General features: G+C 73.7%; 47 protein-coding genes and 1 pseudogene (1 of these 48 running past the window's edge). 30 read left to right on the top strand and 18 right to left on the bottom strand.

Going from position 1 to position 56915, the window contains the following annotated elements:
• From ACBJ32_RS44865 to ACBJ32_RS44845, 5 genes are all read right to left on the bottom strand, one after another.
• On the bottom strand, positions 1-169 hold the 5' end (the start) of the coding sequence (locus tag ACBJ32_RS44865; RefSeq protein WP_375132028.1) for a hypothetical protein. Its footprint begins 185 nt before the window's first position; 169 of the gene's 354 nt are visible here — the first part of the coding sequence; it begins with the start codon at positions 167-169; its stop codon lies off the left edge, out of view.
• A gap of 133 nt (positions 170-302) precedes the next feature.
• Entirely contained in the window at positions 303-1082 is a 780-nt protein-coding gene (locus tag ACBJ32_RS44860; protein WP_375132027.1) for a hypothetical protein, read from the bottom strand.
• Positions 1083-1333: 251 nt separating this feature from the next.
• Entirely contained in the window at positions 1334-1669 is a 336-nt protein-coding gene (locus ACBJ32_RS44855) for a hypothetical protein (RefSeq protein ID WP_357887668.1), read from the bottom strand.
• Positions 1670-1886: 217 nt separating this feature from the next.
• The gene (locus ACBJ32_RS44850; protein WP_375132026.1) at positions 1887-3917 is read right to left on the bottom strand and encodes a DNA/RNA non-specific endonuclease; all 2031 of its coding nucleotides are present in this window, start codon (positions 3915-3917) and stop codon (positions 1887-1889) included.
• Between the two features lie 457 nt (positions 3918-4374).
• Entirely contained in the window at positions 4375-4917 is a 543-nt protein-coding gene (locus ACBJ32_RS44845; RefSeq protein ID WP_375132025.1) for a TetR/AcrR family transcriptional regulator, read from the bottom strand.
• Between the two features lie 110 nt (positions 4918-5027).
• Between ACBJ32_RS44845 and ACBJ32_RS44840 the strand changes: the two genes are divergently transcribed.
• Genes ACBJ32_RS44840 through ACBJ32_RS44830 form a run of 3 tightly spaced genes read left to right on the top strand, consistent with a single transcriptional unit; the run spans position 5028 to position 6616 of the window.
• Positions 5028-5441, top strand: a complete 414-nt coding sequence (locus ACBJ32_RS44840) for a DUF6463 family protein (RefSeq protein WP_375132024.1) — start codon at positions 5028-5030, stop codon at positions 5439-5441.
• 3 nt (positions 5442-5444) lie between these two features.
• On the top strand, positions 5445-5711 hold the full coding sequence (locus tag ACBJ32_RS44835; protein WP_375132023.1) for a hypothetical protein: 267 nt from the start codon (positions 5445-5447) through the stop codon (positions 5709-5711).
• Positions 5708-6616 (top strand): NAD-dependent epimerase/dehydratase family protein, encoded by a 909-nt coding sequence (locus ACBJ32_RS44830; protein ID WP_375132022.1) that lies wholly within the window; start codon positions 5708-5710, stop codon positions 6614-6616. Before ACBJ32_RS44835 ends, ACBJ32_RS44830 begins: the two co-directional genes overlap by 4 nt.
• Before the next feature lie 16 nt (positions 6617-6632).
• On the opposite strand, the gene ACBJ32_RS44825 is transcribed toward ACBJ32_RS44830, so the two are convergent.
• Both ACBJ32_RS44825 and ACBJ32_RS44820 read right to left on the bottom strand, forming a co-directional pair.
• Positions 6633-7451 (bottom strand): ABC transporter permease, encoded by an 819-nt coding sequence (locus ACBJ32_RS44825; RefSeq protein ID WP_375132021.1) that lies wholly within the window; start codon positions 7449-7451, stop codon positions 6633-6635.
• Positions 7448-8392 (bottom strand): ATP-binding cassette domain-containing protein, encoded by a 945-nt coding sequence (locus tag ACBJ32_RS44820; RefSeq protein WP_375132020.1) that lies wholly within the window; start codon positions 8390-8392, stop codon positions 7448-7450. The genes ACBJ32_RS44825 and ACBJ32_RS44820 overlap by 4 nt, the downstream gene beginning before the upstream one ends.
• An 87-nt stretch (positions 8393-8479) precedes the next feature.
• Here ACBJ32_RS44820 and ACBJ32_RS44815 point away from each other — a divergent pair, with 87 nt between their 5' ends.
• A complete protein-coding gene (locus tag ACBJ32_RS44815; RefSeq protein WP_375132019.1) occupies positions 8480-9265 on the top strand; it encodes a TetR/AcrR family transcriptional regulator in 786 nt (261 codons plus the stop codon).
• A 130-nt stretch (positions 9266-9395) separates the two neighbouring features.
• On the opposite strand, the gene ACBJ32_RS44810 is transcribed toward ACBJ32_RS44815, so the two are convergent.
• From ACBJ32_RS44810 to ACBJ32_RS44800, 3 genes are read right to left on the bottom strand one after another with little or no spacing between them, the layout of a single operon-like run.
• Positions 9396-10469, bottom strand: coding sequence for a saccharopine dehydrogenase NADP-binding domain-containing protein (locus tag ACBJ32_RS44810; RefSeq protein ID WP_375132018.1), 1074 nt, complete (start codon positions 10467-10469; stop codon positions 9396-9398).
• Complete coding sequence (locus tag ACBJ32_RS44805) at positions 10466-12412, bottom strand: phosphopantetheine-binding protein (protein ID WP_375132017.1); 1947 nt, start codon at positions 12410-12412, stop codon at positions 10466-10468. Before ACBJ32_RS44805 ends, ACBJ32_RS44810 begins: the two co-directional genes overlap by 4 nt.
• Positions 12413-12448: 36 nt before the next feature.
• Entirely contained in the window at positions 12449-13573 is a 1125-nt protein-coding gene (locus tag ACBJ32_RS44800) for a class I SAM-dependent methyltransferase (protein WP_375132016.1), read from the bottom strand.
• Between the two features lie 112 nt (positions 13574-13685).
• On the opposite strand from ACBJ32_RS44800, the gene ACBJ32_RS44795 reads away from it, so the two are divergent.
• The 7 genes from ACBJ32_RS44795 to ACBJ32_RS44765 are packed head-to-tail and all read left to right on the top strand — an operon-like array spanning position 13686 to position 31434.
• On the top strand, positions 13686-17651 hold the full coding sequence (locus ACBJ32_RS44795) for an amino acid adenylation domain-containing protein (protein WP_375132015.1): 3966 nt from the start codon (positions 13686-13688) through the stop codon (positions 17649-17651).
• Positions 17648-24136 (top strand): SDR family NAD(P)-dependent oxidoreductase, encoded by a 6489-nt coding sequence (locus ACBJ32_RS44790; RefSeq protein WP_375132014.1) that lies wholly within the window; start codon positions 17648-17650, stop codon positions 24134-24136. Before ACBJ32_RS44795 ends, ACBJ32_RS44790 begins: the two co-directional genes overlap by 4 nt.
• A 2-nt stretch (positions 24137-24138) precedes the next feature.
• On the top strand, positions 24139-25665 hold the full coding sequence (locus ACBJ32_RS44785) for an ABC transporter substrate-binding protein (RefSeq protein ID WP_375132013.1): 1527 nt from the start codon (positions 24139-24141) through the stop codon (positions 25663-25665).
• Positions 25666-25675: 10 nt separating this feature from the next.
• Positions 25676-26608, top strand: a complete 933-nt coding sequence (locus ACBJ32_RS44780; protein WP_375132012.1) for an ABC transporter permease — start codon at positions 25676-25678, stop codon at positions 26606-26608.
• Positions 26605-27465, top strand: coding sequence for an ABC transporter permease subunit (locus ACBJ32_RS44775; protein WP_375132011.1), 861 nt, complete (start codon positions 26605-26607; stop codon positions 27463-27465). The genes ACBJ32_RS44780 and ACBJ32_RS44775 overlap by 4 nt, the downstream gene beginning before the upstream one ends.
• A complete protein-coding gene (locus ACBJ32_RS44770; RefSeq protein WP_375132010.1) occupies positions 27462-28964 on the top strand; it encodes an ABC transporter ATP-binding protein in 1503 nt (500 codons plus the stop codon). The genes ACBJ32_RS44775 and ACBJ32_RS44770 overlap by 4 nt, the downstream gene beginning before the upstream one ends.
• Positions 28951-31434 (top strand): methyltransferase, encoded by a 2484-nt coding sequence (locus tag ACBJ32_RS44765; RefSeq protein ID WP_375132009.1) that lies wholly within the window; start codon positions 28951-28953, stop codon positions 31432-31434. Before ACBJ32_RS44770 ends, ACBJ32_RS44765 begins: the two co-directional genes overlap by 14 nt.
• Before the next feature lie 48 nt (positions 31435-31482).
• Here the strand turns inward: ACBJ32_RS44765 and ACBJ32_RS44760 are convergent, their stop codons facing one another.
• Together ACBJ32_RS44760 and ACBJ32_RS44755 are read right to left on the bottom strand one after the other, a co-directional pair.
• Positions 31483-32406, bottom strand: coding sequence for an NAD(P)/FAD-dependent oxidoreductase (locus ACBJ32_RS44760; protein ID WP_375132008.1), 924 nt, complete (start codon positions 32404-32406; stop codon positions 31483-31485).
• Complete coding sequence (locus ACBJ32_RS44755) at positions 32406-33131, bottom strand: class I SAM-dependent methyltransferase (RefSeq protein ID WP_375132007.1); 726 nt, start codon at positions 33129-33131, stop codon at positions 32406-32408. The genes ACBJ32_RS44760 and ACBJ32_RS44755 overlap by 1 nt, the downstream gene beginning before the upstream one ends.
• Positions 33132-33381: 250 nt before the next feature.
• Here ACBJ32_RS44755 and ACBJ32_RS44750 point away from each other — a divergent pair.
• Positions 33382-33705 (top strand): annotated as a pseudogene (locus ACBJ32_RS44750) (serine hydrolase); the annotation flags it as partial.
• Between the two features lie 193 nt (positions 33706-33898).
• On the opposite strand, the gene ACBJ32_RS44745 reads toward ACBJ32_RS44750, so the two are convergent.
• Positions 33899-34456 (bottom strand): hypothetical protein, encoded by a 558-nt coding sequence (locus ACBJ32_RS44745; RefSeq protein WP_375132006.1) that lies wholly within the window; start codon positions 34454-34456, stop codon positions 33899-33901.
• A gap of 122 nt (positions 34457-34578) precedes the next feature.
• Here ACBJ32_RS44745 and ACBJ32_RS44740 point away from each other — a divergent pair, with 122 nt between their 5' ends.
• Positions 34579-35151, top strand: a complete 573-nt coding sequence (locus ACBJ32_RS44740; RefSeq protein ID WP_375132005.1) for a TetR/AcrR family transcriptional regulator — start codon at positions 34579-34581, stop codon at positions 35149-35151.
• A 271-nt stretch (positions 35152-35422) separates the two neighbouring features.
• On the top strand, positions 35423-36460 hold the full coding sequence (locus tag ACBJ32_RS44735) for a LysR family transcriptional regulator (protein WP_375132004.1): 1038 nt from the start codon (positions 35423-35425) through the stop codon (positions 36458-36460).
• Here the strand turns inward: ACBJ32_RS44735 and ACBJ32_RS44730 are convergent.
• The 4 genes from ACBJ32_RS44730 to ACBJ32_RS44715 form a co-directional block, all read right to left on the bottom strand.
• Positions 36447-37190, bottom strand: a complete 744-nt coding sequence (locus tag ACBJ32_RS44730) for an SDR family oxidoreductase (protein ID WP_375132003.1) — start codon at positions 37188-37190, stop codon at positions 36447-36449. The genes ACBJ32_RS44735 and ACBJ32_RS44730 overlap by 14 nt on opposite strands.
• A 101-nt stretch (positions 37191-37291) precedes the next feature.
• Complete coding sequence (locus tag ACBJ32_RS44725; RefSeq protein WP_375132002.1) at positions 37292-38065, bottom strand: oxidoreductase; 774 nt, start codon at positions 38063-38065, stop codon at positions 37292-37294.
• A 219-nt stretch (positions 38066-38284) separates the two neighbouring features.
• Positions 38285-39232, bottom strand: a complete 948-nt coding sequence (locus ACBJ32_RS44720) for a LysR substrate-binding domain-containing protein (RefSeq protein WP_375132001.1) — start codon at positions 39230-39232, stop codon at positions 38285-38287.
• A 31-nt stretch (positions 39233-39263) separates the two neighbouring features.
• On the bottom strand, positions 39264-40574 hold the full coding sequence (locus ACBJ32_RS44715) for an MFS transporter (protein WP_375132000.1): 1311 nt from the start codon (positions 40572-40574) through the stop codon (positions 39264-39266).
• A 173-nt stretch (positions 40575-40747) separates the two neighbouring features.
• On the opposite strand from ACBJ32_RS44715, the gene ACBJ32_RS44710 reads away from it, so the two are divergent.
• The 12 genes from ACBJ32_RS44710 to ACBJ32_RS44655 all read left to right on the top strand — a co-directional run bounded on the left by ACBJ32_RS44710 (position 40748) and on the right by ACBJ32_RS44655 (position 52271).
• Complete coding sequence (locus tag ACBJ32_RS44710; RefSeq protein WP_375131999.1) at positions 40748-42181, top strand: 2-hydroxymuconic semialdehyde dehydrogenase; 1434 nt, start codon at positions 40748-40750, stop codon at positions 42179-42181.
• Positions 42182-42189: 8 nt separating this feature from the next.
• Positions 42190-42993: a 2-keto-4-pentenoate hydratase gene (locus ACBJ32_RS44705; RefSeq protein WP_375131998.1), complete on the top strand. Its 804-nt coding sequence runs from the start codon at positions 42190-42192 to the stop codon at positions 42991-42993.
• Positions 42990-43727, top strand: a complete 738-nt coding sequence (locus ACBJ32_RS44700; protein ID WP_357887756.1) for a fumarylacetoacetate hydrolase family protein — start codon at positions 42990-42992, stop codon at positions 43725-43727. The genes ACBJ32_RS44705 and ACBJ32_RS44700 overlap by 4 nt, the downstream gene beginning before the upstream one ends.
• On the top strand, positions 43724-44152 hold the full coding sequence (locus ACBJ32_RS44695; RefSeq protein ID WP_357887759.1) for a RidA family protein: 429 nt from the start codon (positions 43724-43726) through the stop codon (positions 44150-44152). The genes ACBJ32_RS44700 and ACBJ32_RS44695 overlap by 4 nt, the downstream gene beginning before the upstream one ends.
• Positions 44149-44691: a 3-hydroxyanthranilate 3,4-dioxygenase gene (locus ACBJ32_RS44690; RefSeq protein WP_375131997.1), complete on the top strand. Its 543-nt coding sequence runs from the start codon at positions 44149-44151 to the stop codon at positions 44689-44691. The genes ACBJ32_RS44695 and ACBJ32_RS44690 overlap by 4 nt, the downstream gene beginning before the upstream one ends.
• Positions 44688-45671: an amidohydrolase family protein gene (locus ACBJ32_RS44685; protein ID WP_375131996.1), complete on the top strand. Its 984-nt coding sequence runs from the start codon at positions 44688-44690 to the stop codon at positions 45669-45671. Before ACBJ32_RS44690 ends, ACBJ32_RS44685 begins: the two co-directional genes overlap by 4 nt.
• The gene (locus ACBJ32_RS44680) at positions 45668-46864 is read left to right on the top strand and encodes a carboxylesterase family protein (RefSeq protein ID WP_375131994.1); all 1197 of its coding nucleotides are present in this window, start codon (positions 45668-45670) and stop codon (positions 46862-46864) included. The genes ACBJ32_RS44685 and ACBJ32_RS44680 overlap by 4 nt, the downstream gene beginning before the upstream one ends.
• Positions 46861-47769 (top strand): acetaldehyde dehydrogenase (acetylating), encoded by a 909-nt coding sequence (locus ACBJ32_RS44675; RefSeq protein WP_375131993.1) that lies wholly within the window; start codon positions 46861-46863, stop codon positions 47767-47769. The genes ACBJ32_RS44680 and ACBJ32_RS44675 overlap by 4 nt, the downstream gene beginning before the upstream one ends.
• Entirely contained in the window at positions 47766-48773 is a 1008-nt protein-coding gene (dmpG, locus tag ACBJ32_RS44670; protein WP_375131992.1) for a 4-hydroxy-2-oxovalerate aldolase, read from the top strand. The genes ACBJ32_RS44675 and dmpG overlap by 4 nt, the downstream gene beginning before the upstream one ends.
• Before the next feature lie 371 nt (positions 48774-49144).
• A complete protein-coding gene (locus ACBJ32_RS44665; RefSeq protein ID WP_375131991.1) occupies positions 49145-50101 on the top strand; it encodes a D-alanine--D-alanine ligase family protein in 957 nt (318 codons plus the stop codon).
• Positions 50098-51477 (top strand): UDP-N-acetylmuramoyl-tripeptide--D-alanyl-D-alanine ligase, encoded by a 1380-nt coding sequence (gene murF, locus ACBJ32_RS44660; protein WP_375131989.1) that lies wholly within the window; start codon positions 50098-50100, stop codon positions 51475-51477. The genes ACBJ32_RS44665 and murF overlap by 4 nt, the downstream gene beginning before the upstream one ends.
• A 101-nt stretch (positions 51478-51578) precedes the next feature.
• A complete protein-coding gene (locus tag ACBJ32_RS44655) occupies positions 51579-52271 on the top strand; it encodes an aspartate/glutamate racemase family protein (RefSeq protein WP_375131988.1) in 693 nt (230 codons plus the stop codon).
• A 30-nt stretch (positions 52272-52301) separates the two neighbouring features.
• Here ACBJ32_RS44655 and ACBJ32_RS44650 read toward each other — a convergent pair whose 3' ends face one another.
• On the bottom strand, positions 52302-53099 hold the full coding sequence (locus tag ACBJ32_RS44650) for an IclR family transcriptional regulator (RefSeq protein ID WP_357887785.1): 798 nt from the start codon (positions 53097-53099) through the stop codon (positions 52302-52304).
• A gap of 125 nt (positions 53100-53224) precedes the next feature.
• Here ACBJ32_RS44650 and ACBJ32_RS44645 point away from each other — a divergent pair, with 125 nt between their 5' ends.
• From ACBJ32_RS44645 to ACBJ32_RS44630, 4 genes are all read left to right on the top strand, one after another.
• Positions 53225-54547 (top strand): MFS transporter, encoded by a 1323-nt coding sequence (locus tag ACBJ32_RS44645; protein WP_375131987.1) that lies wholly within the window; start codon positions 53225-53227, stop codon positions 54545-54547.
• Positions 54544-55479 carry a PDR/VanB family oxidoreductase gene (locus ACBJ32_RS44640; protein WP_375131986.1) on the top strand — a complete coding sequence of 312 codons (936 nt, stop codon included), beginning with the start codon at positions 54544-54546 and terminating at the stop codon, positions 55477-55479. The genes ACBJ32_RS44645 and ACBJ32_RS44640 overlap by 4 nt, the downstream gene beginning before the upstream one ends.
• A 12-nt stretch (positions 55480-55491) precedes the next feature.
• Positions 55492-56679 (top strand): cytochrome P450, encoded by a 1188-nt coding sequence (locus ACBJ32_RS44635; protein ID WP_375131985.1) that lies wholly within the window; start codon positions 55492-55494, stop codon positions 56677-56679.
• The coding region (locus ACBJ32_RS44630) for an alcohol dehydrogenase catalytic domain-containing protein (protein WP_375131984.1) at positions 56679-56915 on the top strand (237 nt) is incomplete at its 3' end. The genes ACBJ32_RS44635 and ACBJ32_RS44630, both read left to right, overlap by 1 nt.

The following is a 56915-nucleotide window of genomic DNA, read 5'->3' as shown; positions in this document are numbered from 1 at the left end:
GGTCCTGTTCGAAATCCCGCCGCAGCGACTCGTCGGACCAGGCGCGGGCGACGAATCTGGCGAGCTGCGTGCGTACTTCCGGGGACAGTGCTTCTGGTGACAGTGCTTCCGGTGACAGTGCTTCGGGGGACAGGCTGGGATCTTCGTTCGTTCCCGGCGTTCCGGGCATGAGCTCACCTCTTCGACGAGGCCCCGGAGCTCGCGCTTCCGGGTGATCGGGGGTGGCCGCCTACGAGAACCAGACTCGCCATCGGCGGCGATCGCCGCCAGAAACAACTAACACCGGCGCATTGTGATGTTCGTCATTTCTGGTGATCGATATTTCCTGATGGGAGCCGCTGCGCGCGATGCGCGAAATCTCGCATCTCTCTCTGGGACTCGCGAGCCATGTCAAGCATGCGGCTCAGCTCTTTCTTGATGACCTCGGCGTCGCCCTCCATGTTGGCGGCGACCCTGCGGCCCTGCTCGGCGATGGCGTCCAGCCGGCTGCCGAGGATGCCCTCCAGTTCGAGCATCGCCCGCGCGCGCTGCGCCGCCACCTGGACCCTGGCGAGCTCGGCCCTGGTGGTGTAGAGAACCCGCGCCGTCTCCGCGAAGTGCGTCAGGCCGGCCAGGGGAATGGCCGCCACGGTGACGGACAGCATCCAGGACAGCCCTCCAGCGAGGTCGTCGCCGAGCGCCATCGCCTTGGCCGTCTCGCCGGCGGCCACGAGCAGGAACGCCGGGAGCGCGTACGGCCTGGGCAGCAGCCCCAGCGTCATCGCGGCGAGGAAGACGCCCGAGGCGGCCCACCACTCGCCCAGGAGCGGCAGCGGCAGATAGACCAGGAGTGCCATGATCCCCACGGCCCACCGGTGCCAGCGCCCGCGCGGGCCGGTGCAGCCGGTCGCGATGTAGACGGCGAGGACCGCGACCGCCAGGCCGGGGCCCACGATGCTGGTGAGGAGCGGGGTCTCGAAGTAGTAGACGAACGTGGGAATGATCAGATAAAGGGCGAATGCCACGATCGCCGCGCGGCCGAGCCGCACTTCCAGTGGCGCCCGAGCCGCCACCTTCGTACCGGGAACGCCTGTCTCGGCCACAAGCGGATCATGACAACCCATCTGGGCGAAGGCAACGCATCGCCGATGGCTTTTCTCATTGCTCGCCCATTCGCGGCCTTTCGCACCGTCGGCGATCCGGCGCCGTTAACCCGGCGATCCGGAGCCGTCAACCCGGCGATCCGGACGAGACACCCGGTGGCGGCGGGCCACCGGGTGCCACGGCGAAGGTCCCGGGGGCGCGCCGCGGGCCGGACCGCGCCGACCGCGCCGACCGCGCCCCCGGGATGCGGTCACTCCGTGACGCTCGCGCCACAGCCGAAGGTGGCGGCGGTGAAGGCGCAGCCGCCGATGGTGCTGACCGAGCTGGCCGAGCCCATGCAGCCGTCGGCCGGAGCCTCGACACCGGCCGCGACCTCGAGCTCCTCGATGCTGAACTCGCCGGCGGGCTTGGGGGGCAGCGGCGGCGTGGCCACGCCCTCCGGGTAGACGATGCCGTACTCGGCCAGCATCGTGCGGGGCTCACTGCCGTAACGGTTCTTCACCTCGTCCGCCGACCACGCGGCGGCGATCAGCCTGGCGAACTTCTTGCGGTCCTCGTCACCGAGAATGTAGAGGCTTTCGGCCATCGGGCCCACTCTCCTTCCGCCCCGGCTCACAGCCGAGATCCGATGGGAGTGGCAGCGGGCATCTGGACTGCTCGCTGCCCCTTGTCGCAGCTCAAGCCTCGCCCGCGGCGCCGTCCGCCGGTAGAAACAACTAACACGAACCGCCTGTGATAACTGTCATGTGACATTTGCCCCCGCCCCGATCGGGACGGGGGCCGGCGGCGACCTTCAAACGCTTTCAGAGGGTGAGCCGGCGAAGGTCGGTGATCTCCAGGGCCGTGGTGGCCGCTTCCATGCGGGCCAAGGGGTCGGCGTCGGCGAGAGTGCCGAACGACAGCCGGGTGAGGTCTTCGATGCGCCGGATCGGGACCTGGTAGGTCTTGTAGGCGCCGTAGGAGAACTCCGCGGGGACGGCTTCCAGACCGGCGACGAGGTGGTCCTGGCTGAGCAGGTAGCCGGTGGCCGACAGCTCGTTGTTCTGCTTGACCATCGCCACGACCTTCCAATACTGGCGGGGCAGTTGGACGCCTCGGTAGGGGTCGTCGTCGGCCGCCAGGACCGGGCCGGTGAAGACGGTGGCCTTCAGGTCGCGGGTGTCGGCGTTGTCCAGGATGTAGTCCTCCAGGCCGGCCCAGGTCGTCTGGTTCTGGTTGAAGTCCTTGTGCTGCGGGGTGCAGTTGGTGAAGTGGAAGGTGTCGTCGTTGCCGGACTTGGCCACCGCGTGGCTGGCTCCCCACGCGGGGTCCAGGCGGCGGACCAGGTGGCCGCGGTCCAGGGGGTTGTCGCGGTAGACCTCCTCCCCGGTCTGTTCGCTGTCGGGGAGGCGAGGGTCGAAGATCCAGCGGTCGGGGTCGCGGCGGATGCGCAGGCTGGTCTCGCCGTCGATGTTGACCGCGGTGAAGAAGGCCAGCCGCCGCTGCCGGTTCATCACCACGCTGAAGTGGTGGTAGTCCAGCACGTACGCCGGCCCGTCACCGGCCTGCCGGTTGATGGCCGCCAGCGGGACGAGCTCGGGATGCAGGGCGGGCAGCGGCACCCGATGCGCGCCCGGCAGGAAATCCGGGTCGTAGCCGCGGCGACCGGCATAGTCCGGATCGATCTGGATCGCCTCCGGCGCTGCCGCGACCGGGCCGTTTCCGGCGACCGGCCCGCGGAGCCGGATGTCGAAGGGGGCCGTCAGGGTGAGCGTCAGCGGCAGCTGCCCGTCGGCCGGCCGCTCCATCGCCGGCTCCACCGGCTCGGCCTGCCGGGTGAGCGAGCGGTCGGCGGGAACGGGCGGGGCAGGCGAAAGGCTGACGCGTTCGGTGAACAACCGGTCGAGCAGGGCCTGCTGGGCCGGCGGGAACGGCTGGCGGTGCAGGAAGGCCAGCAGGCTGCTGACCCGTACCCCTTCGTTGATGAAGCCGCCGTACTGGTCGTGCTCGGGGGCGGGGACGCCGGCGTGGTGCAGGGCCACGATCTCCCACTGGTCGTTGAAGACGGGGGAGCCGGAGGAGCCGGGCTCGGTGTCGGTCTGGTAGTGCAGGAACGATTCCAGGATGTCGACGATCCGGTTCTCCCGGAGGGCGACCTGTTTCTTCTCTCCGCCCGGATGCTGGATGATCGTGACGAAGTCGCCGATGATGACCTTCCCCTCGGACGCCACCAGCGGGTTGAACCCGAACGGGGCCAGCTCACCCGGGGTGGCCTTCACCGCCACCAGCGCGAAGTCGAGCTCTCGGTCGGCGAAGAAGAACCGGCCCGGATCCAGGGAGAACCCGTGCAGCGGCAGCGGCCGCCCGTCCATGCCGTCCTGGTAGTCGAACTCGACGCCGCTGCGGCCGGCCGTGCCGGCATCGGCGAGCACGTGGTGGTTGGTGAGCAGCAGGTCCGGGGAGACCAGCGATCCGGTGCCGTAGCCGGCCAGCCGCCCGCGGGCGTCACGGACGACCACCCGCCCGACCGCTCGTGCCGCCGCCGCCCCGCCTTCCAGGTAGCCGACCGGGAGCAGGTCATCGGTCTGGATGATCCGCTCCAGCACCGCCACCGCCGCTGTCACGGCCGCCGGGTCCGCCGCGGTGATCGCTGCGGGGTCGATCGGGTGGATGTCCCGGTAGTGGTGGCTGAGCCGATCGATGCGGGTGGCCACCCGTACCGGCTCATCGGCCCGGGCGATCCCGCCCGGCTCGGCGAGCAGGGCGGCCGTCCGCCGGCGCTGCTCACTTCTGGTGGCCACCCGCGCCGCCACCTCTTCCCGCAGCCCGGCGGGCGCTCTTTCGACCGTGGTCATGCCCTGTCCTCATTCCCCCGATATCCGGCCAGTCCATCGGTTTCCTGGCATGGGGGCGTATTCCCCGACAGGGAGCATGTAAGTCTCTCCGGGCCCTCTGACCTGCATATTTGTGGGAATCTTCGCCGGTCGGAGACGGCACTGGGGGAGAGCGCCGTGGCGGCCGAGCGACGGTCGTCCGGGAGCCTCGCGCGAGCCGGGGTCCTGGCCTTCTGCGCGCCAGAGCGCGATCACTCCACAGGCGATCAGGCTGCTCCGGTCAGCGGCTCAGGGCGGGCAGCCACACAGCCGGCGCGGTCGGTCTTCTCGCACCAACAGGCACGCTCGCGACCCGGATCGGCAGGGGCCGCCCGGTTGAGGTCGAGGGCGCCGTGCGTCGCCGCGGTGCCTGGCCGAGGCGGGATTCTCGGGTCGGTCCCGTCAGGTGCGCCGGATGTGCGGGTGGCCGGAGGCCCGGTCAGCCGGGAGGGGCGGAGCGCATCGCCAGGGCGTAGACGCCGCGCAGTTCCTCGGCCGGGACGGGCGGAACGACCTGCTGGGCGCCGACCAGGATCAGGTAGAGGAGCATGGCCATGCGCTCGGCCTCGTCCGGCCTGCCGCCGAGCTCCAGCCACAGCGTGCGCAGGTAGTCCACGCGCATGCCGTCGACGCGTTCCTGGAACGCGCGGACGCCGGCGTCCTGCCGGGCCCAGGCGCGTACGGCCGTCTCCAGGTCGCGGCTGCCCGCATGTGCCTCCAGTACCAGGTCGAGGAGGCGCTGGATCTTGTCGTGGCCGCTCGCGCCCGCGGCCTCCGCGTCGGCGATGAAACGGCCGGTGTGCTCGGCCTCGATGTGCGCGAGCAGGTCGGACTTGTAGCCGCGGATGCCCTTGAAGTGGTGGTAGAAGGAGCCCTTGGTGAGGCCGAGGCCGGCGCACAGCCGTTCGATCGTCAGTGCTCGGATGCCGTCCCGCGTCGCGATGGCGAGCCCGGCCTCCAGCCATTCCCGCTTGGACACCATGGCCATACCGTACCAGATGGTATACCCCGCGATCGAGCCATACCATTAGGTACGGTATGGTCGGCGGCACGACATCACGGCCACCGGCCGACAGAACTGGGAGGCATCCCGTGAACACGCTGACCCGCTGGGTCCCCCGACTGATCATCATCACCGCGCTACTGCACTTCGTGTGGGCCTTCGTCCAGCCCAACGCCTGGGCCGCCATCGCCGGCGACGGCTTCTGGCGCACCGTCGTCGACACCGAGGCCGGCGACTACTTCGCCCGCGAGGCCAGCGTCTGGTTCCTGGTCTCCGGCGTCACCCTCCTCGCCATGGGCACTCTCGCCCGGCACGTCATCCGTACGACGGGCCGCCTGCCCGCCCAGCTCGGGTGGTACCTGGTGGTCATCGGCATACCGTTGTGCGTGTTCTACTTCCCCGTCACGGGCGGCTGGCCCGTCGTGGCCATCGGCGTGCTGGCCCTGCTGGCCGCGCGCCGGCCGGTCAGGGCCGGTGAGACCGTCGAGACCGTCGAGGCATGACCCATGAGCACCCTCGTCAAGATCGTCGTTGTGCTGTCGGCGGCGTCGACGCTGGTCACCGGCTTCTGGGCGCGGGTCGATCCGGCGGGCTTCGCCGCCTGGGCCGGCTGGCCGAACCTCGTGCACTTCCTGCACGACGCCGGGCTGTTCCAGATCGGCATCGGGCTGCTGCTGGCGTTCTCCCTGGTGGGGCTGGCGGGGCTGGTGGCCAGGCTGCGCGTACTGTCCGGCCGCCTCGCCCGCCCGGCGGGCGAGGGGGTGGGGGCGTGAACGTTCAGCGTGCCGGCGCGACCGGCACGCTGGGCTCGGTCCTGGTACGCCGGCTGCTCGCCGCCGGTCACCGGGTGTGCGGCATCACGCGATCCGCCGCCGGCGCCCGGCGGCTCGCCGGCGCGGGCGCCACCGCCATGGTCGCGGACGTGATGGACCGTGACGCGCTCCTGCGCGCGGTCGACGGCGTGCGGGCCGACGCCGTCGTGCACCAGGCCACCGCGATCACCGGTCTCCCGCTCTTCCACCGCGCCCTGTACGCCACCGACGCCCTGCGCGAGCGCGGCACCGCGCACCTCGTCGAGGCCGCCGGGCTCGTCGGCGCCCGCACGTTCCTCACGCAGTCGTTCTTCCTGGGGTACGGCTACCGCGACCACGGCGAGGACCCGGTGACCGAGGACCGCCCCTTCGCCGCCCCCGGCCAGGGCGCCTTCGAGCCGCACATGCGCTCGATGCGCGCCAACGAGGAGCAGGTCTTCGCGATCGGCGGCATCTCCCTGCGCTACGGCATGTTCTACGGCCCGGAGCCGACCACGGCGAAGCTGATGGAAATGGCCAGGAAGCGGATGCTTCCCGTCCCCCGTCCCGCGGGCACCGTCTCGCTGATCCACATCGAGGACGCCGCGTCCGCCACGGTGGCGGCGCTGGTGGGCGGCAGGCCGGGCCGGGCGTACAACGTCGCCGACGACCATCCGGTCCGGTTCGACGAGTACGTCAAGGCGCTGGCGAGGGCGGCCGGCGCTCCCGTCCCGCCGGCGGTGCCCGGCCGGCTGCTGCGGGTCACGCCGTACATGCACGCCCTCATGGTGGGGACCCGGCTGCGGCTGAGCACCCGCCTGGCCAAGAGCGAGCTCGGCTGGACGCCCGCCTACCCGTCCTACCGGGAAGGGCTGGCCCTTTCATGAGGGATGCCCGGAGCGTTCAGCGTCCTCTGCGCAGGTAGGCGCGGAGCGACAGCGGGACGAAGATCGCCAGCAGCGCGGCCGACCAGAGCAGGACGGCGGTCACCGGATGCGCGAGTGGCCAGGCCACGTCTCCGGACGGGGCACCCGGGTTGCCGAACAGCTCCCGTGAGGCGGCGGTGAGCGCGCTCACCGGGTTCCAGTCGGCCAGGAAGCGCAGCCAGCCCGGCATGCCGTCGGTCGGGACGAACGCGTTCGACAACATCGTGAACGGCAGGCCCAGCGGCACCATCGCGTCGGCGACCTGGTCGTTCTTCACCGCCAGGCCCACATAGACCCCCACCCAGCTCAGCGCGTACCGCAGCACGATCATCAGCAGGAACGCCTGGGCCGTGGGGATCAGGCCGCGGTGCGGCTGCCAACCCACGAGCAGGCCCGTGCCCACCATGATGGCCAGCATCAGCAGGCCGGTCAGCAGGTCGGCGCCGGTCTGCCCGAACGGCACCGCCAGGCGCGCCATCGGCATGGAGCGGAACCGGTCCATCACGCCGCGGGAGGCGTCGGCGGCCATCCGCGTCATGACGCCCAGCCACGCGGAGAAGGTCACCATCGCGAACAGGCCGGGCATGAGGTACTCGCGGTAGTCGCCGCCGTCCGGCACCTGGATGGCGCTGCCGAAGACGTAGCCGAACAGCAGCACCATGACGGCCGGGAAGATCAGCGCGGTGATGATCTGCGCGGGCTCCTGCCGCAGCCGTCCCAGCTCGCGGCCGACCAGGGTCAGCCCGTCGGTGAGGGTCCAGCGCAGGCGGCCGAGCGGTGAGGTGAGCGCGGTCATCGGACGGTCTCCCTGCGGTCGGTGAGGCGCAGGAACACCTCGTCGAGGGTGGGACGGCGCAGGCTCACGTCGGCGGCGGCGACGCCGGCGTGGTCGAGCTCGCGCACGATGTCGGCGAGGCGGAGGCCGGTGCCGGGCAGGGTGACGCTGAGCCGGTCGGCGCCGGTGGTCGTGGGTCCGGTGCCGGTCAGGGCGTTCAGGACGGTCGCCGCCGCAGGCAGCGCGGCGGGGTCCTCGAGGGTGACGTCGAGGCGGTCGCCGATCGTGGCCTTGAGCTCGTCGGGCGTGCCCGTGGCGATCACCTGGCCGTGGTCGACGACCGCGACGGCGTCGGCCAGGTGGTCGGCCTCGTCCAGGTACTGCGTGGTGAGCAGCACGGTGGTGCCGTCGGCCACCAGCTCGCGGATGCCGTCCCAGATCTCGCCGCGGCTGCGCGGGTCCAGGCCGGTGGTGGGCTCGTCCAGGAAGAGCACCTCGGGGCGCAGGATGAGGCAGGTGATCAGGTCGAGGCGGCGCCGCATGCCGCCGGAGTAGCCGGCGACCTGGCGGTCGGCTGCGTCCATCAGGCCGAAGCGGTCAAGCAGCTCGTCGGCCCGCTGGTGCGCCCGGCGCCGGGGCAGGTGCGAGAGGCGCCCGAACATGCGCAGGTTGCCGCGGCCGGTGAGCTTCTCGTCCACGGCGGCGTACTGGCCCGCGAGCCCGATTCGCTCGCGCACCTCGCCCGCCTCGCGGACGACGTCGTACCCGGCGACGCGGGCGTGCCCGGCGTCGGGCTCGGACAGGGTCGCCAGGATGCGCACCGCGGTCGTCTTTCCCGCGCCGTTCGGCCCGAGCACGCCGCAGACCGTTCCCTTCGGGACGTTCAGGTCCAGGCCCCGCAGGGCGTGGGTGGACCCGAAGGACTTGTGCAGCCCTTCGGCGACCACGATCGGATCGGTCACGACTCCTCCACTGGGTACGTTGTACGCGGTTGTGGCGGCCAGGCTAGATCACTGGGTACCATGTACGCAACTGGAGGGGGTGGAACGGTGACCGACGCCGAGTACGTGAACATCTGGATGCGACCCGAGCGCCCCGCCCGCGGGCCCAAGCCGGCCTACAGCCGCGCCCAGATCACCGAGGCGGCCGTCCGGATCGCCGACGCCGAGGGGCTGGAGGCCGCCACCATGCGGCGGATCGCCGCCGAGATCGGCGCCGGTGCGATGTCCCTCTACCGGTACGTCCCGAGCCGCGACAACCTGATCGAGCTCATGGCCGACCGGCTGATGGGCGAGATCGACGTCACGGACATGCCCTCGGGCGACTGGCGTGCCGACCTGACCCGCTACGCCGACGGGCTGCGGGCCATGTGGCTGAGGCACCCGTGGATCTCCACCGTGCAGCGATCACTCCCCAGCTTCGGCCCCAACCAGCTGCTCCTGATCGAACGGCTGATGGGAGTGCTCGACGCCTTCGTCTCCATCGACGAGAACCTCGGCCTCGTGGCCATGCTGAACGGCTACGTCGAGGGCACCGTCCGGGAGGAGGTCAGCTCGGCCGAGGAGTTGCGCCGCAGCGGGCTCAGCGAGCCGGAGTGGATGGCGCGCAGCCACCCGTACGTCGACCAGCTGGTGAAGAGCGGGAATTACCCGATCTTCACCAAGATCGTGACGGAGGCGCGCCGGCCGCACCTGAGCCGCGAGGACCAGTTCCGGCACGGGCTGAAGCACGTCCTCGACTACATCGCCACAGCCCTCCCGCCAACGGCCGGGTCCGCGATGCCGGCAAGCCGCGAGGGGCGGGAAGGACAGGACGGGCCGGCGCGAGGCTCGTAGCCGCCCATCCCGGAGCCGCCCATCCCGGAGCCGCCTGGCCCGCTCGCCGGCCGCAGGTCGGATGCCGGGTTCCGACGGTGGCGCACGAGCAGGCGGCGATCGTGCCGCAAGGGCGCCTCCAGGGTGCGCCCTATTCGACGGTGAGACCTCCCACCAGCGCGTCCTTCTGCAGCGCGGCCGTGGTGGCGTCGGGGTCCAGCACTTCGGCCGCCAGGTGGACGCCGGCCGGCACGGAACCGGACGACACCGCCCGGGTGGCCAGCGCCATCACCACCCCGCTCAGCGCGTAGGAGTCCACAGCCGTGAGCAGCACCCTGGTGGGTCCTGGCGGGGTGCCCGGACGGGGGCGCGCGGTGAAGAGCATGACGTAGAAGGCGCCGAAGTCGGCATGGTCACGCAGGGAAGCGCGCACCACGGTCTGCGCGTGTGGCGCCAGTGTCTCGGGGCGGGCGTCCGGCGCCTCGGCCCACGTCGCGGCGAGGGCTTCGGGGAGGCGGTTGGAGACGAAGACGTTGTAGGAGCGCACTTCGCCGGCCCCGGTGTCGGTGGCCAGGGTCTGGGCCTCGGTGGTGAGGTACGGCCAGGCGTGCACGGGCACCGGGAAGCCCGGCAGCCGCACCTGGTGCAGCGGGGCCAGCGTGTTGGGGGCCACCCGGCCGTCCCGCCAGGCAGCCATCGGCTCGCCGAACCTCGGCCCCCTGGTCAGCAGCGCGTCCACCGCGGACAGCGGGGTGAACACGGCGGCTCCGCCCACGTACACGTCGAGGCGGCGCAACGGGCGTCCCTTGGCCAGCAGCCGGGGCAGCAGGCCGGAGAGGCCGGGCATGACCCCGGCGGAGAACACCGCGATCCGGTCGCCGGCGACGTCGCCGCCGGTGAGCGCATCCTTGGCGGCCAGCTCGCCGCCGATGTCGACGTAGTCGGCGCCGGCGGCGAAGGCGGCACGGGCGACCGTGTCCAGCACCTGGTACGTGGGCCCCGCGCAGTTGACCACGATCCGGCACCCGTCGCAGAAGGCGGCCAGCTCGGCGGGGTCGTTCAGGTCCACCCGGACCGCGTGCGCGGGGGCGGTGAGCGAGGCCGCGAGGTCCGCGGCCCCCGTCACGTTCCTGCCACCGACGCGCAGCGGTCCGAGGCCGTAGGCGGCGATGCGCTGCGCGGCCGTGCGGCCGACCGCGCCGGTGGCGCCCAGGATCCCGATCACCGCTGGTCACCGAGGCGGGCGCGGACGACGGCGGCCACCCCCGCCACCGTGGAGTCGGCCAGGAACTCGCGCACGGGCACGGACCCGCCGACCTCCTTGGCGAGCCGCACGACCGCCCGTACCGCGAGCAGGGAGTCCCCGCCGAGGCCGAAGAAGTCGGCGGCCCGGTCGAGCACCGGGACCTCGAGGAGCTCCTCGAACACGTCGGCGACGGCCTGCTCCAGGTCGTCGGCCGGTGGCCCCTCCCGGTGGCGGACGGCCGGCTCGGGCAGCAGGCCGAGCCGCAAGCCGCCGCCGGACCCAGGATCCACGGCGTCGGGCAACCCGGGCACCCGGTCCCAGCCGCTCCCGTCGGCGAGGGCGTCGACCAGCGCGACGAACTCCGCGAACGCAGCCGTCACCTGATCGGTCTCGAACAGCTCCTCGACCAGGGAGAAGACCGCCACCATCTCCGGGCCCAGCTCGAAGCAGCGCACCTCGATCGCCACCTGCGGCGTGCGCAGCTGGTGGAAGTAGTCGGCGGCGATCACCCGGCCCAGCGGCCCCGCCTCCTCCGGCGGCCGGCCCCCCATGGCCGCGTCCACGCCGAGCACGCTCTGGAACACGACCGGCCCGACCGGCCGCCAGCTCCCGCGGCGGCGGGCCACCTCGCGCCCGGCCTCGACACCGGTGATCAGGTTGTGGGCGGCGTGCTCGCCGGACGTCGCCTGCACGGCGGTGGCGAGCCCGGCGAACGTGGCCCTGGGGTCCAGGTCGAGGGGGAGCAGCATGGTCGCGGCGAAGGCGCCCACCACGCGCTGCACCTCGGGGTGGATCGGCAGGCGGTTGAGCTGGAGCGAGTTCAGCAACATCCGGCGGTGCCCGGCCCAGCGCGCCAGCACCACGCCGAACGCCGTCAGCATGGCGGTGGACGGGGTCACGCCCCGGTCGGTGCACTGCCGCCGCAGCGCCGCCCAGCTCCCGGCGCTCCAGCGGTGTTCGCGGTTGCCCATGGTGACCGGCCGCACCTCCTGCGGGTCGGCGGCCAGCGGCAGCGCCGGCGGTCCCGGCAGCGCGTCGAGCCGGGACCACCACCAGTCCCGGTCGGCCTGCCAGGCCTCGGTGGCGGGCAGGTCGGCGAGCGAGGTGACGTAGTCGCCGAAATGGATGTCCAGGGGCGGCAGGGCGGCGTTCCAGTCGGCGGCGAAGGTGAGCAGGTCGCGGCTGAGCACGCTGGACGACCAGCCGTCGAAGATCAGCAGGCTCAGGCCGAGGTGCAGCCGGCCCTCGTCCCCGGGCAGCAGCGTGAGCCGGACGTCGATGCCGGGGCCGCTGGTGGGGTCCGGGCCGCTGGTGCTCATCTCCTGTCGCACGTCGCCGAGCGCGGTGGCGATCTCGTCCGGGCCGGCCTCGCGCAGGTCGTACACGCGGACCCGGGGCACCGCGCCGGGTGCGTCGGCGGGCAGGACGTGCTGGCGGCCGTCGGGGGTCACCCGGGCCCGCAGCGTGGGCTGGTGCGCGGCGAGCCGTTCGACCGCGTCCGCCAGCGCGTCGGCGGCCTCGTCGCCGTCCACGCCGGTCAGCGCGTAGTCCAGGTAGTAGTGGGCCGAGTCGTAGGACAGCTCCCAGCCGTCCTGCTGGCCGACGAAGTAGCCCTGCTGGAGGGGGAGCAGGGGGAACTCGGCGTGCGGGTCCGGCCGCGGCGTGACGGTGAGCGGTAGCGCCCGCGACGCGGGGCCGTCGCCGGAGGTGTGCCGGCGTACGAGCTCGGCGAGGTCGCCCAGCGTGGTCTCGACCCGCACGTCCGACAGGGCGAGCGCGACGCCGAGCCGCTTGCGGACCAGCGCCGACATGCGGACCGCCAGCACCGAGTCCCCGCCCAGGCGCAGGAACCCGACATCGTGCTGGATCTCGCCGGGCGGCAGGCCGAGCAGCTCCGACCAGATCTCGGCCAGCTCCTTCATACGTGCACTCCCATCGTCGGGTGAACAGTCGGGTGATCAGCGGGTGGCGACGAGCAGGCGCTGCGACAGCGCGGCCAGCGGGTCCCCGGGACGGGGCAGGTCCACCTCGACCCGCAGCCCGCCGCCTTCCAGCGCGCTCAGCCATTCCTCGCGGCTCAGGTACGTGCGGGTGGTGCCGGCCCGGCCGTCGAGCCGCTGCGGCGGCCCGTCCTGCGTGGACAGCGCGAACGGCATCGAGGTGAGCGACTGGGGGTGCTCGCGGATGGTCTCGATGAGCAGCACCCGCCCGCCGGGGGCCAGCAACGCGGCGGCCTGGCCGAGCAGGCGGCCGACGTGCGGGGCGTTGTGCGCCATGGTCGCCGCGACGATCAGGTCCAGCTCGCCTGCCTGGCGCGGCAGGTCGCGGGCGATGTCGAGCAGGGCGTAGCGCAGGAAGCCGGCGTCGAACCGGCGGCGCGCGGTGTCGAGGAAGAACGGCGACAGGTCGGTGAACAGGTAGAACTCGACCGGTCTGCCCGCCAGCACCGGCAGCAGGTCCGCGGTGGTGGCGCCGATGCCGGCGCCCAGCTCCAGGATCCGCAGCGGCCGGGTGGCACGCTCGGCCAGCTCCCTGAGCACCTCGGCCGCGGCGGCGTTGAGGTAGCGGCTGATCAGGTTGCCGCGGTAGACGGCCTCGGCGGTGCCGGGCTCGCCGTCCGGGTAGAGCAGCGCCTGCACGCCGACCTCGTCGCGCAGCAGGGAGGGCAGCAGCCGCAGCGAGCGCAGCATCAGCTCGGCCAGCTCGGCCGGGTAGCCGAGCGCCAGCCGCGCGGCTTCCATGCGGGTGCGGGCGGCGGCCAGCTCCGCGCGCCGGGGGGCACGCAGGTCGTGGTAGCGGCCCTCGGCGTTCCTGCGGACCAGGCCGGCCTCGTGGAGCGCGGCCAGCCAGTGGCCGGCGATCCAGCGGTGCCGGGGTGCGGCTCCGAGGTCGCTCGCGATCGCGTCGGCCTCCTGCGCCGCGCCCCGGCCCAGCCCGGTGCGCCGGTGCAGGTCGGCCGCGATGCCGAGCAGGATCAGCCGGTCCAGGTCGTGGACGGCTTCGGCCGCGCCGGCCAGGTCGGCGCCGGTGACGGCGACGGCGGCGTGCCCGGCGCCGTCGGCACGGTCGTTCAGGGGCGACATGAGGCGAGATCGTACGAAATAACGGTAATCATTTTCAAGATCTAGACAAACGGGCCAAGTTGTGTAGCAATGAAAACCGTTTCCATTGCCATGCTTGGGGAAGGGGTCACCCTTGAGTTCCGCCACCGTCGAAGAAGTGCTCGCCTGCCTGGCCGACGTACTGGAACTCCGGCTCTCGGACCTGGACCCCGACGTCCCGCTCACCGCCTTGGGGCTGGAGTCCTTCACGGCCGTGCGCCTGCGACGGCGCCTGCTGGAGGAGTCCGGGCTGGAACTCCCGCTGACGGCCTTCCTCGGGTCCGCGACCGCGCGAACGGTGGCCGCCGGGATCGTCCCGGACGAGCCCGCCGAGGGCGGGGAGTCCTTCCCGCTGACTCCCATCCAGACCGCCTACCTGGTCGGCCGGGATCCCGCGTTCCCGCTCGGGGGAGTGGCGACCTTCTACTACTTCGAGTACGACCGCGTGCCCCACGGCCCTCAGGAGGAGGACCTCGACCGCTTGCAGAGCGCGTGGAACCGGCTCGTCCGGCGGCATCCGATGCTGCGCATGGTCGTGGGCGCCGACGCCAGGCAGACAGTGCTCGACCAGGTGCCCGACTACGCCATCACCCGCACTGACCTGCGTGCTGAAAGCCCGGAACAGGTGGAGCAGGCGTTGGAGGCGTTGCGCGCGCAATGCTCGCACCAGCTGCTGCCCGCCGACCGGTGGCCGCTGTTCGACCTGCGGGCGGCGTTGCTGCCGGACGGCCGTACCCGGGTGTTCGTCGGCGTGGACGTGCTGGCCCTGGACCTCATGAGCTGGATGCGGCTGATGAGGGAGTGGGGCCGGTACACGGCCGATCCCGGCCTGGAGCTGCCCCCGCCGCCCCTCGGCTTCGCCGACCTCGTACGGCGCCGGCTGGAGGATCCGGCCGAGCTGCGGCGCCGCGAGATGGACTCCGCCTACTGGGCCCGCCGCGCACCCGGCCTGCCGGACGGTCCCGCCCTGCCCTGGACCCGCGGTCCGGCCGGGTTCAGCGGCCACCGCCTCGTCAGGCACGCCGCGGAGCTGCCCGCCGAGGAGTGGGCGCAGCTGCGCAAGCAGGGCGCGGCCCACGGGCTGAGCCCCACCGGCCTGCTGCTGGCCGCCTTCGGCCTGGTGCTGCAGCGCTGGGGCGCCCGCGACCCCTTCTGCCTCAACACCACCCTCTTCGACCGCGACGACCTCGCCCTCGGCGACGACACCCCGGGCCTCGACAGCATCGTCGGCGACTTCACCAGCACCGTCCTGGTGGAGATCCCCGTCGCCGACCCCGGCCGCTGGTACGGCTTCGCCGGCTACGCCGCGGCGGTCAACCGCCAGTTCTGGGCCGATCTCGACCACCGGGCCGTCTCCGGGATGGAGGCGCTGCGTGCCGCGATCGAGTCGGGGGAGCGCCCCCGGGTGACCGACGAAGCCACGGGCCTGCCCGTGCCCACCCACACCGTGGTCTTCACCAGCGGCGTCGGCCTGGCGGGGCCGGGGGAGCCGCCTGCCGCCTGGCTCGGCACCGAGGTCTTCGGCGTCTCGCAGACGCCCCAGGTGATGCTGGACCACATCGTCTGGGACGAGGACGGCAGGCTCCGCATCGCGTGGGACGCCGTGGACGGCGCGCTGCCCGCCGGTTTCGTCGACGGCATGCTGGCCGCGCACGTCCGCCTCCTGCGGCGGCTGGCCACCGAGCCGGAGCTGTGGACCGACCCCGCGCTCGGCTGGGACCCGTCGTTCCTCCCCGACGAGGAGGTGGCGGGCGGGGCGTTCGGCGGCGCCGGTCCACTCCTGGACGACCCGCTGCGCGCCGCCGCCGGACGGGCCCCCTCCGCGCCCGCCCTGCTCGACCTGACCCGCGAGGTGACAGCGCGGGACCTGGCCGGGCGAGCCCTCCGGACCGGCCGCGCGCTGGCCGCGCTCGGGGTCGGACCGGGCGATCTGGTGGCGGTCGTGGCGGACAAGGGCATCGCCCAGGTCACCGCCCTGCTCGGCGTTCTGGCCGGCGGAGCCGGGTACGTGCCCGTCGAACCCTCCTGGCCCGCCGGCCGGGTGGCCTCGCTGGGCGAGCAGGCCTCGATCCGGACGGCGCTGCTCGCGCCGGAGGCCGACGACACAGCCTGGCCGGAGCACGTCAGCGTGCACCGGCTCGACGCCGACGGCGTGCTCCGGCTCCCGGGCCCGGACGAGGCCGAGCCCCGGCGGCCCGCGCCGGACGACCTCGCCTACGCGATCTTCACGTCGGGCTCGACCGGGCGGCCCAAGGGCGTGGCCATCGAGCACCGTGCTGCCCGCACCACCCTCGACGACCTCGACGAGCGTTTCCCCCTCGGCCCGGACGACCGGGTGCTCGCCCTGTCGGCGTACAGCTTCGACCTGTCGGTCTACGACATCTTCTCGGTGCTCGGCTCCGGAGGCGCCGTCGTCCTGCCCGAGGCCCACCGCCAGCGCGACCCCGGCCACTGGCTGGAGCTGATGGCCCGCCACCGCGTCACCGTGTGGAACACCGCTCCCGCCCTGCTGGAGATGCTGGTGGAATACGCCGAGCTGGAGCCGGAGACGGTGCGCGAGGCGCTGTCCACGCTGCGGCTGGTGTTCCTGTCGGCCGACTGGATCCCGGTCACGCTGCCCGGCCGCCTGAGGGCGCTGGCCCCCGGCGCCGAGGTGGTCAGCCTGGGCGGGGCGACCGAGGCGTCGATCTGGTCGATCTGCCACCCCATCAGGGAGGTCGATCCGTCCTGGCCGAGCATCCCGTACGGCCGGGCGCTGCACGGCCAGTCCTTCCACATCCTCGACGAGCACGGCCGGCCCTGCCCGGTGGGCGAGCCCGGCGAGCTGCACATCGGCGGCGACGGGCTGGCCCGCGGCTACGTCGGTGATCCAGGGCAGACCGCCGAGCGGTTCATCACGCACCCGATCCTGCGCCGCCGCCTCTACCGCACCGGCGACCTCGGCCGCTGGCGGTACGACGGGACGATCGAGTTCCTCGGCCGGCTGGACCGGCAGGTCAAGATCCGGGGCCACCGGATCGAGCTGGGCGAGATCGAGGCGACGCTCGATCGGCTCCCCGCCGTACGGCAGGCGGTGGCCCGCGCGGTGCCCGGGCCCGACGACCGGCCCAGACTGGTCTGCCACGTGGTGCCCGCCGATCCCGCGGCGCCGCCGTCGGACGACGAGCTGGTCGAGGCCCTGCGGGCGAGCCTGCCCGGCTTCATGGTGCCCAACCGGTTCCTGATCACGGAAACCTTGCCGATCACCGACAACGGCAAGATCGACTACAAGGCGCTCGCCAACCCCTACCGGTCGTCCGGGAGCCCGGCCGAGGCCGAGGCCGATGCCGATGCCGAGGACGAGGACGAGGACGTCGTGCCCGGCGACGAGCTCCGTGCGCAGGCGCCTCCCACGACAGCGCCGCAGGCGACGGCGATCAGCACCACGGTCACCCGCGGGCTGCGCCTCAGCCTCACCGTGTCGCCCGACGGGGTGATGGAGCTCGTCGTCGAGGGTGCCGCCGACGGGCCGCCCGCCCGTGACCTCGCCACCCCGCCCGCCCGTGACCTCGCCACCCCGCCGCCACCCGCCACGCCCGGGGCCGGCCCGCAGCCCGCCTCCCGCCAGGAACCGCCGCCCGCTGCCCCGGCCACGTCGCAGGCGGGGCCGGATCCACAGGTGGAGCGGGCCGTGGCCAGGGTTTTCAGCGACCTGCTCAAGACGCCGGTCGAGGTGAGCACCCCCTTCTTCCGGCTGGGAGCGTCATCCCTGACCATGGTGCTCGCCCACCGCACCCTCAGAGCCGAGCTCGACGAGGGGCTGACGGTGGTGGACATGTTCGCCCGGCCCACGGTCCGGGAGCTCGCCACCTTCATCACCGCCCGCAGGCAGGCATCCGGCGCCGCCGCCCCGGCACTGCGGGAGAACCCGCCGCCGGTACACGCCGCACCCGCCCTGCGGGAAGGCCCGCCGCCGGTGGACGCCGCGCAGCCACTGCGGGAGAGCCCGTCGCTGGCATCCTCTGACCAGGCCGCCGCCCGCCGCGCGGCTCGGGCGCGTGCGGCGGAGCTCGCCGGATGAGCGCCGCGCAGCATCGGATCGCCGTCGTCGGCCTGGCCTGCCGCTTCCCCGGCGCGCCTGACGCCGAAGCGTACTGGGAGCTGCTGCGGGACGGCCGTGACGGGCTGACCAGGTTCACCGACGACGAGCTCGCCGCACGCGGCGTGCCGGAGAGACTGCGGGCGCATCCTGGCTTCGTCCCGGTCGGCGGGCTCCTCGAGGGCCAGGCCGACTTCGACCCGGAGCCGTTCGGGTTCAGCGACGCCGAGGCGGCCCTGCTCGACCCCCAGCACCGCCTGTTCCTCGAATGCGCCTGGCACGCGCTGGAACACGCCGGTCACGGCGGCGGGCGCGGAGCCGGCGCGGTCGGCGTCTTCGCCGGCGCCATGCAGAGCGCCTACCTGGCGAGCAACCTCGCCGGCCGGTGGGACCCCACCGGCGCGGGACGGGACCCGCTCGGCAGCCTGCAGACGGCGATCTCCACCCAGACTGACTACCTGCCGCTGCAGACGGCCTACCGGCTGAACCTGACGGGACCCGCGGTGGCGGTGGCGTCGAGCTGCTCGACCTCGCTGGTCGCCGTGCACCTGGCCGCGCAGTCGCTGCTGTCCGGCGAGTGCGACACCGCGCTCGCGGGCGGGGTGTCGCTGATCGTGCCGCAGGGCCAGGGGTACGTGCACGTCGCCGGCGGCGTGTACGCGGCGGACGGGACGATCAGGCCGTTCAGCGCGGACGGCACCGGCATCGTCTACACCCAGGGCGTGGGCGTGGTGGTGCTGCGCCGCCTGGACGACGCGCTGGCCGACGGCGACCCGGTGCTCGCCGTGCTGCACGGCTCGGCGGTGAACAACGACGGAGCCGGCAAGGCAGGGTTCACCGCGCCGTCCATGCGCGGCCAGGCCCGGGCCGTGGCCGAAGCGCTCGCGGTGGCCGGCGCGTCGCCGCACGAGATCGGGCTCGTCGAGGCGCACGGCACCGCCACCGCGCTCGGCGATCCCATCGAGGTGGCCGCGCTGCGGCGGGTGTTCGGCGACGCCGGACCGGCCTGGTGCGGGCTCGGCTCGGTGAAGGGCAACATCGGCCACGCCAACGCGGCCGCCGGCATCGCCTCGTTCATCAAGGCCGTCCTGGCGGTGCGGCATCGGGTGCTGCCCGCGTCGCTGCGCGCTCACCCGCTCAACCCGCTGCTCGGCCTGGAAGGCTCGCCGTTCGAGGTGATCGCGGAGACCCGGGACTGGGACACGCCTTTCCTGGCGGGGGTCAGCTCGTTCGGCATCGGCGGCACCAACTGCCACGCGGTGCTCGGGCCGGCCCCGCACCGCCCGCCCGTCCCCGCCGACCGGCGGCCCCAGCTGCTGGCCGTCTCGGCCGCCACCCCTGAGGCGGCGGTCGCCACCGCCCGCGCCGTCGCCTCCCGGCCCGCACCCGACGCGGCCGATCTCGCCTACACGCTGGCCGCGGGGCGTGCCGAGCTGGCCTACCGGGTGTCGGGCGTGGGCCAGGCCGGGCTGGCCGCGGCGACGCCGGTCAAGGCGGCCGGCACCGCCCCGCGCCTGGTCTTCGCCTTCCCCGGCGCGGGAAGCGCGTACCCCGGGATGGGCGGCCGGCTCTACCGGGACGAGCCCGTCTTCGCCCAGGCCGTGGACGAGTGCGCGGAGCTGCTGCGCCCGCTGCTCGGCGCCGACGTTCGCGACGTCATGGATCCGGCGATCGCCGAGACCCGCGTCCGCGACGCCGGCTTCGGGCTGCCGGCCGTCTTCGCCGTGTCGTACGGGGTGGCCCGGCTGCTGGCGTCCTGGGGCATCGTGCCCGACGCCCTCGTCGGGCACAGCCTGGGCGAGTGCACGGCCGCGGCCGTGAGCGGCGCGCTGCCCCTCTCCGGAGCCGCCAGGCTGGTCGCCGCCCGGTGCGCCGCCGCGGCCAGGGCCGCCGGCGGCGGCTCGATGCTCGCGGTGCCGCTCGGCGAGGACGAGGTACGCGAGCTGCTGTCCCACCACCCCGGCCTCGACCTGGCCGCCGTCAACGCCCCCGCCGCGTGCGTGGTGTCCGGGCCCGCGGCGGCCATCGGCCGGCTGGCGGACGAGCTGCGCGGGCGCCACATCACGGGCACGAGGCTGCGGGTGGACGCCGCGATGCACTCCCGCCTGATGGAGCCGGAGCTGCCCGGCCTGGGCGCGGCACTGGCCGGGCTGACGGGCGCGGCTCCCACCGTGCCCGTGTTCAGCACGGTCACCGGCGCCTCGATCGGCGCCGAGCTGGCGGACGCCGGTCACTGGACGCGGCAGCTGCGCGAGCCCGTACGGTTCGCGCAGGCTCTGCGGGCGGCACTCGGCCCCGAGGAGGAGACCCTGCTCCTGGAGGCCGGGCCGGGAAGCGCCCTGTCCGGCCTCGCCCGCAGGAACGCCCTGCCCGGCGTGCGGTCGGTCGTGACCACGCTGCTGCCGGACGAGCCGGAGCCGGCGAGCCTGCGGGAGGCCGCCGGCACGCTGTGGGCCCATGGCCGGCCGGTGGACCTGGCCGCGCTGCCCGCGGCCGGCCGGCGGCGGGTGCACGCGCCAGGCTACGCCTTCCAGCGCCGCCGCCTGTGGATCGACCCGCCTTCCTCGGGCACGCCATCGGAGATCGATGCGGACGAGCCGCTGCAGGTCCCGGTCTGGAGCCAGCTCCTGCCCGGCGACCCGGCCCCGATCCCGGCCGGGCGCTGGGCGGTGATCGGCACCGGCGCCCTGGCGGACGAACTGCGTGACCGCCTGCAAGCGGCCGATCCCACGGTTCCCTTGACCGCGCTGGTCGCGGTGGCGACCAGGGACGGCGACGCCGCGTCCGCCGAGCCGGACACCGATGCCGTCTCCGCAGCCGTACTCGCCTTCGGCGAGGTCGCCGCCGCGGCGGCGGAGCAGCCCGGCTCACCGTGCCTGCTGCTGGTCACCCGGCACGGCGAGCAGGTGGGCGGCGATCCGCCGCCCGATCCGGCGCAGGCGGCCGTCCGCGTGCTCCCGCGGGTGCTGGGCCAGGAGCAGCCCGGCCTGCGGTGGGCCACGCTCGACCTGGGCGCGCCGGCCGAACCCGCCGACGAGGCGGGCGCCGTGCTGCGTGAGCTCGGCGCTCTCACGGGCGGGGCAGGCTCGGGGACGGAGGTCGCCCTGCGGGGCGCGACCAGGTGGCGACGCCGCCTGGAGCCGTGGACCCCGCCCGGTGCCGCGGACGGCGCCACACTGCCCGGCACCGTGCTGATCACCGGCGGTCTCGGGGCGGTCGGCCGGCTGTTCGCACGTCACCTCGCCGCCCGCGGGCACCGGGTGGTCGTCACCTCGCGTACGGCGGATCACCGGGGAGCCGCCCTCGCCGAGACCGGGGTGGACGTGCGAACCTGCGACGCCACCGATCCCGAGGCGACCGCGGCCCTGATCGGGGAACTCTCCGCCGGCGGGCCGATCGAGCTGGTCGTCCACGCCGCCGGCGTGGTCGCGGGGGCGAGGCTGGACCCGCTGCGAGCGCTCGACGCCGAGCAGGCCACCGAGCACGTACGGGCCAAGGCCGGGGGAGTGCTCACACTCGCCGACGCGATCGCCGCGCTGCCGGCGGAGCGCCGTCCCCGGACGGTACTGCTCATGTCCTCGGTCACCACGCTGGTCGGCGGCGTCGGGATGGGCCCCTACGCGGCCGCCAACGCCGCGATGGACGCGCTCGGCCTCGCCGCGCCCGGCCCCACCCGGTGGGTCAGCGCGGTCTGGGACGGCTGGCGGGTGGCCGAGGACGGCACCGAGGCCACCGTCGTCCTCGCCGGCGCGCTCGACGCCGCCACCGGCACCAAGGCGCTGGACCGGCTGCTGGCCGCGCGTGAGACCGGGACGCTGCCCCCGATCGTGTCGGTCGCCGCCACCGCTCTCGACCCGCGCATCGCCGAGGCGGGCAAGCCCAGGACGATCGCGGCCACCGGCGGCGACGCGGCGCGCCTTTCCCCGGCCGAGCGGGTGGTGGCCGAGTTGTGGTCGGAGCTGTTCGGTGTCCCGGTGAGCGATCCCGACGCCGACTTCTTCGCGCTCGGCGGCCACTCCCTGCTGGGTGTGCGGATGCTGGCCGCGCTGGGCGAACGCTTCGGCGTACGGCCGGGCATGCGGGACCTGCTGGCCGCGCCCACCGTGGCGGGGATCGCCAAGCTGGTCGAGTCGGCGGGCGCCGAGCCGGACCCGGAGGTCACGCCGGAGAACGACGTCCTCGACGGCGACGGCACCTTCGCGATGACCCGCGTCCAGCACGCCTACTGGATCGGCAGGGACGGCGGCTACCAGTGGGGAGACCTGCCCTGCCGCTTCTATCTCGAGTACGACTGCCAAGGCCTGGACCTCGCCCGTTTCGAGGAGGCATGGAACCAGGTCGTGGCCCGCCACCCCATGCTGCGCGCCGTGGCCACGCCCGAGGGACGGCTGCGCGTGCTGGACGACCTGCCGCGCTACCGGATCCGGGCGCACGACCTGACCACGATGACGCAGGAGCGCCGGGCACAACGGCTGGCCGTCCTGCGGGAGAGGCTGTCCACCAGGCCCGGCCCGCCCGACCGCTGGCCGCTGGCCCAGATCCAGGCGGCCCGGCTGCCCGGAGGCGTGGTCAGGCTGTTCATCGGGGTGGACGTGCTCATCTGCGACGCCGCCAGCTGGTGGATCATCGAGTCCGAGCTGCACGCCCGCTACACCAGCCCTGACGTCCCGCTGCCGCCGCTGGATCTGCACCCTGCGGCCTGCGCCGCCGCCCTGGAGCGGCGGGGCGACGGCCGGGCCGCGCGCTACTGGCGTGAGCGCCTCGGCACGCTCCCCGGCCCGCCCCGCCTGCCGGTCCGCGAGCCGGACGGGACGCCGCCCAGGTTCGTACGCCGCTCCGCACGGCTGGGCCGCGAGGACTGGGCGGCGTTCCGGGAGGCCGCCGCCCGGCACCGGGTCACTCCGGCGGCGGTGCTGCTGACCGTCTACGCCGACGTCCTGGCCCGCTGGTCGGGGTCGGCCGGGTTCTGCGTGACGCTGACCCTCTTCGACCGCCCGGCCATCCATCCGCACGTCAACCGGGTCGTCGGCGACTTCACCTCCCTGCTGCTGCACGAGGTCCCCGCCGAGCCCGCCGCCGTCCTCGCCGACCGGGCCGCCGCCACGCAGGCGAGGATGTTCGACGACCTCGACCACCGCGGCTTCTCCGCACTGGACGTGCTCGCCGAGCAGGCTGCCAGGACGGGAGAGGTCCGGCCGGTGCCCGTGGTGTTCACCAGCGCGCTCGGCATCACGGACCTGGTGGACGGCGGCGGCCACCTGGAGTGGGCGGGCGAGCAGGTGTACGCGCTCTCGCAGACCCCGCAGACCTGGCTCGACCACCAGGTGCTCGAACACGACGGCGAGCTGCGGCTGCAATGGGACGCGCTGGACGGTGTCCTGCCCGGTGACGAGCTGGAGGCGGCGATCGCCGAGCACGTGGCACGGGTGCGCGAGCTGGCCGGATCGCCCGCCGCCTGGACCCGGCCCGAACCCGGTCACGCCGTGGCGCCACGGCCGCCCGGTGACGGCGTTCCCCCCTTCGGCCGCGCCGCGTCGTCACCCGGCGATGCCGCACCGTCCCCGGTCCAGGAGAGCCCCGCGCGGGACATCGTGCTGCCGCTGCGCGCCGAGCCGGGCGGAGCGCCCCGCCCCACCCTGTACCTGGCCCACCCGTCGGGCGGTGACGTGCTGTGTTACGCCGAGCTGTCCCGGCTGCTGGATCCCCGCGTGGACGTCGTGGCGCTCGCCGACCCCGAGCTGGCGGGCGCGTACGGGCCGGGGCCGGAGACCGTCGAGGGCATCGCCGAGCAGTACGTGCGGGCGATCGACGCCTCCGGCGGCCCGGGGACGGGCCCCTGGCTGCTGGGCGGCTGGTCGATGGGCGGCACCGTGGCCCAGGAGATGGCCCGGCACCTGCACGCCGGCGGCCGGCACACCGCGCTGCTGGCGCTGCTCGACTCCAACGACCCCGCGCTCATCCGCGAGGTTCCCGGCCGCGACGCCGCCGAGGTCGAATGGCAGGCGACGGTCCGGCACCTGCACGCGCTGGAGGCGTACCTCGGCATCGACCTGAGCATCGGTGACGTGCCGGCGGAGCGGCGGATGACCGCGGTCGCCGACCGGCTGCGCGAGCACCGGCTGCTCGGCCGCGGCGAGGACCTGGCGGGGCGGGTGGCCGTGTTCGCCAGGCACCTGCGCGCGCTGGCCGCCCACACCCCGCGGCGGCTGGCCGACCCGGACACGGTCACGCTGCTGATCCGGGCGGAGCGGCCCTCCCCCCGCAACTCGGGCATCGGGATGGGCGTCGACGACACCCCGCCAGGCAGGCCCGACCTCGGCTGGGGACGCTACCTGGCGGGGCCGGTCGAGGCCACCGGCGTCGACGCCCACCACTACGGCCTGCTGCACCCTCCTGTGCTGCCCGCCGTGGCCCGGCTGATCAACGCCGCGCTCGACAGGGCGCTGGCGCGACTTCGAGAAAGGTAATCATGCACACCCAGCTCCGCCGCCGGTCAGCGGCGGTCGTCACCGCGGTCGCCCTCCTGGCGGGCTGTTCCGCGACCGCGCCCGGCCCCTCGCCGGCCGCCACGGGCACCGCCACCGTGCGCTACGCCGCGCCCGGCTCGCCCTCCAACGCCGTCACCGACCCGCACGGCCTGCTGCCCGGCGAGAGCGATGTCGTCAGGATGGCCCTGACGTACGACGTCCTCGCCGTTCCCGGCGCCGACGGCACCACCAAGCCGCGCCTGGCGACCGGGTGGCGGCCCGACGCCACCCTGACCAGGTGGCGCATCACCATCCGCGGCGACGCCACCTTCTCCGACGGCCGCCCGGTCAAGGCGGCCGACGCGCTGTTCTCGCTGCGCCGGATGGGCAAGAAGGCGGCGGAGAACTTCGGCCGCATGGCCATGTTCGACCTCGACGCCTCCGCGACGATCGACGACACCACCTTCGAGCTGGTGACCAGGAAGCCCTACGCCGAGGTCGGCCAGGCCCTGGAGGGCGCGACCTTCGTCGTGCCGGAAGGCAGCGACGACTTCGGCAAGCCGGTGCCCGGCTCCGGCCCGTTCCGCCCGACGGACAAGGGCGGCGCCCAGGCCGTGGTGTTCGAGCGCAACGACGACTGGTGGGGCCCAGAACCGCCCGCCAGGACCATCGAGGTACGCGCCGTGCCCGATCCGCAGGCGCGGGCCCAGGCGCTGCTGTCCGGCCAGGTCGACCTGGCCGGGGGAGTGCCCGCCACGCTGGCCAAGCAGCAGGAGGGCAACAGCGCGGTGCGGCTGCTCCGCCGGCCGGGCGCCACCCTGTACCCGCTGGTCATGCGCATGGACACCAAACCCTTCGACGACCTGCGGGTACGCCGGGCCGTCCGGCTCGCCCTCGACCGGCAGCAGCTTCTGGACACCGTCTTCCTCGGCTACGGCGAAGTCGGCAACGACCTCATCACCCCCAAGGACCCGACCAGCCCGGCGACCCTGCGGCAGCGCACCCGCGACCTCGCCCAGGCCAGGAAGCTGATGTCGGAGGCAGGTCTCGCGGACGGCGTCGACCTCACGCTGCACACCACCACCGCCTACCCGGGCATGGACAGCGCCGCCACGCTGATCGCCCAGCAACTCGCCGGGATCGGGATGCGGGTGAAGGTGGCCGTGGAGCCGGCCGACACCTACTTCTCCGCCGTCTACGCCCGCAAGCCGTTCTACATCAGCTACCTGGGCGGCATCCCGTTCCTCGACGTGGTGAGGGTGGCGCTCACGCCCGGCTCCCCGACCAACGAGACGGCGTGGAAGGACCGCACCTGGTCGGCGGAGCTCGACAAGGCCCTGGCCGAGCCGGACGACACCGAGCGGCACGCCCTCCTGGGCGATCTGCAGGCCAGGCTCCGCGACCAGGGCGGTTACGCGATCTGGGCGCTCAGCGATCGCCTCGACCTGGCCAGGGCCGGGCTGAGCGGCGTGCCCGAGGGGATCGGCTTCGCCTCGGCGTTCATCGACCAGGTGAGCTTGGACGGCTGACGTGTCCCGCATGCCGTGGCCCGCCCGCGCGCTGGCCAGGACCGTCCTGCTGATGGCCGCCGCCTCAATGGTGATCTTCCTGTGCACGGCGGCACTGCCGGGTGACGCGGCGGACGTCCTCGGCGGCGGCCGTGCCGCGCCCGGGGAACTGGCCCGGCTGCGGGCGGAGCAGGGGCTGGACCGTCCCCTGCACGCCCGCTACCTGGACTGGGTGACGGGCGTGCTCACCGGTGATCCCGGGGTGTCGCTCATCACCGGCCGGCCGATCGGCGAGCTGGTCGCGCAGCGGGCCGGCGTGACGCTCACGCTGGCCGTGGCGGCGCTGGTGGTCAGCGTGCCCGTCACGGCGGCCCTGGCCTGGGCCGCCGCGCGCGGACCCGGGTGGCTGCGGCACCCGGCGAACGCGGCCGTCGTGGCGGGCGCTGCACTGCCTCAGGCCGTGGTGGCCGCCGCGCTGGTGGCCTGGCTGTCGGCGGCCTGGGGGCTGTTCCCGCCGGTCTCGATGCTGCCCGCCGGAGAGCCGGCCTGGAGCCGGCCCGATCTGCTCGCGCTCCCGGTGCTCACGCTCGCGCTCCCGATCGCCGCGTACGGCGCCGCTCTGCTCCGCGGGGCGATCGCGGACGTGGTGGCCCGCCCCTACGTGCGGGACGCCGAGCTTCGCGGCCTGCCGCCGGCCACGATCGCGCTCCGGTACGTGCTCCCGATGATCGCGGCGCCCGCCATCCGCCTGTTCGCCGTCACCCTCGGCGGGCTGGTCGCGGGCACCGCCGTGGCCGAGACCCTGTTCGGGCTGGCCGGGCTGGGAGAGCTGCTGGTCACGGCCATCTCGACGAGGGACGTGCCGGTCGTCCAGAGCGTCGCCCTGCTGGCCGCCGCTGTCGTGGTGGCCGGCCTCGCCGCCGCCGACGCCCCTCGCCGGCGCCGGGAAACGGCGCGCCCATGAAGCGCGTGAACGGCTCCGCCGGTCCGGCTCCGACGGTCCGCGCCGAGCAGGACGTCGTGACCGAGCGCCGCCCGCGTGCCGTGCTCGTCCTCGGGGCCGTGTCCGGGACCGTGCTCCTCGTAGCGCTCGGCGGCGAGGCGGTGGCCGGGCACGACGCGGTCGCGATCGTCGCGCCACCGTGGTCACGGCCCGCACCCGGCCTGCCGCTCGGCGCCGACGCGCTGGGCAGGGACGTGCTCGCCAGAGTCCTGGCCGGCGGCAGGGACCTGACCCTGACCTCGCTGGCCGCCGCGTCGACGGCCTCGGTTCTGGGGGTGGCGGGCGGGCTCTGGGTGGGATGGAGCCGCGGCCGGCTCGGGCGTGCCGCCGCCGGTGCCGCCGACCTGCTGCTGGCCCTGCCCTTGCTGCTGCTCGCCCTGCTCGCGGTGGTCGCGCTGCCGGGGCCCGCGGCCGTGGTCGCCGGCACCGTGCTCGGTGGCACGCCGCTGACCCTGCGGGTGGTCGCCGACGCCACGGCCGCGGCCAGGCACGCGGGATACGTGGAGGCGGCGCTGTCCCGCGGGGAGCGGGGTGGTGCCGTACTGCTGCGCGAGGTCCTTCCCGCGCACGCCGGGCTCGTCGGCGCGGACCTCGGCCAGCGGCTGGTGCTGGCCGTGCAGCTCGCCGCGGCGCTCAACGTCCTCGGCTTCGGGCCGGCGCCGCCCGCGCCGGACTGGGCCGCCATGCTCCGCGAGAACCTCCAGGGCCTGGGACTGAACGCGGCGGCGACGATCGCGCCGGCGGCGGCTCTGGCGCTCCTGGCCGGCAGCGTGGCGGCACTCTCACACTCCCTCGCCACCCGGGACGGCCTGTCATGAACCGGGACGGGCTGACCGTTCGCGCGCTCACCGTCACCGGCAGGACGGGAACGGTGATCGTCGACCGGCTGGACCTGCGGATCGCGCCCGGCGAGGTGCTCGCGCTCGTGGGGCCGTCCGGGGCGGGCAAGACGACCGTGCTGCGGGCCGTACTGGGCGCGCTGCCCTCCGGCCTGAGGCAGGCGAGCGGCCGGATCGAATGGCACGGCGCCCCCGTACGGGCCCCGCGCCGCTGGCGGCGGCGCACCGTCGGCTTCCTCGGCCAGGACCCGGCCTCCGCGCTGCATCCCCTGCTGGACGCGCGGGCGGCTGTGCGGGAGGCGCTGCCCAGGTCCGGCCGCGACGGGGGAGAGGAGGAACGGGCACTCGCCGAGGTGGGCCTGGACCCTGCCGGCCTCGGCCGCCGCCGCCCGCACCAGCTCTCGGGCGGGCAGGCGCAGCGGGTGGCGCTCGCCCGCGCGCTGGCGGCGGATCCCGAGTTGCTCGTGCTGGACGAACCCACCAGCGCGCTCGACCCGGCCGCGCTCGCCCTCGTCCTGGAGCGGGTACGGCGGCGTCGCGGCGACGGCCGCTCGGTGACCCTCATCGTCTCCCACGACATGGCTGTGGTGAGCGAGCTGGCCGACCACGTCGTACGGCTCGGCCCCGGCGAGGGGAACCACGTCGCACCGCGGCCGCCGGTCCTTCCGCCGGCGGGTAAGCCGCGGCTGGTCCTTCCGCCGGCGGGTAAGCCGCGGCCGGTCCTTCCGCCGGCCGGGAAGCGGCGGCCGGGCGGCGCGCCGGTGCTGGAAGCGCACGGGCTCACCATCGCGCAGCCGCCCGGCGGGGCACCGCTGCTGTCGGACGCCGACCTCACGATCTCGGCAGGCGAGGGCGTGGCCGTGCTCGGGCCGTCCGGCTCGGGCAAGAGCACGTTGTTGCGGGTGCTCGCCGGACTGCACCCCGCCGGACAAGGACAGGCCGCGGCAGCCGGACGACCGCTGCCCTGGCCCGTGACCGAGCGGGGCCCGGCCGCGCTGCGGGCCCTGGCCCTGGTCGGGCAGAACCCCCTCGACGTGCTCAACCCGGCCCGCACCGTCGGCGCGGCACTCGCCCGCCCCCTGCGCACCCTGCGCGGGCTCCCGCGCCGGACCGCCCGCGCGGAGGCCCTCCGCCTGCTGGCGACCGTCGGGCTCCCGGAGGACCTGGCGCATCGCTACCCGGCCGCGCTCTCCGGCGGGCAACGCCAGCGGGTCGCGCTCGCCCGAGCTCTCGCGGGAGGGCCCGCCGTGCTGCTGGCCGACGAGATCACCGCCGCCCTGGACGACCGGACCGCCGCCCAGGTCCTCGACCTCATCGACGCGCTGCGCCACCGAACCGGCCTCGCCGTCCTCGCGGCCACCCACGACCCGGCCGTCGCCGCCCGCGCCGACCGCGTGCTCCGGATCGAGGCAGGCCGGCTGCGTCCCCATCCCCGCCCTCACGACGATGACCGGAGGCCATCCCTTGACGTCCTATGAACCCCTGCTCGCCCACCCCTGGATCGCCCGCGTGGACCCGGCCGGAACAGGCGGGCTCGCCGTCACGGCCGACCCCGCGGCGCTGGCGGTCCGGTACGAGCCGGGACGGCCGCCCGTCCTCGGCGACCTGGTGGCGGAGCACCTCGAACACTGGGGAGAGGTCTACGACTGGACCTACAGCTCCGGCCAGGGCGCACACCGTCCCGACCTCGACCTGTCCGGCTGGCGGGCCACCGGCACCGGCCGTCCGATGCCTGCCGACCACATGGCCGAGTGGGCCGACCGCACCGCCGAACTGGTCCTGCGGCACCAGCCGTCCCGCCTGCTCGAACTCGGCTGCGGGACCGGCATGCTGCTGCACCGCCTCCACCCGCACCTCAAGGGCTACGTGGGCACCGACATCGCCGGGCACGTCGTGACCCGGCTGAACGGGCTCGGCCTGGACGGCGTCACGGTCGTACGGGCTGCTGCCCACGAGATCAACGGCGGCGCCGTGCGCGCCGCCCTGGCCCGGCTCGGCGACCGGCCCGACTGCGTGCTGCTCAACTCCGTCACCCAGTGCTTCCCCAGCGTGGCGTACCTGGCGGCCGTGCTCCGCGACGCCGTCGACCTCGTGACCCCCGGCGGGACCGTCGTCGTCGGGGACGTGCGCCACGCGGGACTGCTCGACGAGCACTCCCGCATGCTCGAACCCGGATCGGCGGAGCGGGCCGCGCAGCGGGCCGCCGCCGACACCGAGCTGCTGTTCGACCCCGCGACCCTCGCGGCGGTGGCCGCGAGCGCGGGCCGGCGGGTCACCATCAGCCTGTTCGCCAAGACGCTCACGGCCGACACCGAGCTGACCCGGTATCGGTTCGACGCCGTGCTGCACGTCGAGCCGCCGCAGGGCCCGCCAGCCGCCGTCCACCGGTGGGACGAGCTCGGGCCCGGACCGATGGCCGCGCTGGCCCGTCAGAGCGGCCCCGTCTGCCTCACCGGCATCCCCAACGGCCTGTTCGAGCCCGGCGCGCCGACGGGGGCGAGCCTGCGGGCCGCGCTGGAGGGTACGGGTGGCGCGGTGATGCTCGACCCGGACGACCCCACGCGGCTGCAGGTCGCGATTCCGGCCGCGGCGGGCGCCATGCCTCCCGACGCGCTGGCGGGGGTGGGCCGGCCGCACGAGCCGCTCGGCGCGTTCGCCCGGGCCCGGCTGGTCGAGGTGGCCCGCCGCGAGCTCCGGCGTGCCGAGCTGCCGATCCCGGAGCAACTGACGGCACGGATCCCCAGTGGCCCCGGGCACGACGCCGCCGCTGCGGCGCGCGAGGCGGCCGATGCCGACCGAGCCGGACGCCTCGCCCTCGCGCGCATGGTTCCCGCCGTGGAGGGGTGGGCACTCGAACCGGTGCCCGACTCCGCGCTCACGCACCTGCCTCACGCCGTCCGGCGCTTCGACGAGATCGCGCTGCGGGCGTTGACCCGGCTGGTCGCCGGCGTCGCGCCGCCCGGCACGCCCCGGACAGCCGGGCAGATCATGGCGGCGCTCGGGGCGGCCCCCCGGCACGAATGGATCGTCCGGCGCTGGCTGGAGGTGCTGGCCACCGAAGGGCTCGTCCGCCGTGACCCCGGCGGCCGGATCGACGCGGTGGCCTCGGACGACGCCGGGGAGGACGACGCCGGGGAGGACGACGCGGCCGGCCTGGATCGCGCCTGCGCCGAGCTCGGCTACCCCGACCAGATGGCGATCTTCTATCGCACCGCTCTGGCCCGCCTTCCCGAGCTGCTCCGGGACGAGATCATGGCGCAGGCCCTGCTGTTCCCCGACGGGGACCTGCTCACCTCGCTCAGCAAGGATCAGAACAACGTCAGCAATACCTACCTGAACGCCGCCATGGGGCATCTGGTGGCGAGGGCCGCGGCCACCCGTACCGGACCCCTGCGCGTCGTGGAGCTCGGCGGAGGCGCGGGAGGCAGCACCGCCGCGGCGCTGGGCGGGCTCGGCGACGCGCCGGCGGACTACCTCTTCACCGACGTGTCCAGATTCTTCACGATGGCGGCCGAGGACCGGTTCGGCGACCGGCTCCGCTACGCGCTGCTGGACATCAACGCCGACCTCGTGGCTCAAGGGGCCGTCCGAGGCGGCGCCAACGTGGTGATCGCCGCCAACGTGCTGCACTGCGCACGGCATGCCGGACGATCCCTGCGCTGGATCGGTGAACTGCTGGCTCCCGGCGGGCTGGTGGTGGTCACCGAGGCGATCCGCGAGCACTACCTGGTGCTCGCCACCATGCAGTTCCTCCTGTCGCCCAGGCAGGGGGAGCCGGACCTCGGCGCGGGCGACCGCCGCGGCGGCACGGGCCGGGTGTTCCTCACCGGGAGGGAGCTCCCGGCGGAGCTGGCGGAGGCCGGGTTGCGCCCGATCCTGGAGCTGCCGCGGGCCGATTCCCCGCTGGCCTCGCCCGCCCAGCACCTGTTCGTCGCGACGAGGCCGTGAAACTCCGGTACGGCGGGCGCGCGGGCCCGCCGTACCGGTCCGCGGGGGTCAGCCCAACGCCACCGGCAAGCCGGCACGGAACAACTCCTGCTCCAGCCAGACCGCCGCCCGCACCCCGTCGGCCGCGCTCGGCCCCACCAGCGTCACCGGGTCCGGCACCGCCTTCAGGTGGGCCGCGTCCCCGGCCGCGTAGACGCCCGGCACGCTGGTCCTGCCGTACTCGTCCACCTCCACGCAGCCGTCGGGCAGCAGCGTGCAACCGAGCTGGACCGCCAGGTCGGTGTTGGGCCGGGTGGGCGCGCGATGGTAGACGGCCTCGCGCGCCAGCGCCGTCCCGTCCGCGAAGGTCAAGGTCAGCGCGTCCAGCTCGCCCCCGATGCCCGCCAGCGGGGTCTCGACCACCTGGACGCCGCGCGCCTTGACGGCCGCGGCCACCGGCTCGGGCAGGGTGCTCGGGCCGTTCGTGCACAGCACCACGTCGTCGCTGTACCGGTCGGCGACGTAGGCGGCCAGCATCGCCTCGAAGCCGTTGCCGATGACGGCGAGCACCTTCCCGTTCGTCTCGTAGCCATGGCAGAAGGGACAGTGGAACACACTCTTGCCCCACCGCTCCGCCAGCCCGGGAACCGCGACGGGTTCGTCGGTCAGCCCGCTCGCCAGCACCAGCCGGGACGCCTCCACCCGCTCGCCGTCATCGAGGGTCAGTGCGAACCTGCCGGACTCGCCCTCCGCCGAGCTCACGCGCCCCTGCCTCAGCTCGGCCGTCGGATAGGCGCTCACCTCCGCACGGCCATCGGCCAGCAACTTCGCGGGGGCGCCGCCGTCCCGGCCGAGGAACATGTGCATCTCCGCCGCCGGCGCGTTGCGCGGCCTGCCGGCGTCCACCAGCAGGACCCGGCGGCGCTGCCGTCCCAGCACCAGCGCCGCGCTGAGCCCGGCGGGCCCGCCGCCGACCACGACCACCTCGTACATCACGTCTCTCCTCTGTCGATGACGTACATGCCGAGCTCGTCCGGGCCGGTGCGGTGATGCACCAGGCCGTGCCGGCCGAGCTCCTCCTTCAGCCGCCGCTCGTCCAGCACCCGCCAGTCGTAACGCGCCTCCAGCACGCCGGTGAGCCGGTCGTCCTGGTAGGTGCGGTAGGTCATGTGCCAGGTGATCCGGTCCGGGCCGGCGGGCTCGGCACGGCCCCACCCTTCGTACCTGCGCCGCCCGATCCGCATGTCGGCGAACCTGGACTCCGGCACCGCCATCGGCTCGGCGGGCGGCTCCAGGTTGAGCACGGCCCGGCCGCCGGGGACCAGCCGATCGGCGAGCACTGTCCAGAGCGCCTGCCGTCCGGCCGCGTCGAAGTGGCCGATGACGTTCATCGCCACGACGGCGCCCAGCCGGGGCGGCAGGACCGCTTCGGAGAAGGGCTCGGGCAGCACCGTCACCCGATCCCGCAGCTCCGCGGACTCGTTCACCCGGGCCAGCAGGATGGACCGCAACGGCATCGACGGCTCGACGGCCACGATCTCCGCCTCGGCGACCGCCTTCGCGATCACCCGGATCCCGTGCCCTCCGCCGGCGCCCACGTCCACGATCGGACCGGTGACCCCCTGCAACGCCTCGGCGAGGGGCGGACCGAGCGCCGCCCAGTGCGGCGCGAGCATCACGTCGACGAACTCTGCGGATCGTTCGTATTCGTCGGCCACGCTCACCCTCTTGTTGAAGTGATAACCATTACCATTTCTGGAGACTAGGGACCAAGGGGAACGATCGTCAAGAGCGTGCCGCCGACGTGATGACCCATCACCTCGGCAGGCGTGGCGTCGTGGCCGCGCTGTGGAACGGTCGAGAAACAGCGGCACGACTAGACAGGGGTCCAGCTCGTCACGCTGCCCCGAGCAGTGACACGCCCTTCGAGGAAGGAGCAGTCATGAATCGAGCGACCGGAGCCGGGCCGGCCGGCCTGGCCTGCGCTTCCGGATCGGCTCGCAGACCAAGTCCATGCCCCAGGTCGTCATCATGAAGCTGGTCACCGAGGGCAGGCTCGGCCTGGACGACAAGCTCGGCGGCCTGCTGCCCGAGGTCGCGGAGACCCGCGTGTGCGGCGAGTACGCGCCGATGAAGGGTGGCTCGCCGGGCTTCAGCGCCCTGCCCTACAACAACCAGGACGGCAGCCTGCAGTTCATCGTCTCCGTCACGCTGGGCACGAGGAACAACGATCCTGCCGTCGATCCGCTGGTGAAGAAGGCGGCCGAGGCGGTTCTCCGCCCCGAGAACTGACGCGGGCCCGACCTCGTCGCCGGTGAGTCCGCCACAGTCGCGACACCGGCTGATCCGGCCGCTTGCGGAGCACGTCGGCCGACCTGGAGCCCAGGCGGCTCGCGCACGGCCGGGCGCCGAGCGGCACGAGTGCGGCCGGTGCGTCGCAACGGACACCCTTGAGCGGTGCCGGGCTGGTTCCGGGGCCGGGATTTCAGCTGCTCTTCGCGGTGCGGTGCAGACGCAGGGCGGAGACGAGGAAGAAGACGCCGCCGATGGTCGCGTACCCGGCGAGGCTGGTCAGCGATGCGGCCGGCGTGTCGGCCTGGAGGATGAACGCCGTTCCGGCGATCGCGGAGATCGCCCCGCTGAGGATCATCGCCCATTGGCCGCCGAGCCTGCGGCGGCTGACGGCCACCACGAGCTGCACGATTCCGGCGGTGATCGCCCAGGCGCCCCAGACGCGCAGCACCGCGGACGCGCCCGAGGCCGCCGTGGTGGCCAGGCCGATGGCGGTGAGCAGGCTGAGGGCCAGGTTGACGTACAGGGCCGCGGCGGGGCGCGCGGTCCTCGAGACGCGCAGATCGGTGATGGCCGCCGCGACGTCGAACAGCGGGTAGATCACGAGCAGTGCCACGCTCGCCGGACCGGGGACCGGTCCGGCCAGGAACAGCAGGGCCGCCCAGACGAGTGCGAATCCGAATCGCACCACGTAGAGGTTCCGCAACGCCGCGGCAGTGCGGCTGGCGTTCGTGTCGGTGACGGTGGTCATGGCCTTCTCTTCTCGACGGAGGGGTGGAGGTAGAATGACTAGTAACTCTACCGCCGTGACGGTAGCCCGGCGGTGAGGTCCGGCGCAAGGGGGGAGGTGAAGGGGCGCGTATGATCTCGTTCATGAGCAGCCCCATGCGTGAACGCCTCCTGGAGGCGGCGAGCGAGCTGTTCTACGCGCACGGGCTGCGCGCGGTGAGCGTCGACAAGGTCATCGACCTCGCGGGCACCACGAAGGTGACGTTCTACCGGCACTTCAAGAGCAAGGACGCCCTCGTCGTCGCCTACCTCGAACGCCGCGCGGCGCTGGAGCGGGACGGCATCGGCGGGGCCATCAAGCAGGGTGACGGCGATGTCGATGCCACCCTGCGGGTCATCTCCGAGGCGATCGGGCTCATCGCCTGCGCGCCCGGGTTCCGCGGCTGTCCCTTCATCAACGCCGCCGCCGAATACCCTGACCCGGACAGCCCCGTCCGCAAGGCCGTCGACGCGCATCGCCGCTGGAACAGGACGACGTTCGAACAGCTCATCGCCCCGCTCGGCCTCACGAATCCCGCGGAGGTCGCCGACGACCTGATGCTGATCCGCGATGGCGCCATGGTCGCGGGATACCTCGACCAGCCGGCGACCGTCGCCGCCTCGTTCCTGCGCAGCAGCCAGGCCGTCGTCGGCACCGGCCGCGCGACCCGGAGCTGAGCCCGCCGCCTTCGGCCGTGCCGCTCGACGCGGCGGGATCGCACGCGGCGCCAGGTGGCCGTGTCCCTGCCGGTGACGGGCGACCCGCGCAACGGCCACCGGCCGGTGCCACCGCCGGGAAGGGTTCGGGACGAGAGCGTGTTGAGGCGAGGGTGCCGGATGAGCTGAAGGACGTTCACCTCCGGTCGCGGAACCCGGCCGACGTGAGGGGTTCGGGACACGGTGAAGACGGGGGTGGGCCGCGCTCCGCCCCAGGAGGGGGCGGGAGCCGATGAGCCTTCGCCAGTTCGAGTACGCCCTGGCGGTCGCCGCGGAGGGCTCGGTGACGGCGGCGGCGGAGTTGTTGCACGTCGCCCAGCCGTCGATGTCCCAGCAGATCCGCAACCTGGAGCGCGACCTGGGCGTGACGCTGTTCGCCCGGACGGCGGCCGGACTGGTGCCCACCGCGGTCGGCCGGGCGTTCCTGAAGGAGGCGGAGGTCGCGGTGAGCGCGGCGCGGCGGGCGCGCGCAACGGCGCGGGCCGGTGCGGACGACCTGGTGGGCGAGCTGGTCGTCGCGGCGCAGCTGGGCTTCGGCACCCGGCAGCTCCCGGGTGCGCTGAGCGTGCTGCGGCGCCGCTTCCCGCGGCTGGAGGTCACCGTCTTCGAGGAGTCGAGCTCCGCCGAGCTCGATCGGCTGTGCCGCAGGGGCGCGCTGGGCCTCGCCCTGATGGCGGCGTGCAAGCGGAGCCCCGCGAACGCCCACCGCCTCGGCGAGGAGGAGTTCGTCGTGGTGATGGGCGCCGGGCACCGGGGGCTCGCCGCGGACCGGGTCGAGCTGCGCGAGCTGGAGGGGGAGCCGTGGGTCAGGTTCGACCGCGACAGCGCGCTCGACGGCGTGCTGCTGGAGGCGGCGCGGGACGACGGGCTGACCCCGGCCACGGTCGCCCGCGTGTCCCAGACGGCGACAGCGGTGCGATGGGCCGCACACGGCCTGGGCGTGACGCTCGTCCCGGCCTCCGCGGTGCCCCGCGGTTACGAGCACCTCGCGCGTCCGGTGTTCCCGGCCGTGTCCCAGCCTGTCATCGCCGTGGTCCAGTCCGACTCGGGCCCGGCGGCGACGGCGCTGCTCGAACTCCTGCGTCAGGAGAGCTGGGACAGCTCCGCCTCCTTCCACCGGTCAGGGGCCGGTGAGCCGCACGACGAGGGTGCCGTGGTGAACGCCGGCGAGGGTGCCGTGGTGAACGCCGGCGAACAGCTCGTCCTGAGCGGTGATCGCTCGTTCCGGCGCGCCTTCGACGACGGTGCGGGGCCGCTCAGAGCTGGGTGACCCCGCCGTCCACGGCGAGCTCGACGCCCGCGGTGTACGTCGCGTCGAAGGCGAGGAACGCGGCCGCGGTGGCGATCTCGTCGAGGGTGCCGAAACGCCGCATGGGATTGTCCGCGACGCGCTCCGCCTTGAACCGCGCGGCGGCCTCCTCGCCCATCGAGCGCTCCAGGACCCCCGTGTCGATGGGGCCGGGGCTGATCGCGTTGACGCGGATCGTGCGCGGAAGCAGCTCTCGGGAGAAGCTGCGGGCCATGGAACGCAGCGCCGCCTTGCCGGCCGCGTAGACACTGGTGTCCAGCATGCCGACCCTGCCGGCGACCGAAGTGGTGAGGACGACGCCCGCGCCCGTGCTCAGCAGCGGGGCGAGCTTCTGCACGGTGAAGAAGGCGCCCTTGACGTTGATCGCGAACAGCTCGTCGTAAGCCTCCTCTGTCGTCGACTCGAAAGGCGTGAGCGCGGTGACGCCCGCGTTGACGAACAGGGCGTCGATCGTGCCGAGCTCGACCTTCACCCGCTCTGCCAGGGCGTCCAGGTCGGACAGCGAGGACACGTCGCCGCGGAAGGCCACCGCGTTCTCGCCCAACCGCTCCCGCGCGGCGTCGAGCGTGGCCCGCGAACGGCCGGTGATCACCACGCGGGCTCCGCCGTCCGCCAGGAACTGCGCGATCGCGAGCCCGATGCCGCTGCTGCCGCCGGTGACCACTACATTCTTTTCGCTGTATTTTGCCATTGTGTGATTCCTTCGTCGTTCAAGATGGCAGTCGGGCGGCGCATCCGTTTCTCGCGTTCGATGCACGCCGCCGAATTTCCGGGGGCGAAATGCCGTCGGAGTCAGTTCCTGGGATATTCGCCGCCGTCGACGGAGAAATAGGTGCCGGTGAGCCAGCTCGCCCGGTCGGACACGAGGAACAGCACCGCGTCGGCGATGTCGTCAGGCCGGCCGTCGCGCCCGAGCGGGGGTGTGCCGGTCGCGCCCGATCCCGGGTTGTCGCTCGCCCACCGCTTCCGCGTCTCCTCGCCGCCGGGTGTGGCGGTCCTGCCGGGGCCCAGGGCGTTGACCCGGACCCCGAACGGGGCCAGCTCCGCGGCCAGGGCCCGGCTGTAGCTCTCCAGCCCCGCCTTCGCCGCCTGGTAGTGCGCGAACGCCGGCACCGGCGGGAGGAGCGCGGCCGTGGAGATGTGCACGATCGCCCCCGATCCCCGGTCCCGCATCCCCGGCGCCAGCAGGGAGTTCAGCCGCACCGCCGCCAGGAGGTTGAGCTCCAGCGTGTCCTGCCAGTCGTCGGCGGGGATCGTCATGGCGCCGCCGCCCGCGTTGGCCTGCGCTCCACCCGCGTTGTGGACCAGGATGTCCACCCCGCCGAGCGTCTCCTGCGCGGCCGTGGCCACCGCCTGCGTGCCAGCGTGCGTCCGGATGTCGGCTGTCACGAAGGCGGCCCCCTCCGGCGCCGGGTACGTGGTCGACCTGGCGGTGGCCAGGACCTCGGCACCCGCGTCCAGGAGCCGGCGCACGACGGCCGCTCCGATTCCGCGGGAACCACCTGTGACCAGGGCTCGCTTTCCCTTGAGCCCTCGCGTCTCGGATTCGTTTCCGAACGTGGTCATGCCGCCATTCCTCTCGTATGCGTGGTGATTCGCTCGGCGTGATGAGCCGGCGTGCACACGGCGCGAATGTTGCAACAATCGCGGGTGCACCTCGTCGAGTCGAATTCACGGTACGCCGGGAAAAGCGCGAGAGGCAAAGACGAAATTTCAGCGGCTGCCATAGGGTCTTCCTATGGTGCCCCCCGTGCCGCGAAGACCGTTGTTTCGCGGTGCGGACGGTCAGGCGGGGTCGCCGCCGGCCGTCGCGTCGAGGTGCCGCGCCTGCTGCTGGAGGTGGGACAGCATGGCCTTGCCCGCGGGGGTGAGAGCGCGGGCGCCGGGCAGGGTCACGCCGACCTGGCGGCGCACCGACGGCAGCGGCACGCGCAGTTCGAGGAGCCGGCTGTCGGTCCTGACGAACAACGCGGGCAGCGCGGCGATCATGTCGGTTTCCAGGAGCAGCGACCGGATGGTCAGGATCGAGGTGCACTCGGTGCGGTCGCGCGGCAGCGGCAGGTCGTTGCGGCGGAAGACCTGCTCCAGCTCCTGCCGCAGCGAGGTCTGCTCCAGGGGCAGGATCCACGGGTAGGCCATCAGGTCGGCCAGCGTCTCCGCCTCCCCGACCGGATGTCCCTCGCGGGCCACCAGCAGCACCGGCTCCTCGTAGAGGGGGAGCTGGCGCAGGCCGGGATGGTCCTCGATCGGGTTGAGCCGGCCGAGGATCACGTCGAGGTCGCCGTCGATCAGGCGCGGCACCAGGGAGTCGAACGTGCCCTCCCTGACGATCACGGTGATGCCGGGCCGGTCGGCCTTGAGCGCGGCGATGGAGCGGGGGAGCAGCACGTTCGTGGCGGTGAGCAGCGTGCCCACGGTGACGGTGCCGGCGTCGCCGTCGGCCAGGCCGGCGATGCGCTCGCCCGCGCGGCGCAGCTCGGCCTGCACGGCGCGGGCGTGCTCGATGAACGCCTCGCCGAACAGCGTCGGCGTGACGCCGCGCGGCCCGCGGACGAACAGCTCGACGCCGAGGAGGTGCTCCACCTCCCGCAGCCCGCGCGTGACGGCGGGCTGGGCCAGGTGGAGGTGCTCGGCCGCGCGCAGGACGCTGCCCTGCTCGGCGATGGCGGTGACGAGCACGAGGTGGCGGAGCTTGAGCCGGCCGCTCAGCAGGTCCAGGGGACGAGATATCACCGAATCATCATACGAACGCGACGATGACGCACTATTTTGCTATGTCGGCCGTGGCCGGTCGGTCGCCGAGGCGTTCGGCGTCGTTGCGCGGGATCGCCAGGGCCGCGACCAGGCTGATGGCCGACACCACGGCCAGGTAGGCCGTGATCGACAGGGACGTGCCGGTCGAGGCGAACAGCGACGCGGCCACCAGCGGCGTGATCCCGCCGCCCAGCAGGGACGCGAGCTGGTAGGCCACCGACGTGCCCGAGTACCGGATCGCCACCGGGAAGAAGCTCGCGGTCAGCGTCCCCTGCGGGGCGTGCGTCATGGCCAGCACGGCCCCCATCGCCAGCATGAACACCGCGACGAGCACGGTGTTGCCGGTGTTGACGACCGGCAGGATGGCCAGCGCGCCGGCGAGGAGCACCACCGAGCCCCAGGTGAAGACGGCCCTGAGCCCGAGCCGGTCGCCGAGGTGCGCCCAGATCGGCGCGGTGACCAGCCAGACGGCGGCGCCGCCGATCACGCAGGTCAGCAGGAACGTCCGCGACAGGCCCGCCGCGGACTCGCCGTAGCCGAGGATGTAGACCATGAAAATGTAGGCCAGGGCGCTGTTGCCGATGATCACGCCGATGGTGTGCACCACCTCGCGCCAGTGGTCGCGCAGCACCACCGCGATCGGCAGCTTCACCGGCTTGCGGCGCTCCACGAGGTCGGCGTAGTCGGGGCTCTCCTCGATGCGCAGCCGCAGGTACAGGCCCACCGCCACGAGCACGATGCTGAGCAGGAACGGCACCCGCCAGCCCCACGCCATGAAGCTCTCGTCGCCCAGCAGGGACGAGGTGCCGAGGAAGACGGCGTTGGCGCAGAGCATGCCCGCCGGGGTGCCCATCATCGGGAACGCCCCGAACAGGCCGCGGCGGCCCTTTGGAGCGTGCTCCATCGTCAGGACCACCGCGCCGCCCAGCTCGCCGCCGAGCCCGATGCCCTGGGCGATGCGCATCACCACGAGCAGGACGGCGGCCCACACGCCGATGCTGGAGTACGTCGGCAGCACGCCGATCAGCGTGGTGCCGATCCCCATGATGAGCAGCGATACCACGAGCGTGTTACGCCGCCCGATCCGGTCGCCGAAGTGGCCGAACACGATGCCGCCGAGCGGCCGGGCGAGGAACCCGACGGTCATGGTGCCGAAGGAGGCGATGGAGCCGGCGACCGGGTCCATCGCCGGGAAGAACTGCTTGTTGAAAACGAGGGCGGCGGCCGTGCCGTAGAGGAAGAAGTCGTACCACTCGATGGCGGTGCCGATGAAGGCGGCCCGCGAGACGCGGCGGGCGGCCTGGCGGCGGTCTGTGTCCATCACACCTGTGCCTTCCGATGGGGGTAGGGACGAGGATGCACGCAGGTGGTATGCCAGGACGAATACCGATATGCGCCCTAGATATAGCAGGACCGATATATAACGAAACGAAGATAGCTCGCCTTGATTTAGGTATTGGACTGTTATGGCGGGCGCTCAGCAGAATGGCCGCCATGAAGCCCGCGCACTACGTCAACGGCGTCTTCACGACGGCGGGGACGCCCTTCCCGCTCCGCTCCCCCGTCGACGGACGCCAGCTCGCCGCCGTACCCGAGGCTCCGCGCGAGACCGTGGACGAGGCGGTGCGCGCCGCCCGCGCCGCGATGGACGGCGCCTGGGGCCGGACGAGCACCGAGGAGCGGTGCGCGTTCCTGCGCCGGATCGCCGACGGCATCGAGGCCAGGTTCGAGGAGTTCGTCGCCGCCGAGGTGGCCGACACCGGCAAGCCGCGCGAGCTGGCCAGGACGGTGGACATCCCGCGCGCCGTCGCCAACTTCCGCGCCTACGCCGATCTCGCCTACGGCCGCCCGGAACGCGCGTACCGGACGACCGTCCCCGGCTGGAGCGGCAGCGGCCAGGCGCTCAACTACACCGTGCGCCGCCCCCTCGGCGTGGTCGCCGTCATCTCGCCGTGGAACCTGCCGCTGCTCCTGCTCACCTGGAAGGTCGCGCCCGCGCTAGCCGCCGGCAACGCGGTCGTCGCCAAGCCGTCGGAGGAGACCCCCTCGACCGCGACCCTGCTGGCCGAGGTGATCGACGCGGCCGGGCTGCCGGCGGGCGCGTTCAACCTCGTGCACGGCCACGGCGCCGGAGCGGCGGGGGAGCACCTGACCGCGCACCCGGGCGTGGACGCGATCGCCTTCACCGGCGCGTCCGCCACCGGCAGCGCCATCATGCGCAACGCCGCCGCGCACGTCACCCCGGTCTCGTTCGAGCTGGGCGGCAAGAACGCCGCCCTCGTCTTCGCCGACGCCGACCTGGAGGAGGCCGTCGAGGGCACGCTGCGCTCCAGCTTCACCCACTCGGGCCAGATCTGCCTGTGCACCGAGCGCGTCTACGTCCAGCGGCCCCTCTTCGACGCGTTCGCCGGTGCGCTCGCCCAACGGGCCGCCGAACTGCGCGACTACGGGCCGATGATCTCGGCCGAGCACCGCGACAAGGTGCTGTCGTACTACCGGCTGGCGGTCGAGGAGGGCGCGACGGTGCTGGCCGGGGGCGGCGTTCCGGAGTTCGGCGACGCCCGCGACGGCGGCTACCACGTCGAGCCGACCGTCATCACCGGGCTGCCGCAGAGCGCCAGGACCGTGCGCGAGGAGGTCTTCGGGCCGATCTGCCACGTGGCGCCCTTCGACGAGGAGGACGAGGCCGTCCGACTGGCCAACGACAGCCCGTACGGGCTGGCCGCCACGCTCTGGACCACCGACCTGTCGCGCGCCCACCGCGTCGCGCCCCGCATCGAGGCCGGGATCGTCTGGGTGAACTGCTGGAACCTGCGCGACCTGCGCACCCCCTTCGGCGGCGTCAAGGCCTCCGGCATCGGCCGCGAGGGCGGCGAGTACTCGCTCGACTTCTTCTCCGAGCCCGTGAACGTGTGCGTCAAGATTTGAGGACCCCAGTGACTTCCGTTTCAGACGACCATCGCGCCGCCGCCGCGCGGCTGCTCGCCGCGTACGCGTCCGGCCGGCCGTGCGAGCCGGTCCGCGACCTGGTCGACGGCCTGGAGGCGGCCTACGCCGTGCAGAGCCTGCTCACCGAGCGGTGGCTCGGCGAGGGCCGGCGGCTCACCGGCCGCAAGATCGGCCTGACCAGCAAGGCCGTCCAGGAGCAGCTCGGCGTCCGCTCGCCCGACTTCGGCGCGCTGTTCGCCGACATGGCCGTGCCCGACGGCGCGGAGATCCCCGCCGGGGCCGTGCTCCAGCCGCGCGCCGAGGCCGAGGTCGCGCTCGTGCTGGAGCGCGACCTGCCGCACGAGCGGCACACCGTCGCCGACGTGATCGCCGCGACCGCGTTCGCGCTGCCCGCCATCGAGGTGGTCGGCAGCCGCATCCGCGACTGGGACATCACGCTGGCCGACACCGTCGCCGACAACGCCTCGTCCGGCCTGTACGTGCTCGGCACCCGCCCGGTCCTGCTGCGTGAGGTGGACCTGCGGATGGCCGGGATGGTCATCGAGCGGCGCGGCGAGCAGGTCTCGACCGGCGTCGGGGCGGCCTGCCTCGGCCACCCGCTGCACGCCGCCGTCTGGCTGGCCGACACGCTGGCCGCCCTCGGCCGGCCGCTCCGGGCCGGCGACACGGTGCTGACCGGGGCGCTCGGCCCCGTCGTCCCGGTACGGCCGGGCGACGTGCTGGAGGCCCGCATCGACGGGCTCGGAGACGTACGCGCGGCCTTCGCCGCCGCGGAAGGGGGAACCACGTGAACGCGCTGGCCGAACTCCTCGACGAGGCAGCCCTGGCGGGCCGCGCCATCCCGCGCCTGACCGACACGGCCGACCTCGACGTGCCCGCCGCCTACCAGGTGCAGCGCGCCACCATCGAGCGGCGGCTGGCCCGCGGCGAGCGGATCATCGGCGTCAAGATGGGCTTCACCAGCCGCGCCAAGATGCTCCAGATGGGCGTGGACGACGTCATCTGGGGCCTGCTCACCGACGCCATGCTCGTCCAGAACGACCTCGACACCGCCGGCCTCATCCACCCGCGGATCGAGCCGGAGATCGCGTTCCTGCTGGAGCGGCCCGTACGCACCCCGGCAGACGCCGCGGCGGCCGTCGGCGGCGTCGCCGTCGGCTACGAGGTGCTCGACTCCCGCTACCAGGGCTTCAGCTTCACCCTGCCCGACGTCATCGCCGACAACGCCTCGGCCAGCGGCTTCGGCCACGGCCCCTGGCGCCGCCCGCGCGACGTCGCCAACCTCGGCCTGGTCATGGAGATCGACGGCCGCCCCGTGGCGAGCGGCTCGTCGGCCGCCATCCTCGGCGACCCGCTCCGCTCCCTGACCGCGGCCGCCCGGCTGGCCTCCGCCGCCGGCATCGAGCTCCAGCCCGGCTGGGTCGTGCTCGCGGGCGCGGCCACCGCCGCCGTCCCGCTGCCCGCCGGCGCGCACGTACGCATCGCCGCCGCCGGGCTCGGCCACGTGGAGGTGACCACCCGATGACCGACGACGCTCTGCTGGTCGAGGGCAAGGCCCGCCCTCGTGGCCGCTTCCCGCACGTCAGGCGGGCCGGCGAGTTCGTGTTCGTCTCCGGCACCAGCTCACGCCGCCCCGACGGCACCTTCGCCGGGGCCCGCGCCGACGAGCTGGGCACCACCAGCCTCGACATCCGCGAGCAGACCCGGGCCGTCATCGAGAACCTCGCCGACCTGCTCGCCGCCGCCGGAGGCAGCCTGGCCGACGTGGTCAGCGTGACCACGTACCTGGTCAACATGAACGACTTCGGCGGCTACAACGAGGTCTACGGCGAGTTCTTCGACGAGAGCGGCCCCGCCCGCACCACGGTCGCCGTCCACCAGCTTCCCCACCCGCACCTGCTCATCGAGATCTCCTGCATCGCCCACCTACCGCAAAGGAGCCGGCCATGATGCCCCCCTTCAACCTCCAGAAGTGGATCGACGAGCACCAGGACTTGCTCAAGCCGCCGGTCGGCAACGCGCAGATCTGGAAGGACGCCGATCTCATGGTCACCGTCGTGGGCGGGCCCAACCAGCGGACCGACTTTCACGACGACCCCATCGAGGAGTTCTTCTACCAGCTCAAGGGCGGCATGGTGCTGAGGGTGATGGAGGAGGAGGGCAAGCCGCCCGTGGACCTCCAGATCAGGGAGGGCGGCGTCTTCCTGCTGCCGCCGCACGTCCGGCACTCGCCGCAGCGGCCGGTGCCCGGCTCGATCGGCCTGGTCGTCGAGTTCGCCCGGCCGCAGGGCGACCTGGACGCCTTCGAGTGGTACTGCGTGAACTGCCACCGGCTCGTCCACCGGGCCGAGGTGCAGCTCGAGTCGATCGTGGACGACCTGCCGCCGGTCTTCCGCGCCTTCCACGAGGGCGAGCGCACCTGTCCGCACTGCGGCGCCGAGCACCCCGGCAAGGACTGGCCTGACCACCTGCGGCCGGTGGTCCGGTGACGGTGATCGACGTCCACGCGCACGTCTTCCCGCGGATCTCCCGCGAGGAGGCCAGGATGCTCGCCGGAGCGGGGGAGCCCTGGCTGCGCGACGGCATGATGATGAGCGGCGAGGACGACTACCGCCCTGTCACGCCGGAGCTGTGGGACGCCGGGGCCCGCGTGGCCGCCATGGACAGGCTCGGCGTGGACGTGCAGGCGGTCTCCTCGACGCCGCTGCTGTTCGGCTACGCCGCCGGCGCGGCCCGCGCGGCCGAGTGGTGCGCCATGGTCAACGACCGGGTCCTGGCCTACTGCGCGCAGGCCCCCGACCGGCTGCTGCCGCTGTGCCAGGTGCCGCTGCAGGACGCGGGCCTGGCCGCCCAGACCGTCAGCGAGGCCAAGGCGGCCGGGCACCGCGGCGTGCACATCGGCAACCACGTCGGCCCGCGCAACCTGGACGACCCGGACATCGTGGCGTTCCTCGCCCACTGCGCCGACGAGGACATGCCGGTGCTCGTGCACCCCTGGGACATGCTGGGCGCCGAGCGCATGTCCGGCCACATGCTGCCGTGGCTGGTCGGCATGGCCGCCGAGACGCAGCTGGGCATCCTGTCGCTGATGCTCTCCGGCGCGTTCGAGCGGCTCCCGTCGTCGTTGCGGCTGTGCTTCTGCCACGGCGGGGGCAGCTTCGCCTACCTGCTCGGCCGGGCCGACAACGCCTGGCACAACCGCGACATCGTACGGGCGCACTCGCCCCGGCCGCCGTCGGCGTACACCGACCGCTTCTACGTCGACTCGGCCGTGTTCGACCCGCGCGCCCTGCGGCTGCTGGTCGAGGTGATGGGCGCCGAGCGGGTCATGCTGGGCACCGACTTCCCGTTCCCGCTCGGCGAGCAGGAGCCGGGCTCGGTCGTACGGGCCTGCCCCGAGCTGGACGACGCCGCCCGCGCGGCCATCCTCGGCGGCAACGCCGCGGCCTTCTTCGGGCCGGCGCGATGACGCTCGCCCGCACGCCCCTGGGAACGCTGCGCGGCCTGGCCGCCGGCGGGGCGCTGGCGTTCAAGGGCGTGCGGTACGCCGCGCCCGCCCGGCGCCTGAGCCCACCGGAGCCCGCCCGGCCGTGGGACGGCGTCAGGGACGCCGTCACGCCCGGCCCGCCAGCGCCGCAGCGGCCGGGCCGCATGGCCTGGGTGCCCGGCCTGGAGCTCGACCCCGCCACGTCCGGCGAGGACTGCCTGTACCTCAACGTCTGGACACCCTCCTGCGAGGGCAGCAGGCCGGTGCTGGTGTTCCTGCACGGCGGCGCTTTCGTGTTCGGCTCCGGCACCCAGGCGATGTACGACGGCACCGCCCTGGCCCGCGACCACGGCCTCGTCGTGGTGACCGTCAACTACCGGCTCGGCCTGCCCGGCCTCTGGTACGGCGACGGCGTGCCCGCCAACCTGGCGCTGCGCGACCAGATCGCCGCCCTGAACTGGGTACGCGGCAACGTGGCGGCGTTCGGCGGCGACCCCGCCCGGGTCACCCTGGCCGGCCACTCCGCGGGCGGCACCTGCGTGCTGGCCCTCATGACCTGCGCCCCCGGCCTGTTCGCCAGGGCCGCGGCCATGAGCCCCGTACCGTACGGCTTCCTCACCCCCGGCCAGGCCCGCGCCTGGACGGGGACGGCCGTCGCGGCGCTCGGCGGCAGGGACCCGTTCGAGGTGCCGCTCGCGGACCTGCTGGCCGCCGAGGCCGCGGCCATCACCGCCCGCGCCGAAGCCACGGCCGGCGGCCTGCTGCCCGTGGCGCCCGTCGTGGACGGCGACCTGCTGGCCGTCCACCCCGTGGACGCCATCCGCGCGGGCGCCGCCGCGCCGGTGCCGCTCCTGGTGACGACGACCGCAGAGGAGACCCGGCTGTTCACCGCCATCGGGCAGGACGGCCTGGACACCCAGGCGATCTTCGACGGCCCCGCCGACGAGATCGTCACGGCCCACCGCGCCCCCGCCCGGCATCTGGTCTGCCGGCACCGCTCGCCGATGAGCCACGGCGGGATCGCGCTGGGCGCGTGCCACCTCGTGGACGTGCCCCTCTACTTCGGCACCCACGGCACCCCCCTCACAGGCGCCGGCCCCGAGGTGGCGGAGACGGCGCGGTCCATGAGCAACGAGCTCGCCCGGTTCTGCCGCGGCGGGGAGGCGGAGGAATGAGCAGAGCCAAGGTCGCGATCATCGGGTCGGGCAACATCGGCACCGACCTGATGATCAAGGGGATCAGGACGTCGAGGACGCTGGAGGTCGCCGCGATGGCGGGCATCGACCCGGCCTCCGACGGCCTGGCCAGGGCCCGCCGGCTCGGCGTGGAGACGACCAGCGACGGAGTCGAGGGCCTGATCGCGCTGCCCTGCTTCGAGGAGGTCGCGGTGGTGCTCGACGCCACCTCGGCCGGCGCCCACCGGCACAACGACGCCGCGCTGCGCCCGTACGGCAAGCAGGTGGTCGACCTGACCCCCGCCGCCATCGGCCCGTACGTCGTGCCCGCCGTCAACCTCGACGACCACCTGGCCCTGCCGAACGTCAACATGGTGACGTGCGGCGGGCAGGCCACCGTGCCGATCGTGGCCGCCGTCTCCCGGGTCGCCCCTGTCCACTACGCCGAGATCGTCGCCTCGATCGCCTCGAAGTCGGCGGGCCCCGGCACCCGCGCCAACATCGACGAGTTCACCGAGACCACCGCCCGCGCCCTGGAGGAGGTCGGCGGCGCGCGCCGCGGCAAGGCCATCATCGTGCTCAACCCGGCCGAGCCGCCCGTGTTCATGCGGGACACCGTGTACTGCCTGGCGGGGGAGTGCGACGAGGCGGCCGTCGCCGCGTCGGTGAAGGAGATGGTCGAGCAGGTCGCCGCGTACGTGCCGGGATACCGGCTCAAGCAGGAGGTGCAGTTCCGGCCGGTCCGGGCGGGGGACCCGCTGGCGGACCTGGGGCAGCCGGGCGTGCTCGTCTCGGTGTTCCTCGAGGTCGAGAGCGCCGCACACTACCTTCCGGCCTATGCCGGCAATCTCGACATCATGACATCGGCGGCGCTGCGTGTCGCGGAGAGGATGGCCGCCCGATGAGGCTCTACGTGCAGGACGTGACGTTGCGCGACGGCATGCACGCCATCAGGCACCGCTACACGGCCGCCCAGGTGGCGGAGATCGCCGCCGCGCTCGACCGGGCAGGCGTCGCCGCCGTCGAGGTCGCGCACGGCGACGGCCTCGCGGGCGGCAGCGTCAACTACGGCCCCGGGGCCTGCACCGACGACGAATGGATCGAGGCCGCGGCGTCCGCCATGTCGTCGGCGGTGCTCACCACGCTGCTGCTGCCCGGCATCGGCACCGTCGCCGACCTGCGCCGCGCCCACGCGCTCGGCGTGCGCTCGGTGCGCGTGGCGACCCACTGCACCGAGGCCGACATCGCCGCGCAGCACATCGGCGTGGCCAGGGAACTGGGCATGGACGTGGCCGGCTTCCTGATGATGTCGCACATGGCGCCCCCCGCGGAGCTGGCCCGGCAGGCCAAGCTCATGGAGTCGTACGGCGCCCACTGCGTGTACGTCACCGACTCCGGCGGCGGCCTCACCATGGACGGCATGCGCCAGCGCGTCCGCGCGTACCGCGACGCGCTCGACCCCGGCACGGAGATCGGCGTGCACGCCCACCACAACCTCGGGCTCGGCGTGGCGAACTCGGTGGTCGCCGTCGAGAACGGCGTCACCCGCGTGGACGCCTCGCTGGCCGGCATGGGCGCCGGGGCGGGCAACTGCCCGCTGGAGGCGTTCGTCGCGGTCGCCGACCTGATGGGATGGGAGCACGGCTGCGACCTGTTCGCGCTGATGGACGCGGCCGACGACCTGATCAGGCCGCTGCAGGGCCGGCCCGTGCAGGTGGACAGGGAGACGCTCACGCTCGGCTACGCCGGGGTGTACTCCAGCTTCCTGCGGCACGCCGAGGACGCCGCGGGCCGCTACGGCCTCGACACGCGGACGCTGCTCGTCGAGGCGGGGCGGCGGGGCATGGTGGGCGGCCAGGAGGACATGCTCGTCGACATCGCCCTCGACCTGTCCTCACGGGACGGCTGAGCGGGGCGCCGGAGACCTCCCCCGACGGGCGCTCCGGCCGCCATCGGGCCTCCATCCAGACGGTGCCGTCGCTGGTCAAGGCTTCGACGAGCACGCCCGGAACGGGGCGATGGGCCGGACCTTCGCCGCCCCTGACCTGGCCCGCACCACGGCCGAGATCCATCAGGCGGTCGATACAGCGCGATCTGCGCGACAGAGCCCGCACATCGCCGGGGAGGGAGCCGACGGCGGTCCGGTGCGGCCGTGACACAACCATGACACGGCGCTGACGAGCCGGGGACACGGCGGGCCGACAGTGGATGGGTCCACCGGCGCCCGTTCCCAGCGATGGGGCGGGCCGTCTCCGTGCCACCGAGGAAGGCTGATCGATCGTGACTGGACGCTTGCGCGTGGCTGTGCTGGCGGGAGGGCCGTCCGCCGAGCACGAGGTGTCGCTGCAGTCGGCGCAGGCTGTGCTGGATGCCCTGCCGAGGGATCTGTACGAGCCGGTCCCCGTGATCATCGACCGGCAGGGCAGGTGGCCGGTGGAGCTGCGCCGCGATCTGGTGGACGTGGTCTTCCCCGTGCTGCACGGGCCGTTCGGCGAGGACGGCGTCCTCCAGGGGCACCTGGAGGCGCTGGGCCTGCCGTACGTGGGATGCGGCGTGCTGGCCTCGGCCGTGGCGATGGACAAGGTCGCGATGCGGAGGGCGTTCCTGGCGGAGGACATCCCGGTCACCCCGCATGTGTGGTTCACCGAGCACGAATGGCGCAACACCACCGACCACTGGGCTCCGGTGAAGTCGCTGGACTGGCCGATGTACGTCAAACCGGCCAACATGGGTTCCTCCATCGGCATCTCACGTGTCACCTCCATCGAGGAGCTGCGCGCCGGGGTGGATCTGGCGCTGGCCTACGACCGGGTGGTCGTCGTCGAGCAGGGCGTGTCCGCGCGCGAGGTCATCTGCGGCGTGCTCGGCGGCCATGACACGCCGGACGCCTCGGTCCCGGGCGAGCTCATCGTGTCCGGCGAGTGGCTCGACTACGAGGCCAAGTACCTCAGCCACGCCGAGATCGCCACCATCCCCGCCGTGCTGCCGGAACGGGTGGCCGACGACGTGCGGGAGCTGGCCCTGCGCGCCTTCCGGGCGATCGGCGGCTACGGCCTGGCCCGTGTCGACTTCTTCTACGAGGAGGGCACGGGACGCCTGTACGTGGGGGAGATCAACACCATGCCCGGCTTCACCTCGCGTTCCGTCTACGCGCGGGCCTGGGCGGCGAGCGGTGTCCCGTACCCGGACCTGCTGCGCCGCCTCATCGACCTGGCGCTCGCCAGGAGCGGCTCGTGATCCCCATGACGCTGGCCGAGATCGCGCAGGTGCTCGGCGCCGGCCTGCACGACGTGCCGGACCCGCGGGCGATGGTGACGGCGCCCGCGGCGGTCGACTCCCGCGAGGTGCCGCCCGGCGGCCTGTTCGCCGCGACGGCCGGCGCCAACGTCGACGGTCACGACTACGCGGTGGGTGCGGTCGCGGGCGGCGCCGCCGCCGTGCTGGCCTCGCGGCCCGTCGGCGTGCCCGCCCTCGTGGTCGAGGACGTCCAGACCGCGCTCGGCCTGCTGGCCAGGCACCTGCTCGGACGCATCCGCCCGACGGTGATCGGGCTGACCGGCTCCGTGGGCAAGACCACGACCAAGGACCTGCTGGCCCAGGTGCTCGAACGGCACGGGCCGACGGTCGCCACCGACCGCTCGTTCAACAACGAGCTCGGGCTGCCGCTCACCGTGCTGCGTGCCGACGCCGCCACCCGGTACCTGGTGCTGGAGATGGGCGCGAGCAGGAAGGGCGACCTGACGTACCTGACCGGCCTCGCACCGCCCCGCGTCGGGCTGGTGCTCAACGTCGGCAGCGCACACGTGGAGCGGATGGGAGGCGGCCTGGCCGACGTCGCCGAGGCCAAGGGCGAGCTGGTCGAGGCGCTTCCGGCGGACGGATTCGCGCTGCTCAACGCCGACGACCCGTACGTCATGGGCATGGCCGGCCGCACCAAGGCCCCGATCCTGCTGTACGGCAGGTCGCCGGAGGCGCCGGTGCGAGCCGAGAACGTGCGGATGGACGATCGGGCACGAGCCGGGTTCGAGCTGGTGACGCCCTCCGGCCGCGCCCCGGTCGAGCTGGACCTCATCGGCGAGCACCAGGTGAGCAACGCCCTGGCCGCGGCCGCCGTCGCCACCGCTCTCGGCCTGGGCGTCGCCGAGATCGCCGGAGGGCTGAACGCCGCGCGGCGGCGCTCCGCGGGCCGCCTGGAGATCGTCGAACGCGGTGACGGCATCACCATCGTCAACGACGCCTACAACGCCAACCCCGAATCCATGCGGGCCGGGCTGCGGGCGGCGAAGGCCCTGGCCGGCGACCGCCGCACCGTCGCCGTGCTCGGCGCGATGGGGCAGCAGGCGCACGCCTCGCGCGCCCGGCACGCGGAGGTGGGCCGGCTCGTCGCCGGCCTCCGCTTCGACGTGCTGATCGCGGTCGGCGCCGGGGATCCGCTCGTGATGGCGGAGGCGGCGGCGTCCTCGGGGCAGGGCGTGGCCGTCCACACCGCCGGGGACGTGGCCGGAGCCGTCAGGCTGGCCACCGAGCTTGTCGAACCGGGAGACGTGGTGTTCGTCAAGGCCTCCAGCGAGGTCGGGCTCGGCGCCTGCGCCCGCGCGCTGGCCGGCGCCTGACGGCCGGCGCCTCGCCGCAGGGCCAGTCGAATCGGCACGGCCGCGCCGGTGACGGCACCGTCACCGGCGCGGTCGGCACCCAACCATCGAAACGGAGTTCCATGCGCGCCATCGGCCTGATCGGCGGGTTGAGCTGGGAATCGACGGTGATCTACTACCAGATCATCAACCAGCGGGTACGCGAACGGCTCGGCGGCAGCCATTCCGCCAACAGTCTCATCTGGTCGGTCGACTACACGACCGTCGAGGACCTCATCTTCGCCGACCGCTGGGACGAGGTGAGCACGTTGCTGACCGGCGCGGGCAGGAAACTGGAGGACCTCGGCGCCGAGGTCCTGCTCATCTGCAGCAACACCTTCAGCCGGGTGAGCGACGACGTGGCGCGGGCCGCGAGCGTGCCCGTGCTGCACATCGCCGACGCCGTGGGCGCGGAGGTCCGCTCCAGGGGGATGCGCAAGGTCGGCCTGCTGGGCACCCGGTTCACCATGGAGCAGCCCTTCTACCGGGACCGGCTGGCCGCACACGGCCTCGACGTGGTCGTCCCGCGACGTGAGCAGCGGGAACTGGTCCACCGCGTGATCTTCGACGAGCTGGTGCGCGGGGTGCTCAGGGAACCGTCCAGGGACGCCTACGCCCGGATCGTCGCCGACCTCGCGGGCGAGGGCGCCGAAGGCGTCATCCTCGGCTGCACGGAGATCGAGCTGCTGATCAGCGAGAAGGACACCGCCATCCCGGTGCTGCCGAGCGCCCGGCTGCACGCGGAGGCGGCGGCCGGCTTCGCGCTGGCCGACTGACACCCTCGCAAGCAGGCATGGGTGAGCGGGCTAGCCATCCCGCTCCGGATCGCCGGCCTCCGCCGCCGCCGGCCGCCCCGGCTGCTGCCCTTCGAGGGCCCGCTCAAGGGCCAGGCCGGTGAGTTGCAGCGGGCGGACCAGCGGCCAGGCGTGCTCGTCGTTGGGCACCACCAGGCCGAGGGCGGCCACCACGTGCCCGGCCATCCGGACGGGCACGGAGATGCCCGTGGCGTCCGGGTGAATATGGCCGGGACAGAAGGCGAACCCGTTGCGCCGCACCTCGGCGAGCGCCGCGCGCAGCGTCCTGCCGTCGGTGATCGTGTGCGGCGTGTACGCCTGCAACGGCCGGCGCAGCACCCGCTCCCGCAGCTCGGCGGGAGCGTGCGCGAGCAGGACCAGGCCGCCGGAGGAGGCGTGCAGCGGCAGCCGGCCGCCGATCTGGGTGACGGTGACCACCGCGCCTGGCGCGATCAGGCGTTCGACGAACAGCACCTCCTCGCCGTCGAGGATGCCGAGCTGCACCGAGTGCCCGACCACGTGGTGCAGGTCGCCCATGAACTGCATCGCGGTCTCGCGCAGCCTGCGCACCGGCGAGGCACGCTGGGCCAGCTCCCACAGCCGGTTGCCGATCCGTACCCGGCGCTGCTCGTCGCGGGCCAGCAGCCCGTGCCGGGTCAGCTCGTCCACCAGCCGGACGGTGGTGGCCAGCGGCAGCGCGGCCCGGCGGCTGATCTGGCTGACGGTCAGCACCGGCTCTGACGGGTTGAACGCCTCGAGGATGCGCACGGCGCGCGTCAGGACGGACTCGCCGCTGGATGACCTGGCCATGAGTCACATCATCGCTGGTCAGGACGCTTCGCGGGGGAACTCGTCCATTGAATGGATCCGTCGTGGAAAGACGCGGGTAACCAGCTCATCATCAACATCTAACCACCCCCCGAAAGGCCGGTTAGATGTCTGTTCATCCCCCGGAGCTGCGTGCCCGCATCGATGACGCTCCCATGACGCGCCTGCAGTGGTCGGCGATCGCCGTGTGCGTCCTGCTCAACGTCCTGGACGGTTTCGACGTCCTGGTCATGTCCTTCACGGCCGCCGCCGTGTCCGCCGAGTGGTCCCTGTCGGGCTCGCAACTGGGCCTGCTGCTCAGCGCGGGCCTGGTCGGCATGGCCCTCGGCTCGCTGTTCCTGGCGCCGCTGGCCGACCGCATCGGCCGCCGCGCCCTGATCCTGGCCTGCCTGGTGATCGCGGCGGGCGGCATGCTGCTGTCGGCCGCCGCCCGGGACGCCGTGCAGCTCGGGCTGCTGCGCGTGCTGACGGGCGTCGGCATCGGCGGCATCCTGGCCAGCAGCAACGTCATCGCCGCCGAGTACGCCAACGCGCGCTGGCGCGGCCTGGCCGTCAGCCTGAACTCCACCGGGTACGCCATCGGCGCCACGGCGGGCGGCATCGTCGCGGTCGCGCTGCAGAGCTCGTCCGGCTGGCGGTCGGTGTTCGCCTTCGGCGGCGTCGCCACCGCCCTGCTCATCGGCGCGGTGCTGTGGCGGCTGCCCGAATCGCTGGACTTCCTGCTCACCCAGCGCTCGCCGCGCGCGCTCGGCCGGCTCAACACCGCGCTGGCCGCGATGAGGCTGCCCGCGCTGGACTCGATGCCCGACCCGGAGCCCGTCACGAGCAGGCCGAAGCCGCGCCTGGCGCAGATCCTGTCCCCGCTCCGGCGCCGCAACACGCTGCTGGTCTGGGCCGGGTTCTTCACGGTCATGTTCGCCTTCTACTTCGTCACGAGCTGGACGCCGAAGCTGCTGGTCGAAGCGGGGATGTCGGCCACCCAGGGCGTCACGGGGGGAGTGCTGCTGAACCTCGGCGGCATCTTCGGCACCACGCTGCTGGGCCTGCTGGCCGCCCGCCTCCCGCTGCAGCGCGTGCTGCTCGGCTACACCCTGGCCACCGCGGTGCTGCTGGCCTGCTTCGTCTCGCTCACCTCGCAGTTCGCGCTGGTGCTCGCGCTGGGCGCGCTGATCGGGCTGTTCGTCAACGGCTGCGTCGCCGGCCTGTACGCGCTGACCCCGTCCCTCTACCCGGCGCAGGTGCGGGCGACGGGCGTCGGCTGGGGCATCGGCGTCGGCCGCGTCGGCGCTATCGTCTCCCCGCTGGCCGCAGGCTGGCTGCTGGACGCCGGGTGGCCGCCAGGGCGGCTGTTCCTGCTGGCCGCGGCCGTCCTCGTGGCCGGCGGGCTGGCCGTGCACGCCTTCCGCCTCACGACCCGGGAGCACGCATGATCTCCAGGCTGGACCTGCGGGTCGCCGCCAAGGCTCCGGTCGCCGACGGCGTGGTCGCCCTGACCCTGGCACATCCGGGCGGGCGGCGGCTGCCCGACTGGACGCCCGGCGCGCACCTCGACCTGATCCTGCCGGGCGGCCTGACCCGCCAGTACTCGCTGTGCGGTGACCGGTGGGACCCGCACACCTACCGCATCGGGGTGCTGCGGGAGCCGGACGGCCGGGGCGGCTCGGCCTACGTCCACGACACGCTGGCCGAAGGCGACACGGTGGCGATCGGCGGGCCGCGCAACAACTTCCCGCTCGCCCCGTCGGAGCGGTACCTGTTCATCGCGGGCGGCATCGGCATCACCCCGCTGCTGCCCATGATCTACCAGGCCGAGCTGCTCGGCGCTGATTGGCGGCTGCTCTACGGCGGCCGGACGCGCGCCTCGATGGCGTTCCTCGACGAGCTGGCCAGCTACGGCTCCCGCGTCGAGCTCGTCCCGCAGGACGAGCGCGGCCTGCTCGACCTGCCCGCCGAGCTCCCGCCCGACACGAAGGTGTACTGCTGCGGCCCGGCAGGCCTGCTGGACGCCATGGAGCGGCGCGCCGCCGGCTGGCCCGCCGGGATGCTCCGCACGGAACACTTCGTCGCCAAGGACCTCGGCGCGCCGGCCCGTGGCGAGCCGTTCGAGGTGGAGCTGCGCCGCACGGGCAGGACGCTGACCGTGACCCGCGGCCAGTCCGTCCTCCAGGCCATCAACGACGCGGGCGTGAACGTGCTGTCCTCCTGCCGCCAGGGGCTCTGCGGCACCTGCGAGACCACCGTGCTGGCCGGCGAGGTGGACCATCGCGACGCGCTGCTCGACGACGCCGAGCGGGCGGCCGGCGACTGCATGTTCGTCTGCGTCTCCCGCGCCCGCTCCGACCGCCTCGTCCTCGACCTGTAGAAGGAGCACCCCATGTTCGTCCTGGACGCCGACCCCTTCGCGCCCCAGACGCTGGAAGATCCCGAGCCGCTGCACCACGCGTTGCTGGCGGCCGGGCCCGTCGTCCACCTGACCCGCTACGACGTCTACGGCCTGGCCCGGTACGAGCAGGTGCACGCCGCGCTGACCGACTGGCAGTCCTTCCCCTCGGGTGCGGGGGTGGGGCTCAGCGACTTCCGCAAGGAGAAGCCGTGGCGGCCGCCCAGCCTGCTGCTGGAGGCCGACCCGCCCCGCCACGACGCGCCGCGTGCCGTCCTGGTCAAGATCCTCGGCCCGCGGGCGCTGCGCAGGCTCCGCGACCGCTGGTTCGCCGAGGCCGAAGACCTGGTGGACAAGGTGCTGGCCGAGCCGGAGTTCGACGCCGTCCCCGCGCTCGCGCAGGCGTTCCCGCTGCGGGTCTTCCCCGACGCGGTCGGCCTCCCGCCGGACGGGCGGGAGCACCTGCTGCCGTACGGCGATCACGCCTTCAACGCCTTCGGCCCGGTCAACGACCTGGTGGCGAAGGGGCAGCCGCGGGTGGCCGAGCTGTCGGCCTGGGTCAACGCCCAGTGCCGCCGCGAGGCGCTGTCGCCGGACGGCTTCGGGGCGCAGATCTGGGCGGCGGCCGATCACGGCGACCTCACCCCCGAGCAGGCCCCGCTCGTCGTCCGCTCGCTGCTGACCGCCGGCGTCGACACCACCGTGCACGGCCTGGCCGCCGCCCTGTACGCCTTCGCCACCCACCCCACCCAGTGGCGGCGCCTGCGCGAGCAGCCCGGCCTGGCCCGGGTGGCCTTCGACGAGGCGGTGCGCTGGCAGTCCCCGGTGCAGACCTTCTTCCGCACCGCCGACCGCGACGTCACCATCGGCGGCACCGTCATCCCCGAGGGCCGCAAGATCCTCATGTTCCTCGGCGCGGCCAACCACGACCCGCGCCGCTGGCACGACCCGTACGCCTTCGACCTGTTCCGTGACCCCTCCGGCCACGTCGGCTTCGGCATGGGCCTGCACCAGTGCGTCGGCCAGCACGTCGCCCGCCTGGAGGCCGAAGCCCTGCTGACCGCGCTCGCCCGCCGGGTCGAGCGCCTCGAACTCGCCGGGACGCCCCGGCGGCACCACAACAACACCCTGCGCGCGTGGGAGTCCCTGCCCGTCCGCGTCCACCTGGAGAAGAGCGCCTGATGACCTACGAAGTCCAAGCCGTGATCGCCCGGGGCAAGGGCGAGCCGGTATCCGTCGAGACCGTTCTCGTCCCGCAGCCCGGCCCCGGCGAGGCGGTGGTGAACGTGCGGGCCTGCGGCGTGTGCCACACCGACCTGCACTATCGGGAGGGCGGGATCAGCGACGACTACCCGTTCCTGCTGGGACACGAGGCGGCGGGCACCGTGGAGGCGGTCGGTGACGGGGTCACCGGCCTG

Source organism: Nonomuraea sp. GTA35 (assembly GCF_041950525.1).
Classification (GTDB): Bacteria; Actinomycetota; Actinomycetes; order Streptosporangiales; family Streptosporangiaceae; genus Nonomuraea.
Note: the sequence above shows the minus strand (reverse complement) of the source record. Positions and strands in the feature narration are given on the sequence as shown.

Coding starts and splice junctions, on each gene's coding strand:
- ACBJ32_RS44710 (WP_375131999.1), top strand. CDS start 40,748: ATGAAGCCCGCGCACTACGTCAACGGCGTCTTCACGACGGCGGGGACG.
- ACBJ32_RS44775 (WP_375132011.1), top strand. CDS start 26,605: ATGAAGCGCGTGAACGGCTCCGCCGGTCCGGCTCCGACGGTCCGCGCC.
- ACBJ32_RS44745 (WP_375132006.1), bottom strand. CDS start 34,456: ATGACCACCGTCACCGACACGAACGCCAGCCGCACTGCCGCGGCGTTG.
- ACBJ32_RS44850 (WP_375132026.1), bottom strand. CDS start 3,917: ATGACCACGGTCGAAAGAGCGCCCGCCGGGCTGCGGGAAGAGGTGGCG.
- ACBJ32_RS44805 (WP_375132017.1), bottom strand. CDS start 12,412: ATGAAGGAGCTGGCCGAGATCTGGTCGGAGCTGCTCGGCCTGCCGCCC.
- ACBJ32_RS44675 (WP_375131993.1), top strand. CDS start 46,861: ATGAGCAGAGCCAAGGTCGCGATCATCGGGTCGGGCAACATCGGCACC.
- ACBJ32_RS44785 (WP_375132013.1), top strand. CDS start 24,139: ATGCACACCCAGCTCCGCCGCCGGTCAGCGGCGGTCGTCACCGCGGTC.
- ACBJ32_RS44715 (WP_375132000.1), bottom strand. CDS start 40,574: ATGGACACAGACCGCCGCCAGGCCGCCCGCCGCGTCTCGCGGGCCGCC.
- ACBJ32_RS44790 (WP_375132014.1), top strand. CDS start 17,648: ATGAGCGCCGCGCAGCATCGGATCGCCGTCGTCGGCCTGGCCTGCCGC.
- ACBJ32_RS44680 (WP_375131994.1), top strand. CDS start 45,668: ATGACGCTCGCCCGCACGCCCCTGGGAACGCTGCGCGGCCTGGCCGCC.
- ACBJ32_RS44635 (WP_375131985.1), top strand. CDS start 55,492: ATGTTCGTCCTGGACGCCGACCCCTTCGCGCCCCAGACGCTGGAAGAT.
- ACBJ32_RS44655 (WP_375131988.1), top strand. CDS start 51,579: ATGCGCGCCATCGGCCTGATCGGCGGGTTGAGCTGGGAATCGACGGTG.
- ACBJ32_RS44800 (WP_375132016.1), bottom strand. CDS start 13,573: ATGTCGCCCCTGAACGACCGTGCCGACGGCGCCGGGCACGCCGCCGTC.
- ACBJ32_RS44650 (WP_357887785.1), bottom strand. CDS start 53,099: ATGGCCAGGTCATCCAGCGGCGAGTCCGTCCTGACGCGCGCCGTGCGC.
- ACBJ32_RS44695 (WP_357887759.1), top strand. CDS start 43,724: ATGACCGACGACGCTCTGCTGGTCGAGGGCAAGGCCCGCCCTCGTGGC.
- ACBJ32_RS44825 (WP_375132021.1), bottom strand. CDS start 7,451: ATGACCGCGCTCACCTCACCGCTCGGCCGCCTGCGCTGGACCCTCACC.
- ACBJ32_RS44760 (WP_375132008.1), bottom strand. CDS start 32,406: ATGTACGAGGTGGTCGTGGTCGGCGGCGGGCCCGCCGGGCTCAGCGCG.
- ACBJ32_RS44645 (WP_375131987.1), top strand. CDS start 53,225: ATGTCTGTTCATCCCCCGGAGCTGCGTGCCCGCATCGATGACGCTCCC.
- ACBJ32_RS44855 (WP_357887668.1), bottom strand. CDS start 1,669: ATGGCCGAAAGCCTCTACATTCTCGGTGACGAGGACCGCAAGAAGTTC.
- ACBJ32_RS44725 (WP_375132002.1), bottom strand. CDS start 38,065: ATGACCACGTTCGGAAACGAATCCGAGACGCGAGGGCTCAAGGGAAAG.
- ACBJ32_RS44640 (WP_375131986.1), top strand. CDS start 54,544: ATGATCTCCAGGCTGGACCTGCGGGTCGCCGCCAAGGCTCCGGTCGCC.
- ACBJ32_RS44780 (WP_375132012.1), top strand. CDS start 25,676: ATGCCGTGGCCCGCCCGCGCGCTGGCCAGGACCGTCCTGCTGATGGCC.
- ACBJ32_RS44835 (WP_375132023.1), top strand. CDS start 5,445: ATGAGCACCCTCGTCAAGATCGTCGTTGTGCTGTCGGCGGCGTCGACG.
- ACBJ32_RS44770 (WP_375132010.1), top strand. CDS start 27,462: ATGAACCGGGACGGGCTGACCGTTCGCGCGCTCACCGTCACCGGCAGG.
- ACBJ32_RS44730 (WP_375132003.1), bottom strand. CDS start 37,190: ATGGCAAAATACAGCGAAAAGAATGTAGTGGTCACCGGCGGCAGCAGC.
- ACBJ32_RS44845 (WP_375132025.1), bottom strand. CDS start 4,917: ATGGTGTCCAAGCGGGAATGGCTGGAGGCCGGGCTCGCCATCGCGACG.
- ACBJ32_RS44740 (WP_375132005.1), top strand. CDS start 34,579: ATGAGCAGCCCCATGCGTGAACGCCTCCTGGAGGCGGCGAGCGAGCTG.
- ACBJ32_RS44690 (WP_375131997.1), top strand. CDS start 44,149: ATGATGCCCCCCTTCAACCTCCAGAAGTGGATCGACGAGCACCAGGAC.
- dmpG (WP_375131992.1), top strand. CDS start 47,766: ATGAGGCTCTACGTGCAGGACGTGACGTTGCGCGACGGCATGCACGCC.
- ACBJ32_RS44735 (WP_375132004.1), top strand. CDS start 35,423: ATGAGCCTTCGCCAGTTCGAGTACGCCCTGGCGGTCGCCGCGGAGGGC.